This is a genomic window from Pseudomonas sp. ok272 (assembly GCF_900109995.1).
In the GTDB taxonomy this organism is placed as follows: Bacteria; Pseudomonadota; Gammaproteobacteria; order Pseudomonadales; family Pseudomonadaceae; genus Aquipseudomonas.
This window is the reverse complement of the sequence record NZ_FOCB01000015.1, coordinates 55,935-112,734: the sequence shown is the minus strand read 5'-3', so window position 1 is coordinate 112,734 and position 56,800 is coordinate 55,935. Positions and strand designations below refer to the sequence as shown.

Annotated in this window: 55 protein-coding genes and 1 riboswitch (1 of these 56 running past the window's edge); of the genes, 19 read left to right on the top strand and 36 right to left on the bottom strand. The window is 61.4% G+C overall.

The window, feature by feature from the left end:
• Positions 1-120: 120 nt before the first annotated feature.
• Both BMW74_RS20315 and BMW74_RS20310 read left to right on the top strand, forming a co-directional pair.
• Complete coding sequence (locus tag BMW74_RS20315; protein WP_093425759.1) at positions 121-603, top strand: hypothetical protein; 483 nt, start codon at positions 121-123, stop codon at positions 601-603.
• A gap of 145 nt (positions 604-748) precedes the next feature.
• Complete coding sequence (locus BMW74_RS20310) at positions 749-2,023, top strand: OmpP1/FadL family transporter (RefSeq protein ID WP_093425757.1); 1,275 nt, start codon at positions 749-751, stop codon at positions 2,021-2,023.
• A gap of 86 nt (positions 2,024-2,109) precedes the next feature.
• Here the strand turns inward: BMW74_RS20310 and BMW74_RS20305 are convergent, their stop codons facing one another.
• From BMW74_RS20305 to BMW74_RS20220, 18 genes are all read right to left on the bottom strand, one after another.
• A complete protein-coding gene (locus BMW74_RS20305) occupies positions 2,110-2,661 on the bottom strand; it encodes a glutathione peroxidase (protein WP_093425755.1) in 552 nt (183 codons plus the stop codon).
• Positions 2,662-2,846: 185 nt separating this feature from the next.
• The gene (locus BMW74_RS20300) at positions 2,847-4,055 is read right to left on the bottom strand and encodes an MFS transporter (protein WP_093425753.1); all 1,209 of its coding nucleotides are present in this window, start codon (positions 4,053-4,055) and stop codon (positions 2,847-2,849) included.
• A 53-nt stretch (positions 4,056-4,108) separates the two neighbouring features.
• The gene (locus BMW74_RS20295; RefSeq protein ID WP_093425751.1) at positions 4,109-4,513 is read right to left on the bottom strand and encodes a MarR family winged helix-turn-helix transcriptional regulator; all 405 of its coding nucleotides are present in this window, start codon (positions 4,511-4,513) and stop codon (positions 4,109-4,111) included.
• A gap of 82 nt (positions 4,514-4,595) precedes the next feature.
• Positions 4,596-5,327, bottom strand: a complete 732-nt coding sequence (locus BMW74_RS20290; protein ID WP_093425748.1) for an adenosylcobinamide-GDP ribazoletransferase — start codon at positions 5,325-5,327, stop codon at positions 4,596-4,598.
• Between the two features lie 2 nt (positions 5,328-5,329).
• Positions 5,330-5,905 carry an alpha-ribazole phosphatase family protein gene (gene cobC, locus BMW74_RS20285; RefSeq protein ID WP_093425746.1) on the bottom strand — a complete coding sequence of 192 codons (576 nt, stop codon included), beginning with the start codon at positions 5,903-5,905 and terminating at the stop codon, positions 5,330-5,332.
• Positions 5,902-6,957, bottom strand: a complete 1,056-nt coding sequence (gene cobT / locus BMW74_RS20280) for a nicotinate-nucleotide--dimethylbenzimidazole phosphoribosyltransferase (protein WP_093425744.1) — start codon at positions 6,955-6,957, stop codon at positions 5,902-5,904. The genes cobC and cobT overlap by 4 nt, the downstream gene beginning before the upstream one ends.
• Entirely contained in the window at positions 6,954-7,475 is a 522-nt protein-coding gene (gene cobU, locus BMW74_RS20275; RefSeq protein ID WP_093425742.1) for a bifunctional adenosylcobinamide kinase/adenosylcobinamide-phosphate guanylyltransferase, read from the bottom strand. Before cobU ends, cobT begins: the two co-directional genes overlap by 4 nt.
• A 120-nt stretch (positions 7,476-7,595) precedes the next feature.
• A complete protein-coding gene (locus tag BMW74_RS20270) occupies positions 7,596-9,047 on the bottom strand; it encodes a cobyric acid synthase (protein ID WP_093425740.1) in 1,452 nt (483 codons plus the stop codon).
• Complete coding sequence (cobD, locus tag BMW74_RS20265; protein WP_093425737.1) at positions 9,044-10,036, bottom strand: threonine-phosphate decarboxylase CobD; 993 nt, start codon at positions 10,034-10,036, stop codon at positions 9,044-9,046. Before cobD ends, BMW74_RS20270 begins: the two co-directional genes overlap by 4 nt.
• On the bottom strand, positions 10,029-10,937 hold the full coding sequence (cbiB, locus tag BMW74_RS20260; RefSeq protein WP_093425735.1) for an adenosylcobinamide-phosphate synthase CbiB: 909 nt from the start codon (positions 10,935-10,937) through the stop codon (positions 10,029-10,031). The genes cobD and cbiB overlap by 8 nt, the downstream gene beginning before the upstream one ends.
• On the bottom strand, positions 10,934-11,584 hold the full coding sequence (gene bluB, locus BMW74_RS20255) for a 5,6-dimethylbenzimidazole synthase (RefSeq protein ID WP_093425732.1): 651 nt from the start codon (positions 11,582-11,584) through the stop codon (positions 10,934-10,936). Before bluB ends, cbiB begins: the two co-directional genes overlap by 4 nt.
• Positions 11,581-12,939 (bottom strand): cobyrinic acid a,c-diamide synthase CobB, encoded by a 1,359-nt coding sequence (locus BMW74_RS20250; protein ID WP_093425729.1) that lies wholly within the window; start codon positions 12,937-12,939, stop codon positions 11,581-11,583. The genes bluB and BMW74_RS20250 overlap by 4 nt, the downstream gene beginning before the upstream one ends.
• Entirely contained in the window at positions 12,936-13,547 is a 612-nt protein-coding gene (gene cobO, locus BMW74_RS20245) for a cob(I)yrinic acid a,c-diamide adenosyltransferase (RefSeq protein ID WP_093425725.1), read from the bottom strand. Before cobO ends, BMW74_RS20250 begins: the two co-directional genes overlap by 4 nt.
• An 80-nt stretch (positions 13,548-13,627) precedes the next feature.
• Positions 13,628-13,864, bottom strand: a riboswitch (cobalamin riboswitch).
• Between the two features lie 99 nt (positions 13,865-13,963).
• A complete protein-coding gene (locus tag BMW74_RS20240; protein WP_093425722.1) occupies positions 13,964-14,497 on the bottom strand; it encodes a C40 family peptidase in 534 nt (177 codons plus the stop codon).
• A gap of 232 nt (positions 14,498-14,729) precedes the next feature.
• Positions 14,730-15,350, bottom strand: coding sequence for a C40 family peptidase (locus BMW74_RS20235; RefSeq protein ID WP_093425719.1), 621 nt, complete (start codon positions 15,348-15,350; stop codon positions 14,730-14,732).
• Between the two features lie 213 nt (positions 15,351-15,563).
• A complete protein-coding gene (gene hda / locus BMW74_RS20230) occupies positions 15,564-16,268 on the bottom strand; it encodes a DnaA regulatory inactivator Hda (protein ID WP_008033543.1) in 705 nt (234 codons plus the stop codon).
• Between the two features lie 222 nt (positions 16,269-16,490).
• Positions 16,491-17,561: an AI-2E family transporter gene (locus BMW74_RS20225; RefSeq protein WP_093425716.1), complete on the bottom strand. Its 1,071-nt coding sequence runs from the start codon at positions 17,559-17,561 to the stop codon at positions 16,491-16,493.
• A gap of 30 nt (positions 17,562-17,591) precedes the next feature.
• Positions 17,592-18,641 (bottom strand): DUF2066 domain-containing protein, encoded by a 1,050-nt coding sequence (locus BMW74_RS20220; RefSeq protein WP_093425713.1) that lies wholly within the window; start codon positions 18,639-18,641, stop codon positions 17,592-17,594.
• A gap of 389 nt (positions 18,642-19,030) precedes the next feature.
• Here BMW74_RS20220 and purM point away from each other — a divergent pair, with 389 nt between their 5' ends.
• The 4 genes from purM (at position 19,031) to BMW74_RS20200 (ending at position 21,922) form a co-directional block, all read left to right on the top strand.
• Positions 19,031-20,089: a phosphoribosylformylglycinamidine cyclo-ligase gene (purM, locus tag BMW74_RS20215; protein ID WP_093425710.1), complete on the top strand. Its 1,059-nt coding sequence runs from the start codon at positions 19,031-19,033 to the stop codon at positions 20,087-20,089.
• The gene (gene purN, locus BMW74_RS20210) at positions 20,089-20,742 is read left to right on the top strand and encodes a phosphoribosylglycinamide formyltransferase (protein ID WP_093425707.1); all 654 of its coding nucleotides are present in this window, start codon (positions 20,089-20,091) and stop codon (positions 20,740-20,742) included. The genes purM and purN overlap by 1 nt, the downstream gene beginning before the upstream one ends.
• A gap of 8 nt (positions 20,743-20,750) precedes the next feature.
• On the top strand, positions 20,751-21,470 hold the full coding sequence (locus tag BMW74_RS20205; RefSeq protein WP_093425704.1) for a DUF3108 domain-containing protein: 720 nt from the start codon (positions 20,751-20,753) through the stop codon (positions 21,468-21,470).
• A gap of 263 nt (positions 21,471-21,733) precedes the next feature.
• Entirely contained in the window at positions 21,734-21,922 is a 189-nt protein-coding gene (locus BMW74_RS20200; RefSeq protein ID WP_093425701.1) for a hypothetical protein, read from the top strand.
• Positions 21,923-21,990: 68 nt separating this feature from the next.
• On the opposite strand, the gene BMW74_RS20195 is transcribed toward BMW74_RS20200, so the two are convergent.
• From BMW74_RS20195 to BMW74_RS20155, 9 genes are all read right to left on the bottom strand, one after another.
• Positions 21,991-22,938: a hypothetical protein gene (locus tag BMW74_RS20195; RefSeq protein WP_093425698.1), complete on the bottom strand. Its 948-nt coding sequence runs from the start codon at positions 22,936-22,938 to the stop codon at positions 21,991-21,993.
• 380 nt (positions 22,939-23,318) lie between these two features.
• Complete coding sequence (locus BMW74_RS20190; RefSeq protein WP_093425695.1) at positions 23,319-23,864, bottom strand: DUF2058 domain-containing protein; 546 nt, start codon at positions 23,862-23,864, stop codon at positions 23,319-23,321.
• Between the two features lie 24 nt (positions 23,865-23,888).
• A complete protein-coding gene (gene mazG, locus BMW74_RS20185; RefSeq protein WP_093425692.1) occupies positions 23,889-24,731 on the bottom strand; it encodes a nucleoside triphosphate pyrophosphohydrolase in 843 nt (280 codons plus the stop codon).
• Positions 24,728-26,971, bottom strand: a complete 2,244-nt coding sequence (gene relA / locus BMW74_RS20180; RefSeq protein ID WP_093425689.1) for a GTP diphosphokinase — start codon at positions 26,969-26,971, stop codon at positions 24,728-24,730. The genes mazG and relA overlap by 4 nt, the downstream gene beginning before the upstream one ends.
• Positions 26,972-27,092: 121 nt before the next feature.
• Complete coding sequence (rlmD, locus tag BMW74_RS20175; protein WP_093425686.1) at positions 27,093-28,445, bottom strand: 23S rRNA (uracil(1939)-C(5))-methyltransferase RlmD; 1,353 nt, start codon at positions 28,443-28,445, stop codon at positions 27,093-27,095.
• Positions 28,445-29,347, bottom strand: coding sequence for a cysteine synthase CysM (gene cysM / locus BMW74_RS20170; protein WP_093425683.1), 903 nt, complete (start codon positions 29,345-29,347; stop codon positions 28,445-28,447). The genes rlmD and cysM overlap by 1 nt, the downstream gene beginning before the upstream one ends.
• An 823-nt stretch (positions 29,348-30,170) precedes the next feature.
• Positions 30,171-30,686 carry a hypothetical protein gene (locus BMW74_RS20165; protein WP_139208435.1) on the bottom strand — a complete coding sequence of 172 codons (516 nt, stop codon included), beginning with the start codon at positions 30,684-30,686 and terminating at the stop codon, positions 30,171-30,173.
• 144 nt (positions 30,687-30,830) lie between these two features.
• Positions 30,831-32,183: a sensor histidine kinase gene (locus BMW74_RS20160; RefSeq protein WP_093425677.1), complete on the bottom strand. Its 1,353-nt coding sequence runs from the start codon at positions 32,181-32,183 to the stop codon at positions 30,831-30,833.
• A complete protein-coding gene (locus BMW74_RS20155) occupies positions 32,170-32,892 on the bottom strand; it encodes a response regulator transcription factor (protein ID WP_093425674.1) in 723 nt (240 codons plus the stop codon). The genes BMW74_RS20160 and BMW74_RS20155 overlap by 14 nt, the downstream gene beginning before the upstream one ends.
• Before the next feature lie 218 nt (positions 32,893-33,110).
• Here BMW74_RS20155 and BMW74_RS20150 point away from each other — a divergent pair, with 218 nt between their 5' ends.
• The 4 genes from BMW74_RS20150 (at position 33,111) to BMW74_RS20135 (ending at position 37,802) form a co-directional block, all read left to right on the top strand.
• Positions 33,111-35,861, top strand: coding sequence for a response regulator (locus BMW74_RS20150; protein WP_093425671.1), 2,751 nt, complete (start codon positions 33,111-33,113; stop codon positions 35,859-35,861).
• A gap of 31 nt (positions 35,862-35,892) precedes the next feature.
• Positions 35,893-36,882 carry a 2-hydroxyacid dehydrogenase gene (locus BMW74_RS20145; RefSeq protein ID WP_093425668.1) on the top strand — a complete coding sequence of 330 codons (990 nt, stop codon included), beginning with the start codon at positions 35,893-35,895 and terminating at the stop codon, positions 36,880-36,882.
• A gap of 81 nt (positions 36,883-36,963) precedes the next feature.
• Positions 36,964-37,398 carry a hypothetical protein gene (locus BMW74_RS20140; RefSeq protein ID WP_093425664.1) on the top strand — a complete coding sequence of 145 codons (435 nt, stop codon included), beginning with the start codon at positions 36,964-36,966 and terminating at the stop codon, positions 37,396-37,398.
• Positions 37,398-37,802 (top strand): META domain-containing protein, encoded by a 405-nt coding sequence (locus BMW74_RS20135; RefSeq protein WP_093425662.1) that lies wholly within the window; start codon positions 37,398-37,400, stop codon positions 37,800-37,802. Before BMW74_RS20140 ends, BMW74_RS20135 begins: the two co-directional genes overlap by 1 nt.
• A gap of 139 nt (positions 37,803-37,941) precedes the next feature.
• Here the strand turns inward: BMW74_RS20135 and BMW74_RS20130 are convergent, their stop codons facing one another.
• Complete coding sequence (locus BMW74_RS20130) at positions 37,942-38,409, bottom strand: TlpA family protein disulfide reductase (RefSeq protein WP_093425659.1); 468 nt, start codon at positions 38,407-38,409, stop codon at positions 37,942-37,944.
• A gap of 116 nt (positions 38,410-38,525) precedes the next feature.
• Here BMW74_RS20130 and arsC point away from each other — a divergent pair, with 116 nt between their 5' ends.
• The 3 genes from arsC to BMW74_RS20115 are packed head-to-tail and all read left to right on the top strand — an operon-like array spanning position 38,526 to position 39,899.
• Positions 38,526-38,879, top strand: coding sequence for an arsenate reductase (glutaredoxin) (gene arsC, locus BMW74_RS20125; protein ID WP_093425656.1), 354 nt, complete (start codon positions 38,526-38,528; stop codon positions 38,877-38,879).
• Positions 38,876-39,481 carry an NAD(P)H:quinone oxidoreductase gene (gene wrbA, locus BMW74_RS20120; RefSeq protein WP_093425653.1) on the top strand — a complete coding sequence of 202 codons (606 nt, stop codon included), beginning with the start codon at positions 38,876-38,878 and terminating at the stop codon, positions 39,479-39,481. The genes arsC and wrbA overlap by 4 nt, the downstream gene beginning before the upstream one ends.
• Positions 39,474-39,899: a DUF2069 domain-containing protein gene (locus tag BMW74_RS20115; protein ID WP_093425650.1), complete on the top strand. Its 426-nt coding sequence runs from the start codon at positions 39,474-39,476 to the stop codon at positions 39,897-39,899. The genes wrbA and BMW74_RS20115 overlap by 8 nt, the downstream gene beginning before the upstream one ends.
• 44 nt (positions 39,900-39,943) lie before the next feature.
• Here BMW74_RS20115 and BMW74_RS20110 read toward each other — a convergent pair whose 3' ends face one another.
• A complete protein-coding gene (locus BMW74_RS20110) occupies positions 39,944-40,618 on the bottom strand; it encodes a DNA-3-methyladenine glycosylase I (RefSeq protein ID WP_093425647.1) in 675 nt (224 codons plus the stop codon).
• A 73-nt stretch (positions 40,619-40,691) separates the two neighbouring features.
• The gene (gene ttcA, locus BMW74_RS20105; protein WP_093425644.1) at positions 40,692-41,516 is read right to left on the bottom strand and encodes a tRNA 2-thiocytidine(32) synthetase TtcA; all 825 of its coding nucleotides are present in this window, start codon (positions 41,514-41,516) and stop codon (positions 40,692-40,694) included.
• A gap of 294 nt (positions 41,517-41,810) precedes the next feature.
• On the opposite strand from ttcA, the gene BMW74_RS20100 reads away from it, so the two are divergent.
• Positions 41,811-42,413 (top strand): Yip1 family protein, encoded by a 603-nt coding sequence (locus BMW74_RS20100; RefSeq protein WP_093425641.1) that lies wholly within the window; start codon positions 41,811-41,813, stop codon positions 42,411-42,413.
• A 135-nt stretch (positions 42,414-42,548) separates the two neighbouring features.
• Positions 42,549-43,043 (top strand): SprT family zinc-dependent metalloprotease, encoded by a 495-nt coding sequence (locus BMW74_RS20095; RefSeq protein ID WP_093425638.1) that lies wholly within the window; start codon positions 42,549-42,551, stop codon positions 43,041-43,043.
• Between the two features lie 119 nt (positions 43,044-43,162).
• On the opposite strand, the gene BMW74_RS20090 is transcribed toward BMW74_RS20095, so the two are convergent.
• Both BMW74_RS20090 and BMW74_RS20085 read right to left on the bottom strand, forming a co-directional pair.
• Positions 43,163-44,344, bottom strand: a complete 1,182-nt coding sequence (locus BMW74_RS20090) for a CaiB/BaiF CoA transferase family protein (RefSeq protein WP_093425635.1) — start codon at positions 44,342-44,344, stop codon at positions 43,163-43,165.
• Positions 44,345-44,485: 141 nt separating this feature from the next.
• Positions 44,486-45,820 carry a dicarboxylate/amino acid:cation symporter gene (locus BMW74_RS20085; protein WP_093425632.1) on the bottom strand — a complete coding sequence of 445 codons (1,335 nt, stop codon included), beginning with the start codon at positions 45,818-45,820 and terminating at the stop codon, positions 44,486-44,488.
• A gap of 334 nt (positions 45,821-46,154) precedes the next feature.
• On the opposite strand from BMW74_RS20085, the gene BMW74_RS20080 reads away from it, so the two are divergent.
• Positions 46,155-47,153 carry an AraC family transcriptional regulator gene (locus BMW74_RS20080; RefSeq protein ID WP_093425629.1) on the top strand — a complete coding sequence of 333 codons (999 nt, stop codon included), beginning with the start codon at positions 46,155-46,157 and terminating at the stop codon, positions 47,151-47,153.
• Between the two features lie 15 nt (positions 47,154-47,168).
• Here the strand turns inward: BMW74_RS20080 and BMW74_RS20075 are convergent, their stop codons facing one another.
• A complete protein-coding gene (locus BMW74_RS20075) occupies positions 47,169-48,518 on the bottom strand; it encodes an ATP-binding protein (protein WP_093425626.1) in 1,350 nt (449 codons plus the stop codon).
• Positions 48,515-49,192, bottom strand: a complete 678-nt coding sequence (locus tag BMW74_RS20070) for a response regulator (RefSeq protein WP_093425624.1) — start codon at positions 49,190-49,192, stop codon at positions 48,515-48,517. Before BMW74_RS20070 ends, BMW74_RS20075 begins: the two co-directional genes overlap by 4 nt.
• 371 nt (positions 49,193-49,563) lie before the next feature.
• Between BMW74_RS20070 and BMW74_RS20065 the strand changes: the two genes are divergently transcribed.
• Positions 49,564-50,322, top strand: coding sequence for a 4'-phosphopantetheinyl transferase family protein (locus BMW74_RS20065; protein ID WP_093425621.1), 759 nt, complete (start codon positions 49,564-49,566; stop codon positions 50,320-50,322).
• Here BMW74_RS20065 and BMW74_RS20060 read toward each other — a convergent pair.
• Positions 50,279-51,895: an ATP-binding protein gene (locus BMW74_RS20060; protein WP_093425618.1), complete on the bottom strand. Its 1,617-nt coding sequence runs from the start codon at positions 51,893-51,895 to the stop codon at positions 50,279-50,281. The two genes, BMW74_RS20065 and BMW74_RS20060, sit on opposite strands and share 44 nt — an antisense overlap.
• Positions 51,892-52,617: a response regulator gene (locus BMW74_RS20055; RefSeq protein WP_093425615.1), complete on the bottom strand. Its 726-nt coding sequence runs from the start codon at positions 52,615-52,617 to the stop codon at positions 51,892-51,894. The genes BMW74_RS20060 and BMW74_RS20055 overlap by 4 nt, the downstream gene beginning before the upstream one ends.
• A gap of 734 nt (positions 52,618-53,351) precedes the next feature.
• On the opposite strand from BMW74_RS20055, the gene BMW74_RS20050 reads away from it, so the two are divergent.
• Positions 53,352-56,246, top strand: a complete 2,895-nt coding sequence (locus BMW74_RS20050; RefSeq protein WP_093425612.1) for a ribonucleoside-diphosphate reductase subunit alpha — start codon at positions 53,352-53,354, stop codon at positions 56,244-56,246.
• A 438-nt stretch (positions 56,247-56,684) separates the two neighbouring features.
• On the top strand, positions 56,685-56,800 hold the beginning of the coding sequence (gene hutC, locus BMW74_RS20045) for a histidine utilization repressor (protein ID WP_093425609.1). The gene runs 637 nt beyond the window's last position; only the first 116 of its 753 coding nucleotides appear in the window; it begins with the start codon at positions 56,685-56,687; the stop codon falls past the right edge of the window.

The window sequence follows — 56,800 nt, the reverse complement described above, 5'->3', positions numbered from 1 at the left end:
ATGAATATGACACTACACTTCAACTCAAGCGGCGTGTTCCGCTTTCGGCGAGCCTGAGTCGATCCACCGCTGCCAAGCCCCCTTCAGGTATCGCCGCCCACTTCGTCTCATGAGGGATTTATGGGTATCGCCGCCAGCGAACTGTGCCGCTATGTGATCCGCCCTACGCTGATTTATCTGGGGCGCCACAGCACCGCCGCCGAATCCCTGTTACTGGGCATCGCCGCCAGCCAGTCAGCCTTGGGCTCTGCCCTGCATGACCGCCGTGGCCACGGCTTGTACCGGATTGCCGAACCTCGCCATCAGGCGCTCTGGGACCATTACCTGGCACTGGACCCTGAGCGTGCGAGCCTGGTGCGCGGCCTTGCCAGCCAACATGCCTTTCTCAGCGGCCCGCACCTGGAACTGACCGTCAACCTGCGCTACGCCACGGCCATCGCCTGGCTGCTGATAGAAGAGCAACACACCGACTTACCCGAAGCCAATGACCTGCTGGGCATGGCGAGGGTCTGGCGTCACATTTTTCAACCCCAAGGGCGCCTGCGCGATTTCACCGGCGCCTGGCAAGCCTGCGTCTGCCCCGTCAATCAAGTCGCCTGTTGATCGGGCAAATTGCAAGATCGTGGAAAATACCGCGAATCTGGTCGGATTGTCCTACAAAACCGCTCTATCTCAAGGCATACAGCCTATGGCGCTACGGCGAAAATGTTGGTAATTTTCGCCCCGGTGATTACCCGGAGTTCTAATAATGAAAAAAGTCATGCTCAAAAGCACCCTCAGCCTCGCCGTTACCTTGGCATCCACCCAGATCTTCGCCGCTGGCTTTGCCATCAACGAGCACAGCATCAGTGGGATGGGCACTGGTTACGCCGGGCGTTCTTCATCTGCCGATGATGCAAGCACCATCTATGGCAACCCTGCCGGTATGTCGCGCATTACTCGCGAACAAGTGACTGGCGGTGTTGCAATTCTCGATGCCTCTACCGACATCAGCGACGTCAGCGTTGGCCCGAACAAGGGCAGCAACAAGGGCGACATGGTTCCGTTGACCGGCGTGCCTATGGGCTACTACGTCAAGCCTATCGACGAGCACTGGGCGTTCGGTATCGGCGTCTATGTCCCGTTCGGTCTGGTGACCGATTATGAGAACAACTTTGCCGGCCGTTATTTCGGTAGCAAGAGTAAAGTTCAAGTCATCACGTTCCAGCCAACCGTCAGCTATGCCTTCAACGACAAAGTCTCGATCGGCTTTGGTCCGACCATCAACCGTATCGACGGCGAACTGGAGTCGGCCCTGTCGATCACCCAATCGCAGCCGGACGGCAAGGTCAAGATCAAGGGTGACGACACGGCACTGGGCTACAACGTCGGTGTACTGGTTCAAGCAACCGACACCACACGCCTGGGTCTGACGTACCACTCGAAAGTGGACTACAAGCTCGAAGGCAACACCAAGGTCGACTACAGCGTCTTGGGCCTGATTGGCCTGGGTGCCAACCAGAAGTACGATGCGTCGCTGAAGATCACGACCCCTGAGTCGGTGGACTTCTCGGTCACTCAAGTGCTGAACGACAAGTGGACCGCCTATGCCGGTAGCACCTGGACGCGCTGGAGCCGCCTGAAAGACATCACCGTCAAAAACTCCGGTGTCCAGCCAGGCCTGCCGGGCCAGTTCTTTGACGAGATCACCGAAGAGCAGAACTGGCACGACACCTGGGCCTTCGCCGTGGGTACGTCGTATCAGTTGAACAAAGAGTGGGTACTGCGTTCCGGCCTGTCGTTCGACCAGTCGCCGACCAACAACGTTGACCGCTCGCCACGCATCCCGACGGGCGACCGCCGGGCAATCAGCTTCGGTGCCGGCTACAGCCCAACCGACGACCTGACCATCGACCTGGCGGTGTCTTACCTCAAGGAAGAAGACGTCTCGGTCAACAACCACAACGAGCAAGGCCAGTCCTACAGTGCCAAGTACCAAAACTCGGCGTTCGGCTATGGCCTGGGTGCAACCTACCGCTTCTGATTCACTGCGGGCCTGAACGGACCGCCAGTTGAATTGAAAAAGCCCCGCTCTGTGCTACAGAGGCGGGGCTTTTTAGTGGGCGTCGATCACGGCTTTGAAGCGATGGCCTGCTCGACCGCCGCGATAAAGTCTGGGTTATCCGGCTTGGTCAGGCTGGAGAAACTGCCGATGACGTTGCCCTGGCGGTCGACCACGTACTTGTAGAAGTTCCACTTCGGCGCACTGCTTTGCTCGGCAAGCACTTTGAACAGGTGGGTGGCGTCGGCACCGCGCACCGGCTGGGGCTCGGTCATGGTAAAGGTCACGCCGTAGTTGACGTAACAGACCTTGGCCGTCTCGGCACCATCCTTGGACTCCTGCTTGAAGTCATTGGACGGCACGCCGAGCACTTCCAGCCCTTGCCCCTTGTAATGCTGATTCAGCGCCTCAAGGCCCTTGAACTGCGGGGCGAAGCCACAGAAGCTGGCGGTGTTGACCACCACCAGGGGTTTGCCCGCATAACGCTGGCACAGGTCGATGGATTCCTTGCTGTGCAACTGGGTCAGCGACCCCTGCAACAAGGGCGGGCAATCAGCCGCCAGCACCGAGCCACCGACGCAGAGAATAAGAGCGGGAACTGCAAGCCAACGCCACGGCATATCGCGCGTCCTAAAAAGTGATCAGAGGGTGACGTTACTCGCCCCTTCCCGTCACTAGCAAGCACCGATTCAGCACGCGCCCATCCCGAGCTGCATCATCGCCAACCCACCCTGGTGCCAACCCCACCAGGCCAACGCCAGTAGCGTCCCGACAGCCAGGGCCAGCAACGTTCCAGCAACCCTGCTCACACCGCACCCGCCTGGACCTGAAGACGTGCCACCGGCCGCTCACGCACCGGCCAGTTCAAGGCGGCCGCCAACAGGCTGAGAACAATCGCTACTTGCCAGATCAAGTCGTAGTTTCCTGTACGGTCGTAAACCACCCCGCCCAACCAGCCGCCGAGGAATGAGCCCAACTGGTGAAAGAGGAACACTATCCCACCCAGCATAGAGAGATTTCGCACGCCGAACATCGTGGCTACCGTGCCGTTGGTCAAGGGCACCGTGGACAACCACAAGAATCCCATCGCCATGCCAAACAAGTAAGCGCTGGTCTGGGTGACCGGCAGCCACAGGAACAGCCCGATCACCACCGCCCGCAACAGGTACAGCCCCGTGAGCAGGCGCGGTTTGGACATACGCCCGCCGAGCCAACCTGCGGTATAGGTGCCGAAGATATTGAACAGGCCAATCAACGCCAGCACCGTGGTGCCCACCGTGGCCGGCAAGTGTTGATCCACCAGGTACGCCGGCAAGTGCACGCCGATGAATACCACCTGGAAACCACAGACAAAGAAGCCAAATGCCAGCAACCAGAATCCCGAGTGCGAACACGCCTCGCGCAACGCCTCGCGAAGGGTTTGCTCATGCCCCAGGACCGGCAGCGGCTTGTCCTTGAGCATGCTCACCAGCGGCACGATCAGCGCGACCACCAGGCCCAGCACCAACAGTGCCGTCGACCACCCGAGCCAACCGATCAACCCAAGCGTGCCCGGCAGCATGGCGAATTGGCCGAACGACCCGGCCGCACTGGCGATCCCCATGGCCATGCTGCGTTTCTCCGCGGGTACTGCACGCCCGACGACGCCCAGGATCACCGAGAACGACGTGCCAGAGAGGCCGATACCAATCAACAGTCCGGCACTCAGCGACAAGGTCAGCGCCGAATCAGACAAGCCCATGAACACCAGGCCTACGGCGTACAGCACGCCACCGATCAGCACCACTTTGGCCGCGCCGAAGCGGTCCGCCAGCGCCCCGGTAAACGGCTGCGCCAGCCCCCAGATCAAGTTCTGCAAGGCAATGGCAAAAGCGAACACCTCACGGCCCCAGCCAAACTGCGCGCTCATCGGCGGCAGAAACAAGCCGAAGCCATGCCGAACCCCCAATGACAACGCCAAGATCAGCGCACTTCCAAGTAGAACCCAACCGCTGGTACGCCACATCGATGTCATTGTTATTCTCCACTCGCGGGTATATACCCGCTTAAAATCGCAAACAACCCGCCTCAGGCGAGTTCATCCAGCAAGGCCAGCAAGGTTGCACGCTTCTCCACACCCAGGCGATCAATCAACCGCTGCTGCGCCGCCTCCCAGGCCGGCAGCGCCGCCGCCAGGCGCTCACGCCCGGTTTCGGTCAGTTGTACGATACGGTTGCGCTGATCTTCACCTTCCACCAGCCTGACCAGTCCCTCGCCCTCCAGCACCCGCAGGTTACGCCCCAGGGTGCTGCGATCCAGCCCCATGGCTTCGGCCAAGGTGGAAATGCTCGGCTGATCCAGGCGCTGCAGGTTGCACAGCAACGAATACTGGGCGACGTTGATCCCGAAGCCGTCGAGAGCGCCGTCGTAGTGCCTGCTGACGCCACGAGCAGCGCGACGCAGGTTGGTGCATAAACATTGAGAGGCTAGCATGGTGCGTGTATATACCCGCGACTAAGTGAACGCAAGCGCAATGATCGCACGCGCACAAGGCTCCGGTAGGTCAACATGGTCTTCACGCCAGCGCCAACCCCACCAGCACCGCCACTTCCAGCAATTCCAGGAGGGCGCCAGCCGTATCACCGGTAGTGCCTCCCAGACGTCGCAGCATCACCTGGCGCAAGACAAAGAACACCACAACCGCGACCGCCAGGGCCAGCGCACCACGCCAGCCCGCCATCAGCAGGCATGCCAGTGCGCTGAGTGCCAGCACCTGCACCCCCCGCTGGCGCGGCAGGTGGTCGGCCAGTGCCTGTCCCAACCCACCGGCGCGCACATACGGGGTGCTGAGGAACAACCCGAGCAACGCGCTACGACCGATCAACGGTGCGAGGATCAGCCCTACTGTCGCGTGCTGCTCAATCAATGCCAGCAAGGCGGCGAACTTGAGCAGCAGCACCAACACCAGCGTCACGACGGCAATCGGTCCGCTGCGCGGATCCTTCATGATGGTCAGCGTCCGCTCACGATCACCAAAGCCGCCCAGCCAGGCGTCGGCGCTGTCAGCCAGGCCATCCAGGTGCAAGCCGCCGCTGAGCACCACCCAGGCACTCAGCAGGATTGCGGCGTGCAGCACACTCGGTGCGCCCTGCAACAGCGCGTTCAACCCCCACAGCACGGCACCAAACAGCAGCCCCACCAGTGGATAGCACAGCAACGAGCGCCCCAACTGCTGGGGCGACGGCATGCCGGGCAAACGAACCGGCAGACTGCTCAAGAACTGTAGGGCGATCCAGAATGGCAACATCCTCAGCCCTCTTCAGTCAGCCGCGCATCGGCTTCGACACGCAGCGAAAACAGCGCGCCATGACCGACTTCAACATTCAGCAACTGCTCACGCGGCAAGCCCCGTGCCCGCGCGAGCAGCAAGCGCATGACCCCGCCGTGACTGACCAGCAACACGCGCTGCCCGGCATAGGCCTGGCGCATACGCTCGACGCCCGCCAGCACCCGCGTGCTGAACGCCGTTACCGGCTCACCTTGCGGTGGCGTAAACGCATAAGGGTCGGCCCAGAAGCGCCCCAACGCATCGGCATCGGTTTCCATCAGGGCCGCCGCGCTGCGCCCTTCCCAGAGGCCGAAGTGCAGCTCCTGCAGGTCTGGGTCCAGCGTGACCGGCAGTTGCAAGTGCGCGCCCAACGCTTCGGCAAACCGTGCGCAGCGTTGCAGCGGCGAACTGACCAGGCAATCCCATGGACCCCGATCCATCACCGCCGCCCGCATCTGCTCCCAGCCTTTGGCCGTGAGTGCATCATCGAGGCTGCCACGCAGGCCACCGCCGAGTTCGGTTTCACCATGGCGCAGCACGTCCAGGTGCAGGGTCATGCCGGGCGGTCGGCAACCGCCGCCTCGGCAAAGGTCGCCATTTGCCCGTGCAGGTCACACGCCAGGCGTAGCAACGGCACCGCCAGCGCCGCTCCGCTGCCCTCGCCCAGGCGCAGGCCAAGGTCGAGCATCGGTTGCGCGCCCAGGACTTGCAACACATGACGATGACCCGGCTCCGCGCCCCGATGCCCAAACAACAGCCAGTCGCGGCACCCCGGATTCAGGCGCACCGCAACCAATGCCGCAACGCTGCAAATAAACCCATCCACCAGCACCGCGACGCCTTCCTGGGCGCATGCCAGATAAGCGCCGACCAGCGCAGCGATTTCGAACCCGCCGAGGTTGAACAAGGTCTGCAATACGTCGCCGCGCTGCGCCGCATGCAGGGCCAGGGCGCGCTCGATAACCTGGGCCTTATGGCTGACACCGGCGACGTCCAGGCCGGTCCCGGGCCCGGTCATCTGCGTGACCGGGCAATCGAGCAGGCTGCAGGCCAACGCACTGGCGGCCGTGGTGTTGCCGATGCCCATTTCGCCGCCGATAAATACATCGGCGCCCTGGGCAATCGCCCGGCTCACACTGTCGCGTCCGGCCTGCAAGGCGAGTACGCCCTGGGCCGGGGTCATCGCCGGACCCTGGACGAAGTTCGCGGTGCCCGCGCCCAGATGCAGGTGACGTACGCCCGGCAAGCTCAAGGATGGCGTCACTGTGCCCAGGTCGACGACTTCCAGGTGCGCGTGTAGCTGGCGCGCCAACACACTGATGGCCGCCCCGCCGTTGACGAAGTTGTGCAGCATCTGCCCGGTGACGGCCTGCGGGAACGCCGAGACCCCTTCGGCGACCACCCCGTGGTCACCGGCAAAAATGGCGATCCACGGCTGCTCCAGGCTCGGTTTGACCCGGCCCTGCAACCCGGCCAGTTGCACCGCCAGCGACTCCAGTTGGCCAAGGGAACCGGCCGGCTTGGTCAGTTGCTGCTGCCGGGCGAGCGCTTGATCGCGAACGTCGGTGTTGATCGGTTGGCACGGGGTCAGCCACCAGCATTCAGTCATAACGCAATACCTTTCAAAGTCAGGGGCAGGCCGGCGACGGTCAGGACGACACGCTGACAGCGCTCAGCCAGGGCTTGATGCAACCAACCGGCTTCATCGACGTAGCGGCGGGTCAATTCGCCCAGCGGCACGACCCCCATTCCGGTTTCATTGCTGACGAAAATAATCTCACCCGGCAGCGCAGCCAGGCACTCAAGCAACGCTTCGCGCTCAAGGGCCAGGCGCTCAGGGTGATCGAGCATCAGCAGGTTGGTCAGCCACAGGGTCAGGCAATCCACCAGCAGGCAGCGTTCGGCGCTCGCGGTATCGCGCAGGACCCGCGCCAGCTCGACAGGCTCCTCGATCAGCGCCCATTCAACCGGGCGACGCTCGCGATGATGGGCCACGCGGGCATTCATCTCACCGTCCAGCGGTTGGCTGGTGGCGATATAGGTCACCGCCAGGCCACTGTCGGTGGCGAGTTTTTCGGCCAGGCGGCTTTTGCCGGAGCGGGCACCGCCGAGGATTAACTGGAGCATGGTCGTACCTTCAAATTGATGGTGCGGCGGCAGATGTCTTCGCGAGCAGGCTCGCTCCCACCCTTGAGCGCATTCCAGTGTGGGAACGAGCCTGCTCGCGCAAGGGTCATCAAAAACACCTCAAATCCCACAGAGTTCACCCAACAACCGGGTATCCAGATGCTTCTCCACCAGGTCCGCCAACCGTTCGATATCGCGCCCGCGCAAGGCGTGGTAATCCACCTCCTGCACGTCCTGCAAGCCGGCCCAACGCAACAATGCGCTGCATGCCGCCGGCGACTCGAACAGGCCATGCAGATAGGTGCCCAGCACCTGGCCGTCGGCACTCTGCGCGCCGTCGCTGCGTCCGTCGTCCAGCCTCACCGCGGCCCGCTCAAGGGCCACGCCGTGGGTAACACCGGCGTGAATCTCATAGCCACTGACCTCGGCGTCTTCCAGCGTCAGGCGGCCCCTCACGTTGCGCAGTTGCTTCTCGGCTTCGAGCACGGTTTCAAACGCCAGCAGCCCCAGCCCGGCACTGGAGCCGGCCGCACCTTCCAGCCCCAATGGATCGTGCAGGTGCTCGCCGAGCATTTGCAGGCCACCGCAGATCCCCAGCACCTTGCCGCCATAGCGCAGATGCCGGGCGATGGCGTTGTCCCAGCCATTGGCACGCAGGTAGAGCAAGTCACTGCGCACACTTTTGGAGCCCGGCAGGATCATCAGGTCGGCGGGAGGAATCGGCTGGCCTGGGCCGATGAACTGCAAGTCGACCTGGGGATGCAGGCGCAGCGGGTCAAAATCGGTGTGGTTGCTGATCCGCGGCAACACCGGCACCACCACCTTGAGCACCTGGTCGGCCTTGTCGGTCTGGCGCTGATCGATGCCATCCTCGGCTTCCAGGTGCAAGTCCATGACATAGGGCAGCACGCCGATCACCGGCTTGCCGGTGCGCGCTTCCAGCCAGTCCAGGCCCGGTTGCAGCAAGGCAATGTCGCCGCGAAAGCGATTGATGATGAAGCCCTTGACCCGCGCCTGCTCGCTGGCGGACAGCAGTTCCAGGGTGCCCACCAGATGGGCAAACACACCGCCGCGATTGATGTCGGCGATCAGCACCACCGGGCAATCCACCGCCTCGGCAAAGCCCATGTTGGCGATATCGCCGGCACGCAAGTTGATCTCGGCCGGAGAGCCGGCACCTTCGACCATCACCACCGGATAGGCCGCGCTCAGCCGTTGGTGAGAGGCCAGCACCGCCTGCATGGCGATGGCTTTATAGTCGTGATACGCCACCGCGTTCATGCTGGTCACGGCGCGCCCGTGAATGATCACTTGGGCGCCCGTGTCGCTGTTGGGCTTGAGCAACACCGGGTTCATGTCGGTGTGCGGTTCCAGGTTGGCGGCCTGGGCCTGTACGGCCTGGGCACGGCCGATCTCGCCGCCGTCAGCGGTCACCGCGCTGTTGAGCGCCATGTTCTGTGGTTTGAACGGCACCACGCGGACGCCCTGGCGAGTCAGCCAACGGCACAGCGCCGTGACCAGGGTACTTTTACCGGCATCGGAGGTGGTGCCTTGCACCATCAACGTGGTCATGGCGTTTCCTTGGCATAGTCTTGGAACGCGCGCTCCAGGCGCAACCAATCGACATCATCGGTCGGCAAGCCAAAGCGCAGGCTGCTGTTGTGGCTGAACAGGCGCAATAAAATGCCCTGCTGCGCCATGAATTCGTACAGGTGCTCGGCACGCTCGGTGATCAGCCATTGAAACAGCGCGCAACCACCCTGCGGCTTGAAGCCATGACGCGCCAGGGTGTGCGCCAGGCGCAGGCTGGCTTCCTCGCTGCGCAGACGCTGGCGAGCATGGCCCTCGGTATCGCGCAGGCAAACCTGGCCGAGGATTCGTGTCGGTCCGCTGACACTCCAGGGCCCAACCTGCTCGGCGAGCAACTTGAGCAACTTGCGCTCGGCCAGCACAAAACCCAGCCGTACCCCGGCCAAGCCAAAGAACTTGCCGAACGAACGCAACACAATCAATCCGACGCGATTGGCGTGGGCCGCCAGGCTCAGGTGCGGGGTGTTGTCCATGAAGGCTTCATCGACCACCAGCCAGCCACCGCGCTGGGCCAATCGCGTGTGCCAGTCGAGCAGGCGCTCGGGGGCCAGGCTCAGTCCCGTGGGGTTATTGGGGTTGACCACCACCAGCACATCCAGGGAATCGATAAAGAAATCGACTTCCTGCTCCAGCACTTCGCGCACGATGTAGCCACCGCGACGCCAGGCTTCGGCGTGCTCGGCATAACACGGGGAAAGCACACCGACCTTGCCGGCACGGCGCAGGCGCGGCAACAACTGGATGGCCATTTGCGAGCCGGCCACCGGCAACACGTGGGCAGCACCGTAGTATTCGCACGCGGCCTGCTCCAGGCCGTCATCGGTTTCCGGCAGGCGTGCCCAGGCCCGCAACGGGATCGGCGGGACCGGCCACGGCCACGGCGCCAGCCCACTGGACAGGTCAAGCCAATCGGCTTCGGCAATGCCATAGCGCAAGGCCGCCTGGCGCAGGCGGCCACCGTGTTCAAGCATAAAACTCGGCTCCCACGCACAAGACCAGCAGCCACAACCAGACCCCGCGCTGCACCAGTTGCCAGCCACGGTCGATGGCGTCGGCATCGGCCGGCGCACCTTCGCCCAAGGGTGGACGCTGGTGCAGTTCGCCGTGATAGATCGCCGCTCCGCCCAGCTCGACACCCAGGGCGCCGGCGCCGGCAGCCATCACGGGCCCGGCATTGGGGCTGTCCCACGTCCGGCCCTGGGTGCGCCAGCATTTGAGTGCCAGGCGCGTCTTGCCCAACAGCGCGTAGGTCAAGGCCACCAGGCGCGCAGGAAAGTAGTTGAGGAGGTCATCGATTTTTGCCGCGGCCCAGCCAAAGCGCTCGAAGCGCTCATTGCGGTAACCCCACATCGCATCCAGCGTGTTGCTCAGGCGATAGAGCACCACGCCCGGCACACCGGCCACGACAAACCAGAACAACGCGGCAAACACCGCATCACTGCCGTTCTCCAGCACCGACTCGGTCGCCGCCCGGGCGACCTCGGTAGCGTCCAGCTCGCTGGTCTGCCGACTGACCAGATAGCCAACCCGCGTGCGCGCCTCCTCCAGGTCACCGCTGCGCAGCGCCTGGGCCACCGGCGCGACATGCTCGCCCAGGCTGCGCATCCCCAGGGCGCAGTAGAGCGCGAGGATCTCGACGATCCAGCCGACATAGGGTGCCCAGGACAACGCCGTGGCCAACAGGACCAGCGGCACCACCGTAATCACCCAGGCGGTGACACCGTGACTGCGCCAGCCTCGCCCCGCGGAGTTGAACCGTTGCTCGATGCGCTCGGCAAACCGCCCGAACGCCACCAACGGATGCCAGCGCTTGGGCTCTCCCAGCAGCGCATCCAGCGCAACTCCGGCGACGCTCAGCAAGGCCACACTCATTGATTCACTCCCCAAAAATTCTCATACAACAGTTCATCCAGTGGACGCTCTTGCGCCCAGCCTTCCAGCACCAGCATCGGCGCCGGATAGAACGCCTGCACAGGCCCCAGGCACAACACCGCCAAGGGTTTGGCACCGGCCGGCAGCTTCAGCAGCTCGGCCAGCGCCTGCGGTTCGAACAGCGAGACCCAGCCCATGCCCAGACCTTCGGCACGGGACGCCAGCCACAGATTCTGGATCGCACAGGACAACGAGGCCATGTCCATTTCCGGCAAGGTGCGACGGCCAAAGATGTGCCGCTCGCGATCATCCATCAAGGCGGCAACCAGCACCTCGGCACATTCGCTGATCCCTTCGACCTTGAGCTTCATGAACTCATCGGTGCGCTCGCCCAACGCTTCGGCGGTGCGCACCCGCTCTTGCTCCACCAACTGCTGGATCTGCCCGCGCAGGGCCGGGTCACTGATGCGAATGAAGCGCCAAGGCTGCATCAGGCCGACACTCGGCGCCTGGTGTGCAGCCTGCAGCAGTCGTCGCAGCAACGCGGGCGCCACCGTGCCACCACTGAAGTGGCGCATGTCGCGACGCTCGGCTATCGCTCGATAGACCGCCGCCCGTTCTGACTCGGAAAATGCGTTGTCGGTCATGGTCGCTTCGCGAGCAGGCTCGCTCCCACTGATGAACCGGTGCTGCCTGAGGACACTCGATCCGGTGCCAACAGGGCCGCTATCGCCGCGGGATTGGACGGGAAGTAAAAGTGCACGTAGGAGGCGGTCATCCGCCCCTTGCGATACACCGCCTCGGCACCGCGCCCGCCATTGGGGCTTTGGCCCCGGGCAATTGGCGCAAGTTCGGTACTGGTCAAGGAATGGTGATAGGTATGGCCGCGCAGGGTGCCTTCGGGCAATTCCACCGCTTGCAGGGCCAAGGCCGCCAGACGGGTTTGCATCATCGCTTCACCGGCCAGCAGCCCGACCAACTCGGCGCGCGTGCCGTCGACATCGGTCAAGGCATCGAGCAGATACAACATGCCGCCGCATTCGGCGAGCAATGGCTTGTCCGCCCGATGGTGGGCGCGGATGGCGTCGAGCATGGGACGGTTTTGCGCCAGGACAACGTGGTGCAACTCCGGGTAACCACCCGGCAGATAGAGGCTGTCCGCGTCCGGCAGTTGCCGGTCATGGATCGGTGAGAAGAAGTGCAACTCAGCCCCCATCGCCCGCAACAGATCCAGGCTCGCGCCATAGGTAAAGGCAAACGCCTCGTCCCGGGCCACGGCGATGCGCACACCGGCCAGTAACGGTTCGACCACGATCTCATCGGGCGCCGCGAACTCGACCGCCGGGGGCAGCGCGACCTCGCAACTGCTGGCCAACGCGTCTGCAGCGGCGTCGAGGCGCACATCCAAGTCATTCAGCTCGCTGGCCTGCACCAGGCCCAAGTGCCGACTCGGCAACTCGATGCCGGTTTCCCGGGACAATGCGCCGTACCAGCGCAAGCCTTCGGTGAGGCTGCCTTCAAGTAGTTGGGCATGGCGTACCGTGCCGACTCGGTTGGCCAACACGCCAGCGAACGGCAAGTCCGGCTGGTAGCGCGCCAAGCCCAGGGCCAGTGCCCCGAACGTCTGGGCCATGGCGGTACCGTCAATCACCCCCAGCACCGGCACGCCAAAATGCCGCGCCAAGTCGGCACTCGACGGTGTGCCGTCGAACAACCCCATCACGCCTTCGATCAGGATCAGGTCGGCATCGAGGGCGGCTTCCCACAGCAGCCGTCGACTTTCCTGCTCACCGACCATCCACATGTCCAACTGATAGACCGGCGCACCGCTGGCGCGCTCGAGAATCATCGGGTCGAGAAAGTCCGGGCCACACTTGAACACCCGCACCTTGCGCCCCTGATTGCGATGCAATCGGGCCAACGCGGCAGTGACGGTGGTCTTGCCCTGACCGGAAGCCGGCGCGGCGATAAGTACCGCTGGGCAATAGCGAGGTTGGCTCACAGCTCGACGCCTTTTTGCGCCTTGATCCCCGCCTGGAACGCATGCTTGATCACGCCCATTTCAGTGACGGTGTCGGCCAACTCGATCATTTCCGGCTTGGCGCCGCGCCCCGTCACCACCACGTGCTGCATGGGCGGACGAGCCTGCAAGTCGCTGAGCACCTGATCGAGATCCAAGTAACCGTGCTTGAGGGCGATGTTCAACTCATCCAGCACCACCAGACCTATCGCCGGGTCACGCAGCAGTTCGCGGGACACCTGCCAAGCCGCTTCAGCGGCAGCGATATCGCGCTGACGGTCCTGGGTTTCCCAGGTAAACCCTTCGCCCATCACATGGAAGCGCACCTGCTCCGGGAAACGCCGAAAGAACAGTTCCTCGCCCGTGCTGTTGCGGCCCTTGATGAACTGGACCACGCCGCACTGCATGCCGTGGCCCATGGCACGTGCCAGCATGCCGAACGCCGAACTGCTCTTGCCTTTGCCGTTGCCGGTCAACACCAGTAGCAGGCCACATTCGTTGGGCGAGTTGGCGATGCGCTCATCAATCACGGCTTTTTTGCGCAGCATGCGCGCCAGATGGCGTTCGTCACGATCAGGGGAATCAGTCATGGGGGAGCTCTCCGTTGAGGCTGGATAACGGCGGGCAGGCATAAGAATTGACGGCACGAAGCCTGGCATCGCCCACCGTGATGCCACTGGATGGATCAGGCCGGTCTCCGGACTCATGAGCGGCCGTCAGGCCCGGCTGCGCGCCTTCCCATGTCGATCTTCGACACAGTGGCTCAAAGCGCAGCGTTTACTCATTCACCGTTGCGGGGGCAGCGCCGGGATCGTCGCGCGCTCAACCAAGAACGCACCCTCACCGGCTTCCCTGTTTCACTCGATCGACCCATAGGTCACCAAGCACCTGAAACAAGCCGCGAAGGTTAGAGGGTTGGGGGTGGAGCGTCAATTAAAGCTCGGCCTGTGCGGCTAAAGAACCGCTGCGGGCCACGTGACAAAGCGGCCAGGGCGGCCGCCACGCACTAGGGATTGCGCGCCAGGTGTTCCGGGGTGATGACCCGCTTGGCGCTCAGGTAGGCTTTCTGCCAGTACGCCTTGGACAGGCTGTCCAGCTTGACCGTACCGCCGGTGGCTGGTGCATGAACGAAGCGACCTTCGCCGACATAGATACCCGCGTGACTGACACGAGAACCACCACTCGTCGCGAAGAAAATCAGATCACCGGTTTGCAAGGCTTCTTTACCCACGCTCGGCGCCTGCATACCAATCATTTCGCCCGTGGTGCGTGGCAAAGAGATGCCCGCCGCATCGCGATAGACATAGCCGATCAAGCCACTGCAATCAAAACCCGAGTCCGGTGTATTGCCGCCCCAACGATAAGGTGTGCCGACCAAACCCAACGCACGAAACAGCACGTCTTCAGCCGCGGGGGAGAATGCTTGCGAGGAGGAGAAAACCGGCGCACGCACCACGTTGGCGGGCGGCGGTGTACGACTGGCGCAGGCGCTGAGAAGCGCGGCGAAGAACATTATTGCTAGGCGGGCCGACATCGTCATTAAAGAACATCCTGATCAGGCTGCGGCGTTCTCTGCGCAGAGGCTGAAAACAAAACCGCGTAAGCAGGGCTTACGCGGTTAGTTGATCAACAATAGATCAGGATTCTAGCGGCTACGCGCCAAACTTCAAGTAAGACTTTAAGTTCGGGGTACAAAATGAAGGGTTATTACCGGCGAGGTCGATTTTTCGGTAGCCAGCGCCCGGATAGTGCATCCGGGCGCCCTGGGCTACTTACTTGCGAGCAGTGACCGTCGTTGGGGCCATGGCGAGTGCGCGCTTGGCTTCGATGAAGGTCTTGCTCCAGTAGCCATCCAGGTTATCGATCCGGACTCCACCGCTGCGGCGGCTGCTGGAGTGAATGAACTGGTTATCGCCCAGGTAGATCCCGGCGTGGCTGACACGACCACGGCGACCATTGGTAGCGAAGAACAGCAGATCACCTGGTTGCAGCTTGCTACGCGACACCAAGGGTGCGTCAACGTTGATCATTTCGCGCGTAGAACGCGGCAGGTTCATGCCGGCTTCTTCGCGGAACAAATAACCGATGAAACCACTGCAATCGAAACCGGCTTCAGAGGTACCGCCGAAACGGTAGCGAGTACCGATCAGGGACATGCCGCGTTCCAGGATGCTGTCGGCCAGAACTGGCATCTGGTAAGGCTTGCTGCTAGCGAAGTCGGCCAGTTCTTTTTCGGTCGCCAGTTCTTCCTGATAAAGAGCGGAAGACTGGGCAGTAGTAGAATTTTGAACCTGTTGCGAAGGTGCTTGCTGGGACACTGGGGAGTGCGCAGCGCAACCAAATAACAGGGTGACAAGTGCGAGAGGCACGAGGGGTGCGAAGCGATTTAGCATGGGCACGACCGTGGCTGAAGTTGTAAAGAAGCCGAGACTATGCCTTCTATCAACCTCATTTGCAAATTCAATCAGGCCAAATGTGACTTTTCAGATTTGTCTTAACATCTAAGCGCTTAAGCCCATTTTGAACCGACGCGCATTGCGAAGACCTTCGCCAACGCGTGTTTTCTGACGCCTGGAATATGCCGAAACGCCCTACAGGCCGCGGTTTTACCAGCCCAGGGTTTCTTTGAGGAAGGGGATGGTCAGCTTGCGCTGGGCTTGCAAGGAAGCCTGGTCGAGGCGCTCAAGCAGCTCGAACAAGGCGCTCATGCTGCGAGTACCGCGCGTCAAAATAAAATGCCCCACTTCATCCGTCAGGTGCAGTCCGCGGCGTGAGGCACGCAACTGCAGTGCACGCAATTTGTCTTCGTCAGACAACGGGCGCATCTGGAAAATCAATGCCAGGGTCAGGCGGGATTTGAGGTCGGCCAGCTTCACGGGCAACTCGCGGGGCGAGGTGGAAGCCGCGATCAACAAACGACGGCCACTGTCGCGCAGGCGATTGAACAGATGGAACAACGCTTCTTCCCAATCAGCCCGCCCGGCAACGGCCTGCAGATCATCCAGGCAAACCAGTTCGTATTGCTCAAGGTTGTCGAGGATTTCGATCCCGCGATCCAGCAACTCCGCCAACGGCAGGTACACCGCCGGCTCCCCCAACTGCTCGAATCGCAAGCACGCCGCTTGCAACAAGTGCGTACGCCCTACGCCGTCCTTGCCCCACAGGTAGATCAGACTTTCGGTCCAACCGGCGTCGGCTTCGCACAAGCGTTCGACATAGCCCAGTGCAGCGGCGTTGGCGCCAGGGTAGTAGTTGATAAAGGTAGCGTCATCACGCAGACGCACACCTAGGGGCAGCTGAATCGGTTTCATGCTGACTGAACAGTTCCAAACGAACCGTTAGTGGCCTCTGTGTAAAGTTTGCAAAGTTTATACCCGTGACGCCGGCCGCACAATGCGCTAGACCATAAGCAAAATCAAAGGTTTGCGTTCACCTGTCGTTCGTATTGGAGCTTGTCGCCAGTGATGGCATTCCAGCAAAGGCCAACCCGGACACACACCGGGCAGCCTTGAACCCCCCATCGGCAGGGCTGCTCAGTCGGATTCTTCCGCGCCACTGTAGATGCCTGAATCCTTATACAAATCATGCACATGACGCACCAGCACCATAATCACCGCCGCCACCGGCAACGCCAGCAGAATGCCGGTGAAACCAAACAACTCCCCACCCGCCAGGATCGCAAAGATCACCGCCACCGGATGCAAGCCAATTCGATCCCCCACCAGCAAGGGCGTCAGCACCATGCCTTCCAGCGCCTGCCCCACCATGAACACTGCAACAATACCGATCATCGGGTACACGTCGCCGCCAAACTGGAACAACCCGGCTACCAGCGCCGCACCGATGCCAATCACAAACCCCATGTACGGCACGATGGCCGCCAAGCCGGCGATCAACCCGATCAACAGCCCCAGTTCCAGGCCAACCAGCATCAGCCCGGCCGCGTAGATCACCCCCAATGCCAGCATCACCAGCAACTGCCCGCGCACAAACGCACCCAGCACCTCGTGGCACTCACTGGCCAGCGACACCACACGCGCCTCGCTATCGCGAGGCAACAGGCTGCGGATCTTGGCGATCATCAGGTCCCAGTCGCGCAGCAAATAGAAGCTCACGACCGGGATCAACACCAGATTGGCCAGCCAGCCGATCAAGGCCAGGCTCGACGCCGTGGCCTTGCTCAACACCACGCCGACGATATCGGTGGTCTGCCCCACGTGTTCGCTGATGGCCGCCTTGACCTTGTCGAACTTCCAAAAGCCGTCCGCCAGCCCCAGTTTCGATTGCGCCCAAGGCATCGCCGTGTGCTGCAACCAATCGAGTACCTGCGGTGCCAGTTCGTACAAACGAAACAGCTGCTTGGCGAGCATCGGCACCAGCACCAGCAACAAAGCCATGATGATCAAGGTAAACAGCGCAAACACCGCCACTACGCCCCAGGTGCGGGACAAGCCAAACTTCTCCAGGCGATCCACCAACGGGTCGAACAGATAGGCCAGCCCCAACGCCACCAGAAACGGCGTCAGGATCGGGTGCAGCAGGTACACAAAGACACACAGCAAGGCGACGCCACCCAGCCAAACCCAACGCCGCGAATCGGCCATGAACCACCCCTGCTTATATAGAGAGAAAAACTACCAGCGAAAACTCAAGCCCGCCTTCGCGGCTGGCATAAGCGCAACGGCCGGCATCGTACCACCGGCAATCGGCTGGACCGGCACGGAAGCAGTACCCGCCGGGACTTCCTGTAGCTTCGCCAGGCCCAATTGCGCACGCAGTTGATCGGCATTGCCATTGACGCGATAGACAATCCGATCGCCATCGATACTCAGCGGACGACCAGCAAACGGCTCCAGCAAATGCCCCAGCGCCGCATAGCGCTCAAGGTTCATGCCTTGCACCTCCAGCAATTGCTCGGTGCTCGCGCCTGGCTTGGCAGCAAAACGGAGTGCCAGGCGTTCGCTCACGGCCAGCAACACCGCATCCGCTACGGCTGCACTGTCAGCCCCCTGCACAGTGCCTTGTTCACGTTGATCGCCCAGCCAAAAATGCCACTGGGCCTGCCATTGCCCCCCTTCTTCCCGGGCATGCACCGCCAGCAAGCCATCCGCACCGTAGCGCTCGGAAATATCACGCAGTGGCGCCGGGTCGCTGCCTTCAAGATTCGGCGCCGTGGCCACGATCTGCTCGTTCAGGTCCGCCATCGGCAGGCGTAACGGCAAGCCACGGTGCTGAGCGGCACGGCGCAATGGCTCGGCACTGGCCTGGCCATCACCGACCAGGCTTGAACCCTCGGCCGAATCGTTGAGCCACCAGCCGAGAATCGAGGGCCGATTGGTCCCCCACAGGGCCAATCCAGCCCGGCGTAGCGCGCGATTGGTACTCGCGGGATCGAACTCCACCTGCAGGCTTTCCGGAGGACCTGCGTCATAGCCAAATTGGCTGATGATTTGTTGCGGGTCCTTGCGAATCGCTTCAAGCCCGGGGTTTTGCGCGGCCTTGGCGTCGCCCGTGAGACGCAACACCAGCGTATCGAGCGCACGCTGGGTCGCTTGATCCCGCTCTTGCGGAGTCTGGCTGCTGACGGGCTCGCGCACTCGATAGAGGTCACTGACGGTTTGGGCATGACTCGCCAGACTGAATACCGACAAGCAACCCACAAACAGAAATTTACACAGACGCATGGAAGATTCCCGACGACAAAAAAAGCGGCTGGAACAGACCGGGTGAACCGACCAAAGCAAAACTGTGACCACACAGCCTGGCCAAACACTCACACGATCGCTGGAAGTTTTCGCAATGTCATAACGATAGCCGGTTAACAGCTATACCTTATACAGGCATCGGCGAGGCCGCCAACACCGAGCATTTCGGCTTTTTTTACACGATATGCCCCTGCCCGTCGGCCCGAGGATGGCCGCTGCCCCTCAAGCCTGATAAAATCGCGCGCCTTCGCAGACCGGCTATGGCTGGGTACCCTGGAATACGTGCGCGGCCACCACGCCAGCAGCTTTTCAGCGTCCTCACCGAACTCGGTCGTTACCCAGAAATCCCCCTCCTAAAGGCCTGGATCATGAGCAAGCAACCCTCCCTGAGCTACAAAGACGCCGGTGTAGACATCGACGCCGGCGAAGCATTGGTCGAACGCATCAAGAGCGTCGCCAAGCGCACTGCGCGCCCGGAAGTCATGGGCGGCCTGGGTGGTTTCGGCGCCCTCTGCGAAATCCCGGCCGGCTACAAACAGCCTGTGCTGGTTTCTGGCACCGACGGTGTGGGGACCAAGCTGCGCCTGGCGCTGAACCTGAACAAGCACGACAGCATCGGCATCGACCTCGTTGCCATGTGCGTCAACGACCTGGTGGTCTGTGGTGCCGAGCCGCTGTTCTTCCTCGACTACTACGCCACCGGCAAGCTCAATGTCGACACCGCCGCCCAGGTGGTTACCGGCATCGGCGCAGGTTGTGAACTGTCCGGTTGCTCGCTGGTAGGCGGCGAAACCGCGGAAATGCCAGGCATGTACGAAGGCGAAGACTACGACCTGGCCGGTTTCTGCGTTGGCGTCGTCGAGAAGTCGGAAATCATCGACGGCTCCAAAGTCGCTGCGGGCGACGCCCTGCTTGCCCTGCCGTCTTCCGGTCCACACTCCAATGGCTATTCGCTGATCCGCAAGATCATCGAAGTGTCCGGTGCCGACATCGAAAACACCCAGCTCGATGGCAAGCCGCTGTCCGACCTGCTGATGGCGCCGACCCGTATCTACGTCAAGCCGCTGCTCAAGCTGATCAAGGATACCGGCGCCGTCAAGGCCATGGCCCACATCACCGGTGGTGGCCTGCTCGACAACATCCCGCGGGTGCTGCCAAAAGGCGCTCAAGCGGTGGTTGATGTGGCTAGCTGGACCCGCCCTGCCGTCTTCGACTGGCTGCAGGCCAACGGCAACGTTGACGAAACCGAGATGCATCGCGTGCTGAACTGCGGCGTTGGCATGGTGATCTGTGTCGCCCAGGCTGATGTCGAGACCGCGCTGAACGTCCTGCGTGAAGCGGGCGAGCAACCGTGGGTCATCGGCCAGATCACCGACGCCGCCGAAGGCGCGCCGCAGGTCGAACTGAAGAACCTCAAGGCACACTGATGAAGCCTCAGACCTGTGATGTTGTGGTGCTGCTGTCGGGTACCGGCAGTAACTTGCAGGCCTTGATCGACGATGCGCAGCAGGCGGACAACCCTGTGCGCATTCGCGCAGTGATCTCCAATCGCGCCGAGGCCTACGGCCTCCAGCGCGCCAGGGACGCGGGTATCGACACCCGCTCCCTGGATCACAAGGCATTCGAAGGTCGCGAGGCCTTCGATGCAGCCTTGATCGAACTGATCGATGTGTTTGAACCCAAGCTGGTGGTACTGGCCGGGTTCATGCGCATTCTCAGCGCCGACTTCGTTCGTCATTACCAGGGCCGCCTGCTCAATATCCATCCCTCGTTGCTGCCCAAATACAAAGGGTTACACACCCACCAGCGAGCGCTGGAGGCCGGCGATACGGACCATGGCTGCAGCGTGCACTTCGTCACCGAGGAACTCGATGGCGGACCACTGGTCGTACAGGCAGTAATACCGGTAGAGTTGCATGACACGCCACACAGCCTGGCGCAGCGAGTACACGTGCGCGAACACCTGATTTACCCAATGGCTGTGCGCTGGTTCGCCGAAGGTCGACTGAGCCTTGGCGAAGAAGGTGCTTTACTGGACGGTCAATTACTTGCGGCCTGTGGTCACTTGATTCGTAACTAGGAGATTTTATGCGTCGCATCCTGCTCCTCGCTTGTGCCTTGTTTGCCCTGCCATTTGCACAGGCAGCCGATCTTCAACCGTTCTCCGCCAGCTACACCGCCGACTGGAAGCAACTTCCCATGAGCGGCACCGCGGCACGCAGCCTTGAAAAAACCAGCAACGGTGACTGGAAGCTCAGCTTCAAGGCATCGATGATGATTGCGAGCCTGACGGAAGAAAGCACCCTGAAGCTGGACAAGGACACCTTGCTGCCCCAGTCCTATCACTTCGAACGTGGTGGCCTGGGCAAAGCCAAGAAGATCAACCTGGACTTCGACTGGACCACCAAGATGGTCACCGGTACAGATCGCGGCGACGCGGTCAAGGTGCCGCTCAATACCGGCATGCTGGACAAGTCCACCTACCAACTGGCCTTGCAACGCGATGTCGCAGCCGGCAAGAAAAGCATGAGCTACCAGGTGGTCGAAGGTGAAGACACCGACACCTACGATTTCCGCGTCCTGGGGCCAGAGAAGGTCAACACCAAGGTCGGCAGCATCGACGCCATCAAGGTCGAGCGCGTGCGCCCACCTGCCGAAAGCGGCAGCAAGCGCATCACTGAGATGTGGTTCGCCAAGGATTGGGGCCATGTTCTGGTCGCCCTGCGCCAAGTCGAAACCGACGGCAAGGAGTACAACATCATGCTCCAGGACGGCACTGTCGAAGGTAAGCCGATCAAGGGCCAGTAAGCCGGATCAGCCTAAAAAGCCTCGCGAAAGCGGGGCTTTTTTTCGCCTGTCGAACAGCCCCGTGACCATCGAACACATGAAGCTTCTTTCATGAAACCAACCGCCCTGCGACCGAATGCCGCGGCCCGCGGGGGCTGGACGACTTTATCAGTTCCTGCAACAAACCATTACCGATCCAGTGTATTTACTTAGCAAGCTACCAAAACATATAACAAAGGCCTGCACACGCTTTGCTGCAGATCAATTGAGATTGGAGCTAGCAGATGACTGTAAAAGTAACTGAACGCGACGATTCACACATGTCCCACGAAGGCGTAGCCGCCGGTATCCGGATCTGGGATGTGCATCAACAAGACTTGCTGGTCGGCATGTTCCACTCCGAGATCGATGCCCATCGCTATAAGGCCGAGTTGGAGTCCCAGGAACACCAGCGTGAGCCTGTCCATCACTGAAACAGGATTGCGTCAAAGATCCAGCCTGCCTTTCCTTCCACGGGCAGGCTGGATCTGATACTCCAGCACTAGTCGATGTTGAGGGGCGTTAAATAGAGGTTGTCGTCAATAACAACGGAGGGCACAACCCCCACAATCCTGCCCGCCTCAAGTTTCACTACTTCGCACTCACCCTCGCCCATACCGTCGTTCCTGACAATGTATTGGACCGAAGACGGATGGAGCTTGCCGTAATCAACGTCCATGCCACAGGCAATTAAAAAATCGACTTTCACACCGGAAAGTTCAATCTCCTGATCTCGCTCACCCTCCTCCAGCACCGCATAGTCGAGGCACAAGTTAATACCAAACGGGCACCCCATCACGAGGCTATTCACAAACAACGCTTCGTAGCCACCAAAGTAACTATGCTCTGCTCGGACATTACTCAACTTCTTTACTTTTACCGTGAGCCCTTCAGAGAGATTAAAAAACCAATACCCCTCCTCGAACCCTACATGTTTGCCGAAATCGATGCCTGACACATTGCGCTTTGGCCACATGGACATAAGCGGGACATCATTTTCGTATTCCTTATTGGTAATCGCCAGCAAATAATTGATCACATCATAATAGCTGGCGTCACCCTCCCCGACCTTGATCAGGGTCGCGCAACTCCCCGCCAACAACACGATCTTGCCGTAACGCTCGAACGGGAGGTCCTTCACCAAGCCCATCACGTACGTCGGCACGTATTCCAGATAGGCCGCGTTCAACTGATGCAGTTCATCTTCAGTGACGACTTCGCGCCAGGGAACATTCCAAAAGAACTCCGGCAAGGTAAAAAACAGGCAGTCGCTACCGTCATGATCCTCGCGAGCGGCTTTTGCCGCGATCATTATCTTTCGGCGTACATATTCAGCACGCACTTCACATTCACTCTTTACATAATCAACCACTGACTGTTCAAGCGCCCGCCGCCGATGATTCGGCACTTTGAACGTAGGTTGACGCAACGACGCTGTACTTACCAACATGAGCGATATCCTTATCGATTAGTTATCCAATACGTTCTCTCCGACAAAACACAGCACGACGCGCACGCGAAACGTGTGCAGGCCAAACATCAGAAGACGTGTTTTAGTTTCAGGCAAAAGAAAACCCGAAAGAGCGTATCGATACGTTCTTTCGGGTTCAATAGATTAATCACGAAAATCACTAGAAAACATGTAAGTCACTAGTGTCCTGTCTCGGAAATAAGCTGTTCCCTTTTGACGGCACCTGTCGCCGCCATGCTGCGTTGCCACTCCTCGTCATAGCCCTGCTATGACTCGTCGCGGCGCCTTGCCTGGCAGCAACAGATGCTCGTCAAAAAGGTAACGTGTTTCCAAGACAGGACACTAGGACAACACGTTGACTACCACATCAGATCGTCCGGGATTTGATAAGCAGCGTACGGATCATCTTCATCCGGCACCTGGCTCTCCGTCAGGATATTGAGCTGAACGATGCGCTCGGGGGCCCGTTCCTGGATCTTCAGCGCCGCCTCACGAGGAATCACCTCATAGCCACCGCCGTGATGGACGATCGCCAGGGAGCCGTTGCTCAGCTTGTTGCGCATCAACGTGTTGACCGACAGGCGCTTGACCTTCTTGTCATCGACGAAGTTGTAGTAGTCCTCGGTGGTCAGCTTGGGCAAGCGCGAGGTTTCGATCAACTGCTTGACCTGGGCTGTGCGCGCCTTGGCCTCGGCCTTTTCCTGCTGCAGGCGGTTCAGTTCCTGATCGCGCTTGACCTTCTCAGCCTGCGCTTCCTGGGCCAGTCGCTGCTGGGTGTCATCGGCTTCAGCCTGGCCTTTGTGGACCAGGCGCTGTTGTTTCTGCTTGTCCTTGCCGACCTGTTTAGCCTGCTTTTGATTGACCAGTCCTGCTTTGAGCAACTGGTCGCGAAGGGAAATGCTCATGTGCTTACTCACTTAGGCAACTGCTCAACCGCAGCTGGGCAAATTCTTTTCCTGACGTTTGGCTTCGCCCCACAAGGCGTCCAACTCTTCGAGGGTGCAATCTTCCATGGGACGATGGGTGTCGCGCAATGCCTGCTCGATAAATCGGAAACGTCGCTCAAACTTAGTGCTGGCACCGCGCAACGCGGTTTCTGGATCGACCTGCAGATGTCGCGCCAGGTTGACCACCGAAAACAACAGGTCGCCAATCTCATCGGCTACCGCCGCTGGGTCGTTTTCCGACATGGCCTCCAGCACTTCATCCAGCTCTTCACGCACCTTGTCCACTACCGGCAGGGCATCCGGCCAATCAAAACCAACTTGCCCCGCACGCTTTTGCAACTTGGCCGCACGCGCGAGTGCTGGCAGCGCAGTCGGCACGTCGTCCAGCAGCGACAACTGCTCGGGCACCTGGGACTTCTCGGCGCGCTCCTGGGCCTTGATCTCTTCCCAGCGCTGCTTGACCTGCTCTTCACTCAGGCGTGGGATATCCAGCGGTGCGTACAGATCACCGGTGGGGAATACATGGGGATGACGACGAATCAGTTTGCGGGTGATGCTGTCGACCACACCCGCAAACTCGAAACGCCCCTCTTCGCGCGCCAACTGGCTGTAATACACCACCTGGAACAGCAGGTCGCCCAACTCACCCTGCAGATGATCGAGGTCGCCACGCTCGATGGCATCGGCGACTTCGTAGGCTTCTTCGAGGGTATGCGCAACCAGGCTCGCATAGGTTTGCTTGATGTCCCACGGGCAGCCGTACTGCCGGTCCCGCAGGCGATTCATCAAATGCAGCAAGTCATCAAGGCTATAGGTCGGTTTCATGGGGTACGGTTGCGCCGGGTTTCAATGATGTTCGGCAACTGGGAAATACGCCCCAGCAGCCGCCCCAAGGCGTCCAACCCCGGAATCTCGATGGTCAGGGACATCAACGCGGTGTTGTCCTCTTTGTTCGAGCGGGTATTGACCGCCAGTACGTTGATCCGCTCGTTCAGCAACACCTGCGACACATCCCGCAGCAGGCCGGACCGGTCGTAGGCACGAATGACGATATCCACCGGGTAGGTGAGTACCGGCACCGGGCCCCAACTGACCTGGATGATCCGCTCCGGTTCGCGCCCGCCCAGTTGCAGCACCGAGGCACAATCCTGGCGGTGGATGCTCACGCCACGCCCCTGAGTGATGTAGCCGACAATAGCGTCGCCCGGCAACGGCTGGCAGCAACCGGCCATCTGGGTCATCAGGTTGCCAACGCCCTGGATCTGGATGTCACCACGCTTGCCAGGCTTGTAGCCGGTGGCCTTGCGCGGAATCAGTTCCAGTTGCTCGTGACCGCGCTCCGGCTCGACCAGTTGCTGTGCCAGGTTGACCAGTTGCGCCAGGCGCAAGTCCCCGGCACCCAAGGCGGCGTACATGTCCTCGGCGGTTTTCATGTTGGCCTTTTCGGCCAGCTTGTCGAAATCCACCTGTGGCAGGCCAAGGCGATTGAGTTCTCGCTCGAGCAGCGTTTTACCGGCCGCGACGTTCTGGTCACGGGCCTGCAGCTTGAACCAATGGACGATTTTCGCCCGCGCCCGCGATGTGGTGATGTAACCCAGGTTCGGGTTCAACCAGTCACGGCTTGGCGTGCCGTGCTTGCTGGTGATGATCTCGACCTGTTCACCGGTTTGCAGGCTGTAGTTGAGCGGCACGATGCGCCCATTGATCTTCGCGCCACGGCAGTTGTGACCGATTTCGGTGTGCACGCGGTAGGCGAAGTCCAGCGGCGTCGAGCCTTTGGGCAAGTCGATGGCGTGCCCGTCCGGGGTGAAGATGTACACCCGGTCCGGCTCGATATCGACCCGCAGTTGATCAGCCAGCCCACCGATATCCCCCAGCTCCTCGTGCCATTCGAGCACCTGACGCAGCCAGGAGATTTTTTCTTCGTAGTGATTGGACCCCGACTTGACGTCGGTCCCCTTGTACTTCCAGTGCGCACACACCCCCAGCTCGGCCTCTTCGTGCATGGCGTGGGTGCGGATCTGCACTTCCAACACCTTGCCTTCAGGGCCGATCACTGCCGTGTGCAACGAGCGGTAGCCGTTCTCCTTGGGGTTGGCGATGTAGTCGTCGAACTCCTTGGGAATGTGCCGCCACAACGTGTGGACAATGCCCAGCGCGGTATAGCAATCGCGCATTTCCGGGACGAGCACGCGCAAGGCACGCACGTCGTAGATCTGGCTGAACGCCAGGCCTTTGCGCTGCATTTTGCGCCAGATCGAATAGATGTGCTTGGCCCGGCCGCTAATGTCGGCGTCGACACCGGTGGCCTGCAGCTCAGTCTGCAACTGGCCCATCACATCGCTGATGAAGCGCTCGCGATCAAGGCGTCGCTCATGCAGCAACTTGGCAATCTGCTTGTACTGGTCAGGCTCCAGGTAGCGGAAGGACAAGTCCTCCAACTCCCACTTGATGTGGCCGATGCCGAGCCGGTGTGCCAGCGGCGCATAGATGTCGAAGACTTCCCGGGCAACCCGGTTGCGCTTTTCGTCATCGGCGGTTTTCACCGCACGAATCGCGCAGGTGCGCTCGGCCAGCTTGATCAACGCAACGCGTACGTCGTCGACCATGGCCACCAGCATCTTGCGCAGGTTTTCAACCTGGCCCTGGGTGCCCAGTACCATCGACTGGCGCGGGCTGAGGCTGGCGCTGATGGCGGCCATGCGCAGCACACCGTCGATCAGCTTGGCGACCACCGGGCCGAACCGCTGGCTGACCGCCGGCAGTTGGATCTGGCCTTCGCGCACGCCACGGTAGAGGATCGCCGCGACCAGGGAGTCCTGATCGAGCTTGAGGTCGGCGAGGATCTCCGCGATCTCAAGGCCCGTACTGAAACTCGACGTCCCTTCAGACCAGAGATTCTTCGCCGCATTGTCTTGCTGTTCCGCCTGGCGAGCGAACTCGCAGGCTTCCTTCAAGGCTTCGCGATCCAGTGCCGTATCGACACTGACCGCATGATCGAGCCAAGCCTCGAGATTGATACTGCCGTCGGTGTTGATCGGCTGGTGTGCTCTCACCTGTACCATCTTGCTTACCTTCCCTACGACGCAGCTTCAATGCGTCAAATCGCTGACCTTCGCTGTCCAGGCACGCTGCTGGGCTGGCAAGGCTGATGCCTGAACGCGCCAGCCGGACCAGACGAGCATCCTAGCTCGCTTCAAATAACGCCATGGCCTCGACATGTGCCGTCTGAGGAAACATATCGAGGATCCCGGCACGTTTTAACCGGTAGCCCTGCTTGATCAATTCGACCGTGTCGCGCGCCAGTGTTGCCGGGTTGCACGACACGTAGACCACGCGCTTGGCACCCAGGGATGCCAGGGTGCGCACCACCTCGTAGGCACCGTCGCGCGGTGGGTCCAAGAGTACCGCAGAAAAGCCCTCGCGGGCCCATTCGGCATCCATCAGCGGCTGGGTCAAATCGGCCTGAAAAAATCTCGCGTTATACAGATTGTTGCTAGCCGCATTGGCGCTGGCGCGCTCGACCATGGCCTGCACGCCTTCTACCGCCACCACTTCGCGAACCTGTTGGGCCAACGGCAAGGCAAAGTTGCCCAGGCCACAGAACAGATCCAGGACGCGCTCATCGGCCGCGGGCTTGAGCCACTCCAGGGCCTGGGCCACCATCGCCTCGTTGACCCCGGCATTGACCTGCACAAAGTCACCCGGGCGATACGCCAGTTCCAGGCCCCATTGCTCAAGGCGATAGCCCAGTGCCTGGCTGCAATCCACCGGTTGCGGGTCACCTTCACCGTGCAACCACAGCTGGGCCTCATGGAGCGCACAAAACGCCTTGAGGATCGTCAGGTCGGCGTCCGACAGCGGCGCCATGTGCCGCAGCAACACCGCCAGGGACGAACCGGCAAACAACTCCACATGCCCCAGCGCCTGGGGTTTGCTCAAGCGTTTGAGCATCTCCGGCAAGCGGCTCATGATCGGCTGCAAGGGTTGTACCAGTACCGGGCAATCCTTGATCCCTACGATGTCCTGGCTACCCGCGGCGCGAAAGCCGACCTCCAGCGTCTTGGTCTTGAGGTCCCACCGCACCGCGATCCTGGCGCGCCGGCGATAGGCGAACTCCGGACCACTGAGCGGCGCTGCCCAGGCCTGCGGTTCGACGCCCGCCACTCGTGACAGTTGCTCGGCGAGCATGCGCTGTTTCAGGGCAAGCTGCTCGTCGTGGGGCAGATGCTGCACGCTACAACCCCCACAGCGCCCGGCATGGGCACACGGCGCAGGTCGCCTGAGTTCATTGGCGACGAACACCCGCTCGGTACGCGCCTCGACGACTTTACCGTGGGCACCGAGGACGCGGGCCTCGATCTCCTCACCGGCCAATGCGCCAATCACGAACCAGGTACGCCCTTCGAAAAACGCGATACCGCGACCGTCGTTCGCCAAACGCTCAATGGTCAGGCGTTGCTTTTTGCCGGTCGGGACTTGGGGAGCCTTGCTGCCCCCCGTGGGCTGGAAACGCAGGCCTCTCGGTTGCTTGGCCATCAGTTGGACACGTCGAAAATGCCGGTCGACAGGTAACGGTCGCCTCGGTCGCAAATAATGGCGACGATCACCGCGTTTTCAACTTCCCTGGACAGGCGCAACATCGCCGCCACGGCACCGCCCGAGGACACGCCGCAGAAGATGCCTTCTTCACGGGCCAGGCGACGGGTCACGTCTTCGGCTTCGCGCTGGGCCATGTCGACGATGCGGTCAACCCGATCGGCTTGATAGATCTTCGGCAGATACTCCTGGGGCCAGCGGCGGATACCGGGGATGGCCGAGCCTTCCATCGGTTGCAGGCCGATGATCTGCACGCCGGGGTTCTGCTCCTTGAGGTAGCGCGAAACGCCCATGATGGTGCCGGTGGTGCCCATGGAGCTGACGAAATGGGTGATGCCGCCCTGGGTCTGGCGCCAGATCTCCGGGCCGGTGCTGGTGTAGTGCGCCTCGGGGTTGTCACCATTGGCGAACTGGTCGAGCACCTTGCCGCGGCCTTCGGCTTCCATGCGCTGGGCCAGGTCGCGAGCGCCTTCCATGCCCTCTTCCTGGCTGACCAGGATCAACTCGGCACCGTACGCCGTCATCGCCGCCTTGCGCTCGGCGCTGGAGTTGTCGGGCATGATCAGGATCATCTTGTAACCCTTGATCGCCGCAGCCATGGCCAGGGCAATGCCGGTGTTACCCGAGGTGGCCTCGATCAGGGTGTCGCCGGCCTGGATCTGCCCACGCAACTCGGCGCGGGTGATCATCGACAGTGCCGGACGGTCCTTGACCGAACCCGCCGGGTTATTGCCCTCGAGCTTGAGCAACAAGGTATTGCTGGTCGCGCCGGGCAGGCGCTGTAGACGGACCAGCGGGGTGTTGCCGACGCAATCGGCGATGGTTGGGTACTGCAAGGTCATGGCGTATTCGCAATCCAGACTGCGGGGGCGCCCATCATACCGGCAAACGTGCGCAGGCCATATCACGCAAAGTGCGGGGCTTATGGCTTATAGGAATAAGAGCGGATTTGCCCGTGATGAACGCCCTCTGCGTGGAATGGCCCAACCCGCCGAAAAGTCGAGGCCTCAGAAAAGTCATACCTGGAAATATCTTTTGTCCGTAAGAACAATCAAGTTCTTTACCGGAAGTTTCCCGCAAACCGTAACCCCTGGCATGAACTGGTTCACAACTACGCAGGCAGATAGTCTTTACAAATGGATAGCCAAACAAAACAGGCCTCGCCTTCAAGGCTCGCCACTCCCCGGCCACCCATACAAACTTTAAAATCAAACATTATTCATTCGAGAGAAATCATGAAGAGATTACTTACCCTTACTTTCGCCTGCTTGTTCTGTATGACCAACGAGTCTTATGCGGCATGCACGAACATCAAAAACAACTATAGCGGCAACATAAGTGCCAACTCGGAAATCATTGCGCATGGCCCCTTTACAATATCCAGTACAAGCGGTTGCCAAAACGCACGCATCACCGCCACCATCGCGCCCTCTGGATCCGGCTTCCCACCGCAATTATTCATTGACAAACTAGAGGGCTCAACTTGGCAACCCATCAGTGGAGGCAGTCACAGAAGCGTTTCCATAGTGGATCAATTTGGAACATACCGAGTTCGCCTTGTTAATAGCCTAAACGCACTCATCGGTTACTCCGGAGCTGCACGCTACAGTCTATAACGGTACACCTTTCGGTGTTCGCAACCCAAAACTGCGAACATCGTCAGACCTAGACACTGTAGCTAATGGACAGATTGCTTTGATCCGAGCCAACAAAATAGGACAGAGCACCCATGAGATGGTTAACCTTCACCAACCCTTGGGTAATTTGATCAAATGATTCTAACGAGGTATTTTCAACCCACTTCTTCCTACAAACCATCCGCTCATCAAGCATCTGGCTAAACATGGCCACCGCATTAAACTTCACATCCATTTGCGCCTGACGACCATATTTATCAAACGCCATATTACCCAGCATCAAGAAATCCATTACATAGACATCGGCCAACTCTCTTTCTTGAAGCAGCGAAGCAATCGCCTTCAACTCATTGGTACTAATGAATGTAAAGTCATAGCCTCGCAACAACCTCTTGAACTCATCAGCCGACACCGCATCGACCAACCTCAATGGCGCTGCCGCTGAATCAATATCTGTCTTTGTGAACGCATTCTTAGTTTCGTAGGGATTCTTGATAACGTACGCATCCGCGGTCATGGGCAAAGCAGGCATTTTAATATTCACTCGCCGTCCTCCGCAGTCTTGATGAATACGTTAAATATCGCCCTTCAATGCAAAACCTTGAGTACCGATGCGCTGATCAAACTTGGCAATACATTACAAATCATCTCAATGTAAGGCTCTTCCTACGCGATCAAACGTTACTCATCATTTATAAGCCAACAACCGCATATTCAACCGCAAGCCCTGCCCGGCGTTCTCGGCCCAAAGCCTTCCGCCCTGACGCTGCACCGCATTGCGCGCGATGCTCAAGCCCAGGCCAAACCCGCCGTTCCCCGGGCGTGAGCCGTCGAGTCGGATGAACGGGTCGAAGATTCGCTGCAGATCCTCCTGCGCCACCCCGCCGCCCTGGTCCTCCAGCCACAGATGCCAATACTCGCCATCGCGCCGGGCATCGAGGCGCACCCTGCCGTCTGCCGGCGAATGACGGATAGCGTTGCGCAGGATGTTTTCCAGGGCCTGGGCCAGGGTGTTCAGGTTGCCGCTGACCCAGCATGCGGCGTCCACCGTGCAACTCAGTTGCTCGGCGGGCCAGCCGCTTTCGTAGCAGGCGTTCTCGGTGAGCATCTCCCACAGCGCCTGGACCTGGATGGCTTCATCCGGCAACGGCGTGCGCTCGGTCTCCAGCCAGGCCAGTTGCAGGGTGTCGTCGACCAGGCGCTGCATGCCGTCGACTTCACGACCGATACGCTCGCGCAGTCGCGCCAGATCCTCCTCACTGTCACTGGCCACCCGCAGGCGGCTCAAGGGCGTGCGCAGTTCGTGGGACAAGTCGCGCAGCAACTGCTGCTGCAGGGCCACGGTACTTTGCAGGCGCTCGGACATTTGATCGAAGGCCCGCCCCAGTTCACCCAGCTCATCCATTCGGTTGGTGGTCTGGCTCGACAGGCGCACGCCCAACTGATCGGCGCGCCAGGCGTTCGCCTGCTCACGCAGGCTATTGAGCGGCACGACCAGCAGTCGATACAGTCCGACGCACAGCAGCAAGGTGAACAGCCCGGGAATCAGGCCATTGGTGATAACGCGCCAGAACAGTTGATAGTGCCCTGGCATAAAACGCCGAGGCAGTTCGATCACCAGGCTGCCAACGGACGAGGTGTCGGGGAACGGCACGCGCAGCCACGGCAGGCTGTTGCTGTGGATGGGCCACTCCAGGCCGCGCAAGTAGGTCAGGTGCTGAACTTCCTGGTCCGTCAGTTGCTGGCTGCTCAAGGACTGTAGATCGCTCCCAATCACCCCAACCCAACCGGCTTCGCGCTGGCGCATGCCCTGCAACCAACTATCCAGGCCCGCGACACCGGCCTGGCGCCAGGCCTGCTCGGCTTCACCGGCATAGCGGGTCAGGGTGGTCCGGGCGTCATCCGACAGGTACTGGTTTTGCTTCTCCATGTACCGGCCCCAGGACCAGCTCAACCAGATCATCAATAGACAGAAGGCGACGAGCAGAAGGGCCAGCTTCCAGAACAGCGAATGCTTGCCGGGCAGATCAGACCATTTCATCTAGGGCGCTCAACACATAACCCTTGCCCCAGACGGTCCGCACTTCCCGCTCGCTGTAGCCGATGGCCTTGAGTTTGCGGCGGATCTGGCTGATGTGCATGTCCAGGCTACGGTCATGGGGCGCGTAACCGCGTTGCAGCACATGCTGATAAAGGAAGGCCTTGCTCAGGACTTCGTCGCCATTGCGACTCAGGGTTTCCAGCAGCCGGTATTCACTGCGGGTCAGGCCCGCCCACTGCGTGCCGAAGTGCACGTCACACAGCTCATCGTCGAAGCGCAGGCTGTGGGCTTCGCGCTCGGCCGGTGGCGCGACGTGGCGACGGTCCAGGGCCACCCGCCGCAGGATGGCCTCGATGCGCACCCGCAGCTCGGCCATGCTGAAGGGCTTGGGCAGATAGTCGTCGGCGCCCAGGCGAAAACCGCTGATGCGATCCGCTTCCGCGCCCAGGGCCGACATCAGCAGCACCGGCGTGGAGTCACGGGTGCGCAGGTCGGTCAAGACCGACAAGCCATCCATCCCCGGCAGCAGGATATCCATCAACACCACATCGAAGGCCTGCGCACGCGCCATCGCCAGGCCGTCCTTGCCGTTCTGGCACCAGGTGACCTGAAAGCCGCAACGCCCCAGGTGCTCGTGCACGTAAGCACCGAGAACGAGATCGTCTTCAATGACCAGTATGCGCGGGGCCGTGATAGATACGGGAGTCATTAGCTTCTGCAAGTAATTCTCAATCACCGATTATTCAAGATTGCCTTGCCATGAGCAACCCACGCCCGCACTTGCACCTGAAAAAGGCAGTGCGTCCCTTACCCCTCCCCGGACAATTTGCCGAGATTGCCCGCCCGCAACTCGCTACACTGCGCGAAGATTGCGTGCCGGATGCACGCGTGGCTCATCGATGAACGGCTTGAAAACAGGAGAGTGGCGTGCTCAAGAAACTGGGGATCAAAGGTCGCGTCTTGTTGCTGACCTTGCTGCCGACCAGCCTGATGGCCCTGGTGCTGGGTGGTTATTTCACCTGGATGCAGCAATCGGACCTGCACACCCAACTCTTGCAGCGCGGCGAAATGATCGCCGAGCAACTGGCGCCACTGGTCGCCCCGGCCATGGGCCAGCGCAATGACGAACTGCTGGAGCGCATTGCCACGCAATCGCTGGAACAGCCAGACGTGCGCGCCGTGACGTTCCTGGCGCCGGACCGCAGCCAACTGGCCCATGCCGGTCCCCTGATGCTCAATCAACCCCCGGTCGGCGACGGCTCGCAGTTGCTGCAACGTACCGGCAATGACGCCACGCGCTACCTGCTGCCGGTGTTTGGCAAGCATCGCAACCTGGCCGGTGACGTGATTCCGGGGGAAGCGGACCTGCTGCTCGGCTGGGTCGAGCTGGAGCTGTCCCACAACGGCATGCTGCTGCGCGGTTATCGCAGCCTGTTCGCCAGCTTGCTGCTCATCGCCACAGGCCTGGCCGGCGCTGCGGCGCTGGCCCTGCGCATGGGGCGCACGATTAATACACCGCTCAACCAGATCAAGCAGGCCGTGGCCCAACTCAAGGACGGCCACCTGGAAACCCGCCTGCCGCCCCTCGGCAGCCAGGAGTTGGATGAACTGGCCTCGGGCATCAACCGCATGGCCAGCACCCTGCAAAATGCCCAGGAAGAATTGCAGCACAGTGTCGACCAGGCCACCGAAGACGTGCGCCAGAACCTGGAGACCATCGAGATCCAGAACATCGAGCTGGACCTGGCGCGCAAGGAGGCCCTGGAGGCCAGCCGGATCAAGTCCGAGTTCCTGGCCAACATGAGCCACGAGATCCGCACGCCGCTCAATGGCATCCTCGGTTTCACCCACCTGCTGCAAAAAAGTGAGCTGACCCCGCGCCAGCTCGACTACCTGGGCACCATCGAAAAATCCGCCGACAGCCTGCTGGGGATCATCAACGAGATCCTCGACTTCTCGAAGATCGAGGCTGGCAAGCTGGTGCTCGACAGCATTCCATTCAACCTGCGCGACCTGCTCCAGGACACCCTGACCATCCTCGCCCCGGCCGCCCACCTCAAACAGCTTGAGCTGGTCAGCCTGGTGTACCGCGACACCCCACTGTCGCTGGTGGGGGATCCGCTGCGGCTCAAGCAGATTCTCACCAACCTGGTGAGCAACGCGATCAAGTTCACCCGCGAAGGCACCATCGTCGCCCGCGCCATGCTCGAAGACGAGCACGAAGACAGCGTGCAACTGCGCATCAGCATCCAGGACACCGGGATCGGCCTGTCGAATCAGGATGTGCGGGCGCTGTTCCAGGCTTTCAGCCAGGCCGACAACTCCTTGTCGCGGCAACCCGGGGGCACGGGCTTGGGGCTGGTGATCTCCAAGCGCCTGATCGAACAGATGGGCGGTGAAATCGGGGTCGACAGCACACCGGGCGAAGGCTCGGAGTTCTGGATCAGCCTGAACCTGCCCAAGACCCGCGACGACGCTGAGGACCTGCCGGCCCCGCCCCTGCTGGGCCGACGCATTGCGGTGCTGGAGAACCACGAGCTGGCGCGCCAGGCCTTGCAGCACCAGTTGGAAGACTGCGGCCTGGAGGTCACTGCGTTCAACACCCTGGAAAGCCTGGCCAACGGCGTCACCGGGACCCACCAGACCGAACACGCCATCGACCTGGCGGTATTGGGCATCACCTCCAAGGACATGCCACCCGAACGGCTCAATCAACATATCTGGGACCTGGAACACCTGGGCTGCAAAGTCCTGGTGCTGTGCCCGACCACCGAGCAGACCCTGTTTCACCTGTCCGTGCCCAACCCCCACAGCCAGTTGCAGGCCAAGCCGGCCTGCACCCGCAAGTTGCGCCGGGCCCTGTCGGACCTGGTCAACCCGCGCCAGGTGCGCCACGAACCCGGCGAGCCGCTTTCCAGCCGTGCGCCTAAAGTGCTGTGCGTGGATGACAACCCGGCCAACCTGCTTCTGGTCCAAACCCTGCTCGAAGACATGGGCGCCCAGGTGCTGGCGGTCGAAAGCGGCTACGCCGCGATCAAGGCGGTGCAGCAAGAGGCGTTCGACCTGGTGCTGATGGACGTGCAGATGCCCGGCATGGATGGACGCCAGAGTACCGAAGCGATTCGCCAGTGGGAAAGCGAACGGCCTTGCACGCCGCTGCCCATCGTCGCCCTCACGGCGCACGCCATGGCCAACGAAAAGCGCGCCCTGCTGCAAAGTGGCATGGACGACTACCTGACCAAACCCATCAGCGAACGCCAATTGGCGCAGGTGGTCTTGAAGTGGACCGGGCTGGCCCTGCGCAACCAAGCGCCAGAGCGCACCGAGCACTATGGCAGCACCAGCGACCTGCTCGTACTCGACCCGGACGAAGGCCTGCGCCTGGCGGCCGGCAAGGCTGATCTGGCGGCCGACATGCTGGCAATGCTGCTGGCGTCCCTGGAAGCGGATCGCGAGGCCATTCGTGTCGCCCGGGAAAGCCACGACAGCAACGCCCTGATCGAACGCGTCCACCGCCTGCATGGGGCGACGCGCTACTGCGGCGTACCGCAACTGCGCGCGGCCTGCCAGCGCAGTGAAACCCTGCTCAAACAGCAAGACCCCCGCGCCCAAGTGGCACTGGAGGAACTGGACCGGGCCATCAATCGCCTGGCCACCCAGGCACGGATCAGCGCCTGAACCCACGCACTCAAGCACAAGGATGGACAGCATGCGTACGATTCTCTTCAGCAGCCAGGCCTACGACCGCGACAGCTTCCTGGCCGCGAACCTGCCCGGCGACGTCGAGCTGCACTTTCAATCGGCACGCCTGAGCCTGGACACCGCGGCCCTGGCCGAGCACTTCGAGGTGGTTTGCCCGTTTATCAATGACGACCTCAGCGCGCCGGTGCTGGAACACCTGGCCGCCGGCGGCACGCGGCTGATCGCCCTGCGCTCGGCCGGCTACAACCACGTCGACCTGGCCGCGGCCAAACGCCTGGGGCTGGACATCGTACGCGTCCCAGCCTACTCGCCCCACGCCGTGGCCGAACACGCGGTGGCGCTGATCCTGGCGCTCAACCGACGCCTGAACCGCGCCTACAATCGCACCCGCGAAGGTGATTTCACGCTCCACGGCCTCACCGGCTTCGACCTCTACGGCAAGACCGTCGGGGTGGTCGGCACCGGACAGATCGGCGCCACATTCGCCAAGATCATGGCCGGGTTCGGTTGCCAGTTGCTGGCCTACGACCCGTACCCCAACCCTGAAGTCCTGGCACTCGGCGCCCGCTACCTGCCGCTGCCGCAGCTGTTGGCCGAGGCGCACATCATCAGCCTGCACTGCCCGTTGACCGAAGACAGCAAGCACTTGATCAACGCTCAGTCGCTGGCCCACCTGCAACCGGGCGCGATGCTGATCAACACCGGACGCGGCGGCCTGGTGGACACCCCGGCGCTGATCGAGGCACTCAAGGACGGCCAATTGGGCTACCTGGGGCTGGATGTCTACGAAGAAGAGGCGCAGTTGTTCTTTGAGGACCGCTCCGACCTGCCGCTGCAGGACGATGTGCTGGCGCGGTTGCTGACCTTCCCCAACGTCATCATCACCGCCCACCAAGCCTTCCTGACCCGCGAAGCCCTGGCCGCGATTGCCGGCACCACCTTGCAGAACATTGCCGCCTGGGCCGCCGGCACCCCACAAAACCGGGTAGAAGGCTGACGCAGACTGATCGAAGGTCGCATCCGTGGGCCATGGGCGGTAGTTGCGCGTGCTAGCATACCGGCCATATTTGGAGGACCCATGGTCGAACACGATTTCCGCTACACGCTGATGAACCCGCAGCACACCCTCACCGAATGCCGCGCACTGACGCCGGGCCGCTATCAAGTCACCGGCAACGGTGGCTCGATTCGCGCCGGTGATGTGTTGCTGGTCACGCTCAAGGGCAGCAAGGACTTGTCCATGCGCCTGACCGTCGAGAACGTTCGCCACCTGCTCCAGCCCATGGGCCAGTGGGTCGCGATGGCCAACGGCCCGGTGTTCGGCGAGCTGGCGATCCACAGCTGGCAGGTGAACTGCGACAGCTGCGCCAAGGAGCTTAAGTTCGAGTTCGCAGTAGACGCCAAGCTGGGCAACAAGGCCCAAAAGCCTGCCGCCACGGCGCGCATCGCCGAACTGGGCTGGACCACCGCCGGCGAGAAACACCTGTGCCCGAAGTGCCAGGAGCCCGCGTGATGAAACAGCTCGTTCTGGCCGGTCTGGCAGGCGTGGGCTTGCTGGGATGTGCCGCCGAACCGATGAAGCTGCAGCAAGACCGCAGCTACATCCTGGAGTGGATTGGCGAACGTCCGCTGATCGACAGCAGCCACCTGACCATCACCCTCGGTGAAGACGGTCGCGCCTACGGCACGGGCGGCTGCAACCACTGGTTCGCGCCCTACACCCTGGACGGCGACAAGCTGAGCTTCGGCAAAGTTGGCAGCACCCGCAAGCTGTGCGCACCGGCGCTGATGGAGCAAGAGCGACGCTTCCTCAACGCCCTGGAAACCGTGCAGCGCTGGGACATCTCGCCGATCGAGCAAGTGCGCTTCTGGCCGGCCGAAGGCAAGCCGTTGCGCTGGTGGCTGGAAGAGGGTTAACCGTCGCCAGACATAGGCCCTGTGGGAGCGAGCCAGCTCGCGATACCGGTGTGTCAGTCAACATCACGCTGCCTGACACAACCAACTCGCGAGCCAGCTCGCTCCCACAAGGGCTGGCTGACACCCAACTCGCCGGTCGTCAGTTCTTCGCCTGCAACGCCGCCAACTTGGCGATCACCTCGGCAGCGGTCTGCTCGCCCATCAACTGCTCACGCACCTTGCCCTGGTTGTCGATGATGTACGTCACCGGCAGTGCCTCACTGCGCGGTAACTCAAAGCGCTCGGCCGGGTCCTGTGCCAGGACGGTGAAGGCGATCCCCAGCTTGTTGCTCGCGGCCTTGAGCTCTTCACCCTGGACGTTGTCGAAGTTGACCCCGAACACATCGATCTTCTGTCCCTTGAGCTGCTCGGCCAGGGCGTTGAGCTCAGGGATTTCGGTACGGCACGGCGCACACCACTCGGCCCAATAGTTGAGCACGAACCACTGGCCGTCCAGCCGCTCGGACGCCACTTTCTGGCCCAGTTGGTCGGTGCCGTAGTCGTAACCACAACCGCCCAGGAGCAAGGTTGCGAAAAGTGCCACTGCCGCTGTCAATCGCCGTGTCATGGACCGGTCCTTACTCAAAAAATAGGGGTTCGCTGCGACCCATCGCCTCGCAAGGTTCAGGACGGCGCGTTGCGCAGGTAGAATACCCGCCACCTTACGCAAGATGCGACCCGCACATGACCGATCTGACGCTTTATCACAACCCGCGCTGCTCGAAATCCCGCGGTGCGCTGGAACTGCTGCAAGCCCGCGGTCTTGAACCGACCGTGGTCCGCTACCTGGAAACCCCGCTCGATGCCACGCAGCTGCAAAGCCTGCTGGGCAAGCTGGGGATCAGCGCCCGGCAGCTATTGCGCACCGGCGAAGAGGAATACAAAACCCTGGACCTGGCCGACGCCAGCCTCAGTGAGGCGCAGTTGATCGCCGCCCTCGCCGCGCACCCCAAACTGATGGAGCGGCCGATTCTCGAAGTCGCTGACAAGGCCATCATTGGCCGTCCACCCGAGAACGTGCTGGAGATCCTGCCGTGAGCGCACCGTACATCCTGGTCTTGTATTACAGCCGCAATGGCTCGACCAACGAAATGGCCCGGCAGATTGCCCGGGGCATCGAGCAGTCCGGCATGGAGGCGCGCCTGCGCACAGTGCCGGCGATCTCCAGCGAATGCGAAGCCGTGGCGCCGGACATTCCCGCCGAAGGCGCGTTGTACGCCAGCCTCGACGACCTGAAGAACTGCGCCGGCCTGGCCCTGGGCAGCCCGACCCGCTTCGGCAACATGGCCGCCCCGCTCAAGTACTTCCTCGACGGCACCAGCAACCTGTGGTTGACCGGCGCCCTGGTGGGCAAGCCGGCCGGGGTGTTCACCTCGACCGCCAGCCTGCACGGCGGCCAGGAAACCACCCTGTTGTCGATGATGCTGCCCTTGTTGCACCACGGCATGCTGATCACCGGCCTGCCCTACAGCGAGTCGGCGCTGCTGGAAACCCGTGGCGGCGGCACGCCCTACGGCGCCAGCCACCACGCCGGGGCCGATGGCAAACAAGCCTTGAATGAACATGAAGTCGCACTGTGCCGGGCCCTGGGCCTGCGCCTGGCCAAGACCGCCCAAGCGCTGGAGAACAACCGTGGCTAAGAAGCCCAAAGTGTTGCCGTCCATCGAGTGGCTGGAACCACGTGTCCGCATCAGCCGGGCACTCAGCCTGCTGTGCTTTTTCGCCCTGGTCGGGCTGCTCTGCGTCTATTACCTGCTGATTGCCGACCTGCATGGCGCCCGGCCATGGGTGATCCTGCTGATCGAGTTGGTACCTCTGTTGCTACTGGCGCCCGGGATGATCAGCGGCAGTGCGCGCGGGCATTCGTGGATGTGCTTTGTGGTGAACCTGTACTTCATCAAGGGCGCGATTGCCGCGTTTGATCCCAACCGCCAGGTGTTCGGCCTGCTGGAAATGGGGGCCAGCCTGGCCGTGTTCTGCTCGGCGCTGCTGTATGTGCGCTGGCGGTTCCAGCTCAACCGCAAGTTGGCGGGTGAAGGCGAGCCTGCGGTCGCCTGATAGACCGCTTCGCCGGCTTGCCGGCGAAGACCGCGCCCCCGGCCTCAATGGTTGACGGTGTACGCCAGCATCATCGAGATCTGGCTCATCGGCCGGCCGCCGCTTTGTTCATGCCACTGGTTGAAGGCGTCCTGCACGGTGGCCAGGTCCCGCAGGCTGGTGGGCACCTTGTCGACGATCTTCTGGGCGTTCAACGCCGCCACCACGTCGTAGCTGGGCACGAACGTGTCCTTGCCCACCATCCGCAAGAACCGCGGCGCCGACAGCCCGCCCAGTTGATGACCGTGCTTGGCCAGGTACTTCCACAGGCTCACGATGTCGGTCACCGGCCACTGGGCAATCAGCTCACCGAAGCTGCCCTTCTCTCTTGCCACATCCAGCACGAACTGCGCGTTGCGCGGCACGCTCTTGAGCTTGCCCAGGTGACGGATGATCCGCGCGTCCTGCATCAGCCGCTCAAGGTGCTCGGCGCCCATCAGCACGACTTTCTCCGGGTCGAATCTGAAGAACACCTCTTCGAACGTCGGCCACTTGGCATCCACCAGGCTGTGCTTGAGGCCGGCGCGAAACACCCGCAGGGCCAGGGTCGACAGGTAGCGGTCATCACTGATCGTGCGCAGTTGCGCCGGGGTCTTGGGCACCGGCAGATGGGCTTCCAGTTCCGCCGCCGAACCAAAACGGTTCAGGCAGTACTCGTGCAGCCACTTGTAGTCGTGCATGCCTTCTCCCGTTATCTGAAATGAAACGAAAACCCGGTGGGAGCGAGCGTGTTCGCTCCCACCGCTATTGTGGTTAAAGGTTGACCACGTTGACGAAGCGCGACGCAGCGCTCTCGTCAATCTTGAGGCTGGTGAAGTCAAACAGGTTGCGGTCGGCCAGTTGCGAGGGGATCACGTTCTGCAAGCTGCGGAAAATGCTCTCGGTGCGCCCCGGGGTCTTGCGCTCCCAATCCTGGAGCATGTCCTTGACCACCTGGCGCTGCAGGTTTTCCTGGGAGCCGCAGAGGTTGCACGGAATGATCGGGAACTGCTTGAAGTCCGAATAGGCCTGGATGTCCTTCTCGTTGCAGTAGGCCAGCGGGCGGATGACCACGTTGCGCCCATCATCGGCCCGCAGTTTGGGCGGCATGGCCTTGAGCGAGCCGTTGAAGAACATGTTGAGGAAGAACGTCTCGACGATGTCATCGCGGTGATGCCCGAGGGCCATCTTGGTCGCACCGATTTCGTCGGCAAAGGTGTAGAGCGTGCCACGGCGCAGGCGCGAGCACAGCGAGCAGGTGGTCTTGCCCTCTGGAATCAGCTCCTTGACCACCGAGTAGGTGTCCTTTTCAACGATGCGGTACTCGACCCCCAGTTCCTTGAGGTAGGCCGGCAATACATGCTCGGGAAAGCCCGGCTGCTTCTGGTCCATGTTCACCGCGACGATCTGGAACGTGATCGGCGCGACCTTCTGCAGGTGCAGCAACACATCGAGCAGGGTGTAGCTGTCCTTGCCGCCGGACAGGCAGACCATGACCTTGTCGCCGTCTTCGATCATGTTGAAATCGGCGACGGCCTCACCGGCCAGCCGACGTAGGCGTTTCTGCAGTTTGTTCTGGTTGACCGTAAGAGTGCCCATGGCGCTTGAAATCCGCGAGGTGTGACGAAAGGCCGGCATTTTACGCAAAAACACCGGAGGGGCGAAGCGCCAGAAGATCCGCGCGTGTGTCGAAGCCCCGACCTCAAGATCCAGCCGCGATTAAGCCCGGGGTTTACAGCGCAATTTGCTCTAAAGGCCCGCCTCCCGTGCCTTTGAGTCCTTTCTATACTGCGACATAAGGTCGCGGACACTCAAAGACCTGTAGTGAACTTGGCCACTGGCCTGTAGGCGCTCCGTTGGGGGGCGATCGCAATCACGAAGGAGTGACTGACTATGATCCATCACGTCGTGGGGCTTTTCACCCACCCCGATCAAGAATGGAAAGAGATCCGTGGCGACCAGGAAGAAAGCATCAGCCACATGTACCTCACCCACACCCTGATCCTGGCGGCCATCCCGGCCGTTTCCGCGTTCATCGGCACGACCCGGGTGGGCTGGGTCATTGGCAGCCGCGCGCCGGTCATGCTGACCCAGGAAAGCGCACTGTGGATGACCATCATGTCGTACCTGGCCATGCTCGGTGGCGTCGCGGTCATGGGCGCGTTCGTTCATTGGATGGCCCGGACCTACGACGCCAGCCCGAGCCTGGCCCGGTGCGTGGCGTTTGCCACCTACACCGCCACGCCGCTGTTCATTGGCGGGCTGGCGGCGCTGTACCCGCACATGTGGCTGGGGATGATCGTCGGCACCGCCGCCATCTGCTACACGGTGTACCTGCTGTATGTGGGGCTGCCGACCTTCATGAACATTCCCTCCGACGAGGGTTTCCTGTTCTCAAGCTCGGTACTGGCCGTCGGGCTGGTGGTACTGGTGGCGATCATGGCGTTCACCGTGATTGTCTGGGGACTGGGTGTCGGCCCGGTGTATACCAACTAGCCGGGACGGTTCCAGGCCCCCTCCTACAGGCCGCTGCAAGGCGGCCTTTTGCTTGACGCTGACCATTCGGCGCCTGGGCGATTCGCAAGTCCCGAGCTTTGTCGCATACTCGGGGCCTCTGGAGATCCGTACAGCATGCCCGAGTCACTCAATACCCGCGTCGAAGACTGTTTCCAACAAGCCGAATGCTTTTTCAAGCGACCTTTCAAGCGTCCCGTCGTCAGCCTCAAGCTGCGTGGCCAGAAGGCCGGCGTGGCGCACCTGCATGAGAACCTGCTGCGCTTCAACCCGCAGCTCTACCGGGAAAACGCCGAAGACTTCCTCAAGCAGACCGTGGCCCACGAAGTCGCGCACCTGATCGCCCATCAACTGTTTGGCGACCGTATCCAGCCCCACGGTGAAGAGTGGCAGTTGATCATGCGCGGGGTCTACGAACTGCCGCCCAACCGTTGCCACACCTACGACATCAAGCGCCGTCGCGTGACCCGCTACATCTACAAATGCCCGTGCGCCGACAGCGACTTCCCGTTTTCGGCCCAACGCCACAGCCTGGTGCGCCAGGGGCGGCGGTATTTGTGTCGGCGGTGTCGGCAAACGCTGGTGTTTACCGGGGAGTCGCGGGTCGAGTAGTGGGTTTGGTGGTGTCCGTAGCGGTCTCTTCGCGAGCAGGCTCGCTCCCACATTGGATCGGTAGCACTCACAAATCCCTTGTGGGAGCGAGCCTGCTCGCGAAGGCGGCCTATCTGGCGCTACAGAACCACCTTGGCAGCCCTCAACGCCTCAATCTGCTGCGCACTGAACCCCAACGCCTCCAACACCTGATCGGTGTGTTGCCCCAGCGCTGCGCCGATATGCCGGGGCGCAGGCAGCCCTTCGGAAAACTTCAGCGGGCAGGCCATCTGTGGCTGATGCGTGCCGTCCTCCCGTGGCACCTGGGTCACCAGCTCCCGCGCCTTGAGCTGTGGATGCTCCACCGCCTCGGCCAGGCTCAGGACCGGCTCGACACAGGCATCGGTGCCGGCAAACAGCTCGCACAGTTCGCTGAAGTCGTGCCGCTCAAACTCGATCTGCAGCGCTTGCTTGAGGGCCTGCTGCTGTTCTGGCTTGGGCGACAGGCCCTGCGCCGCCAACTCCGGCCGCCCCAATGCGGCACACAGTTGCTGCATGAACCCCGGCTCCAGGCTGCCCACCGATAGCCAGCGCCCATCACGGGTGCGGTAGTAGTCGTAGAAGCTGCCGCCATTGAGCACTTGATCTTCAGGTCCGGGCGTCACGCCACACGCCAGGTAGCCGGCTCCGGCGAGGGCGTTCAAGCTGAATGCGCAGTCGGTCATGCTCACGTCCAGGTGCTGGCCCAGGCCACTGTGCTGGCGCGCAATCACCGCTGCCAACAGGCCGATCACCCCGTGCAACGAGCCACCGGCGATGTCCGCGACCTGGGTCCCCAGGGGCAACGGCCCGGCGTCGCGGCGCCCGGTGTAACTGGCCAGCCCTGCCAGCGCCAGGTAGTTGATGTCATGGCCGGCGCGGTCCTTGTAGGGACCGGTCTGGCCGTAGCCGGTGATCGACACGTAAATCAGCCGCGGATTGATCGCCTTCAGCGCCTCGTAGCCCAGGCCCAGGCGCTCCATCACCCCGGGACGGAACTGTTCCAGCAGGATGTCGTGGTCTTGCAGCAGTTGCTTGACCACCGCCAATGCCTCGGGCTGCTTGAGGTCCAGCGCCAGGCTGCGCTTATTGCGGTTGAGGTAGGCGTGGCTGGCCGACGTGCCCTGGTCATGGGGCGGCAAGACCCGCAGCAGGTCCATGCGCGTCGGCGATTCGATGCGCAGCACCTCGGCGCCCATGTCCGCCAGCAAGAGCGAGGCAAACGGCCCCGGCAACAGCGTCGAGAAATCCAGAACCTTGAGTGATGCCAGTGGACCCTGCATATACCGTCTCCTTGAGCGAAGCCCCAAGCCTAGGCAGCCAATGACCTGACAGCAATTACCATAACCTTCAGTGCCAGTGACCTTTACGCTCAAACGACACGCAAAAAAACCCGCCGAAGCGGGTTTTCATGAGTGCAGTGATTACTTCACGGCAGCCGGAACTGGACCTTCGGCCACGCCCAGGTCATCGACTTCACGGGTGTCGGAGATACCACGACCACCGGAAGCCAACTCGACCTGAAGCTGGTCTTCGTCCAGTTCCTTGACCCACTTGGCGACGACCAGCGTGGCCACGGCGTTACCCACCAGGTTGGTCAAGGCGCGGGCTTCGGACATGAAGCGATCGATACCCAGGATCAACGCGAGGCCGGCAACCGGCAGGTGGCCAACGGCCGACAGGGTGGCGGCCAGTACGATGAAACCACTGCCGGTCACGCCTGCGGCGCCCTTGGAGGACAGCAACAGCACCAGCAACAGGGTGATCTGGTGGGTGATGTCCATGTGGGTGTCGGTCGCCTGAGCGATGAACACCGCCGCCATGGTCAGGTAGATCGAGGTGCCGTCAAGGTTGAACGAGTAGCCGGTCGGGATCACCAGGCCTACCACCGACTTCTTCGCGCCCAGGCGCTCCATCTTGATCAGCATGCGCGGCAGTGCCGATTCGGACGAGGACGTCCCCAGTACGATCAGCAGCTCTTCACGGATGTAGCGGATCAGCTTCAGCACGCTGAAACCGTGGGCCCGGCAGATGGCGCCCAGCACCAGCACCACGAACAGCACGCAGGTGATGTAGAAGCAAATCATCAACTGGCCCAGTTGCACCAGCGAACCGACACCGTAGGCGCCGATGGTGAAGGCCATGGCGCCCAACGCACCGATGGGCGCCAGCTTCATGATCATGTTGATGATGTTGAACATGACGTGGGCGAAGCGGTCGATGAAGTCCAGCACCGGCTTGCCGTAGGCACCCAGGCGATGCAGGGCGAAACCGAAGATCACCGAGAACATCAACACTTGCAGGATGTCGCCCGTGGCGAAGGCACCGACGATGGTCGACGGGATCACGTTGAGGATGAAGCCGACAATGCTCTGGTCGGCGCCTGCGGTCACGTAGGCCGCGACTTTCGAGGCATCCAGGGTGGCGACGTCGATGTGCATGCCGGCGCCCGGCTGCACCACGTTGACCACGACCAGGCCGATCAACAGGGCAATGGTGGAGACCACTTCAAAGTACAGCAGCGCGTAGCCGCCGGTCTTGCCGACCGACTTCATGCTCTGCATGCCCGCGATACCGCTGACGACGGTGCAGAAGATGATCGGGGCAATGACCATTTTGATCAGCTTGATGAACCCGTCACCCAGTGGCTTGAGGGCCACGCCGGTCTGCGGGTAGAAGTGACCGACCAAAATACCGATGGTGATGGCAACGATCACCTGAAAATACAGGGATTTGTACAGTGGCTGACGAGTCGTCATTGCAAAGTTCCTCAGGAGCACCGCGCTGCAATCATCCGTCTGATGCAGGCGAGGCCTAAAGTGCGAACCCTCCTGCACTGGAGGGATTTGTTGTGTCGAGCTGCGCGAGCAGTCCTCTGACCCGTATCGCAAAGCGCGTGCCACTTACTCAAAATCCCCTGCAAGCCCCTGGATACAAGGCCTGCAGCATTTACACCGGCGCAGACCAGGCCAATTCCCATGGCGGATTCCCGCCCTCGACACGGTGCTCGTCCCGCAATTTGGCGGATATCCGCCTTGTCCCGTTTCTCGACCGTGGCTAAGATCCGTCACTCAATGGACGGACCTCACTGCCATGCGTGAACGTACCATCGCCAGTCATTTTGCTCGGGCAGCCACCGGTGGCGCGCGCCGGATGGGCCGCGACTATTCGGCGCTGCTGCAACGCCTCGCCATCAGCCCCGAGCTGCTCGACGAGCCTCGCGCCCGCATCGCGCCAGAACAGTTCACCGCGCTCGTACAAGGCCTGTGGCAAGTGCTGGATGACGAATACCTGGGCCTGGCCATCACCCCCAGTAAACGCGGGACCTTCGCCATGATGTGCCACGCGGTGATTCACTGCCGCAACCTGGATAAGGCCCTGAGTCGCGGTTTTTTGTTCTATAGCCTCTTCCCCGACGCTCCGCGCCTGACCCTCAGCCTGGAAGGCGAAAGGGTGCGGTTGAGCCTGGACGACTCACAGCTCAACGACCCGGAGCACTTTCTCACTGAGTGCCTGCTGGTGATCTGGCATCGTTTCGCCAGTTGGTTGATCGGCCAGCGCATTCGCCTGGAACAGGCCTGCTTCAGCTACCCCAAACCCGCCCATGGCGCCGAGTACGAGTTGCTGTTCCCTTGCCGCCAAGTGTTCGGTGCCGAGCACAGCGCACTGCTGTTTCACAGCCGCTACCTGGCGATGCCACTGTTGCAGGACGAACGTACGCTCAAGCATTTCCTGGAGCGCTCCCCCGCCGACCTGCTGTCCAGGCCCGACGATGGCGATAGCCTCGCCAGCCGGTTGCGCCGCCTGCTCAGCCGCGACAGTGCGCATTGGCCCGACCTGGAAGCCGCGGCCGCGCACCTGCACATCAGCCCACAAACCTTGCGCCGGCACTTGCATGAAGAAGGGTCGAGCTTTCAGGAGCTCAAGGATGAGTTGCGCCGTGACATCGCGATTTATCACCTGAACCGCGCCGACCTGTCGTTGCAACAGATCGCCGAGCAACTGGGGTTTTCCGAACCCTCGGCGTTTCACCGGGCGTTCAAGAAATGGACCGGGCTGACACCCGGCGCCTACCGGGCGCAGGAGCAGTAGGCCCGGGCCGACGACTCACAGCACCGGGAAATGAATCCGGAATGCCGCGCCGCCCAGGGCCGAGTCGCCCAGGGTCAATTGCGCGCCGTAGCTTTCGATGATGTCCTTGACCACGGCCAGGCCAATGCCCTGCCCCGGGTGCTGACGGTCCAGGCGTTCGCCCCGCTGCAGAATGCGTGCGCGCTGGTCCGGTGGCACGCCCGGCCCGTCGTCCTCGACGCACAACTCAACGCCAGCCACGGTCTGGCGCAGGCTGATGCGCACTTCACTGAGGCACAGGCGATAAGCGTTTTCCAACAAGTTACCGAGCATTTCCAGCAAGGCCCCTTGCTCGATCGGCACATGACAGGGTTCGGGGAGATCGAAGGAGGTTTTCACGCGCTTGTCGCGATAGACCTTGTCCAAGGTAATGCACAGGCTTGTCAGCACCGGACGCAGGCGCACCTGATGGCGCACCAGGCCACTTTTGCGCAAGCTGGCTCGCTGCAACTGGTAGCTGATCTGCTGGCTCATGCGTTCGATCTGCGATTGCAGCACCCACGCCTGTTCGCGCTCGTCGGGGCGCTGGGCCATGTCCTCGCTGACCCCTTGCAGCACGGTCAAAGGGGTTTTCAGGCTGTGGGCCAGGTCGTCCAGCGAGTCACGGTAACGACGGCGCTGCTCGCGCTCGCTGCGCAACAACCGGTTGAGGGAGCCGGTCAGGCGCAACAGTTCCCGTGGATGCTCCTCACTGAGACTTTCCAGGGCACCGCTTTCGATCTGGTCCAGCTCCTGGCTCAAGCGTTTGAGCGCCCGCAGGCCCCAGGTCAGGCCGACCCACAGCAGCGCCAACAAGACGACCAACGCGGCGCCGAAGCCCAGGTAGAGGTTTTCCCGCAGGCCTTCGAGCGTCTGCTGGTACTCACGCACCGGCTGCAGGGCGACGATGCTGAACGCCGCGTTCTTGCCCCCCAGCAACTTGACCTCGACGTCATAGACGAAGAACTCTTTGCCCGTGCCGTCCTCACGCGTGCGCGCGAACTCATTGCCACGTCCGTCGTAGCGCGGCTTGTAGTTGATGCTTTCATCCTTGGTCGCCCGCGAACGCCAGACCAGGCGGCCTTCGCGGTCATAGATGTAGCCCAGCAGGCGGCTGTCGGTGAGATTGAAGCGCTCGTCCGGCAACTGCGAGGGCATTACCAGGCGGCCATTCTCGATTCGCGCGGCAGAGATCAGCGTGGTCACGTCCGACGCCAGGCGTTGTTCGATCGAATCTTGCAGCGCCAGGCTGAACGCGCCCTGCATTGCCGGGAGCAACCCCAACATGAACAGCACCGCCAACGTCGTGGCGGCCAGCATCAAGCGCAGGCGAAGTGAGCGAATCAATGACAGCGCTCATTGAACAGATAGCCCAGGCCACGCACGGTATCGATTGGCTTGAACCCCGCCGGGCCTTCGAGCTTGCGCCGCAAGCGGCCGACCAGCACCTCGATCACATTCGGGTCACGCTCGTCGTCATCCGGATAGAGCTGTTCCATCAGGCGATCCTTGGCGACCACCTGCTGGTGATGGCGCATCAGGTACTCGAGGATCCGGTACTCGTACGCGGTCAACGCCAGCGGTTGCTCATCGAGCGTCGCCTGCTTGCGGTTGAGGTCCAGCAGCAAGGGACCGGCATTGATGGTCGAGTGGGTAAAACCACTGGAGCGCCGCAACAGGGCGTTCAGGCGCGCGTCCAGCTCTTCGAACTGGAATGGCTTGACCACGTAGTCGTCGGCACCGGCGGCCAGGCCCTCGACCTTATCCTGCCAGTTGCCACGGGCCGTCAGGACCAGGATCGGAAACGTCTTGGCATCCCGGCGCATCTGGCGAATCAGGTCCAGGCCGCCCATGCCGGGCAGGCCCAGGTCCACGATCGCCAGGTCGTAGTTGAACTGGCCGTACTGGTAAATGGCTTCTTCCGCGTTGGCCACGGCCTCGACCACATGGCCGCTTTCCGTCAGACGAGTGCGCAGGTGATGACGCAGCAGCGCCTCGTCTTCGACGACCAACAGTTTCATAACGCTCTCCTGGGCAACTCAACGCCTCCTCAAGGTAGGTGCACACGGCTCCGTGGCCTATTTGGCGGTCGATCCGGCACCGTACATCGCAGTGTAGTTGGCCGGCAAATGCACCCGCTACCGGCTTCCTAATCTAAGTAGACGCAGGTTACGGGCCCGGCCCTGAACTCCCCCTGAACGCCATCCGAATCCAGGCTAAATCAAACCCACCCATTCGCCATAACGCTGTTCACTGAAGGTCATCTCGACATTAAAACAGCCCGTGGCGAGCGAGCATGTGTTTCTTCGACATCAGGAGGCTCTCAAGTGAATAGCCGTACGCCGATTCGCCAGGGCTATCCAGCGCCGGGGCAACCCGGCAAACTGCGGGCATGAACCCGCTCTCCACCCTCCCCGCCTGCTGCACGCCGCTCGATGCCCATTGGCCGTTGCCTTATTCACTGCCCGGGACGGTGTTGCTTGGCACGCATTTCAATCCATTGCTACTGGCATCCAACGACTTTCAGCGCTGCCAGATCGAACCGCCGCCCAGTATCCAGCGCTCGGTGGCCAAGCGTCAGGCCGAGTTCCTCGCCGGGCGCCTGTGTGCACGCGAGGCGTTGCGGCAATTGGCGGGGGTGGCGTGCGTCCCGGCCATCGGCGAAGACCGTGCACCGGTCTGGCCGCCCGCCATTTGCGGTTCGATCACCCACAGCACCGGGCGCGCAGCGGCCATCGTGGCGCACCAGGCCCAGTGGAGCGGCCTGGGCATGGACCTGGAAAACCTGCTCGACGCCAAGCGTGCCGAGCGTCTGGCGGGCGAAATCCTCACGCCAGGCGAACTCAAGCGCATGGCCGCAGGCAGCCGCGAGCAACTGGCGCTGTGGGTGACCCTGACCTTCTCGGTCAAGGAAAGCCTGTTCAAGGCGCTCTACCCTATCGTGCACAAGCGCTTCTATTTCGAGCATGCCGAAGTGTTGGCGTGGAGCGACACTGGCCACGTGCGCCTGCGCTTGCTGACGGACCTGTCCAACGAATGGGGCCATGGCTCGGAGCTGGACGCACAGTTTGCGGTGAAAGACGGGCAGCTCCTGAGCCTGGTCGGTATCAGCGCTCCGGCTTCTCCTGGTGCCGTGGCCAGCTCAAGCTGAAGCACGCGCCGCCCAGGCTCTTGCTCTGGCTGATCAAGGCCCGCCCCCCGTGCCAGTGAACGATCCGACGCACAATCGATAGCCCCAGGCCGTGCCCACCCGAAGCTCGGGTCCGGCTATCGTCCAGGCGCAAAAACGGCGTGAAGATCTTTTCCCAGGCACTTTGCGGCACGCCCGGCCCATCGTCTTCGACGTCAACCCGACAGCGTTGCTGGCCCACCTGATAACTGATGGTGACCTGGCCCTGGGCATGGCGCATGGCATTGCCCACCAGGTTCTGCAACGCCCGGTGCAAGTAGCGCGGCTCCGCTTCGACCCAGGCGTCATCGCAATCGGCCGCCGACAGGCACAAGCCACGCCGTACGCTCACATTGGCGCGCAGCGGGGCCAGTTCACTGATCACCTGATTGACCAGGGCATCCAGGTCCACCCGTTGAAAGTTCAGCGCCGGCGAGCCTTGCTCCAGCCGCGCATAGGTGAGCATTTCGTCCACCAGGCCGTCGAGGTCCTGAATGTCGTGATCCATGCCCTCCAGGTATTTTTCGCGCGCCTGGGGCGTGGTCGCCGTGCCGATCATTTCCAGACCGAAGCGCAAACGCGCAACCGGCGTGCGCAGTTCATGGGACACCGCCCGCACCAACTCGCGCTGGATGGCCAGCAGTTGCTGCAAGTGCTCGGCCATCCCATTGAACGCTGCCGCCAGACGCCCGACCGAGTCGGCGCCACGGGCCGGCACCCGGGTTTCCAGGCTGCCCTTGGCAATACGCGTGGCAGCCGACTCCAGGCCATTGACCCGCCGCTCCAACTGGCGCACCAACAAATAGACGATCAGCCCGATCAGGCTCAGCCCCAGGGCCGCAATCAACACCAGCCATTCGGGCGGATAAGGGTTCATCTGATACAGCGGGCCGATTTCCAGCACCCACGGTGTCCCCACCATGCCGGCGAACACCCGGATCGAATCGCCGCCCTTGCCCAACGCCATCACCGTATCGCCCTCAGACACCCGACGGCTCTGGTCCTCGTCCATGTCCGCCTGGTCCACCGTGACCAGGCGCAAGTCGAAACCGAAGCCCTTGTCCTTTTTCAGGGTTTCCAGGCGCTGGGGCTGCTCGGCCACCGGGTAGCGCACCAACTCGTCGACCAACAGGTAAATCGTCGCCCGGGCCAGTTGCTCACTGATCTGCTGCACTTCGCCGGTGAGCACCAACTGCTCCTTGTCGCTCACCAGCTTGTAGACCTTCGCCGCATGCGGCCCGGTCTGCTCCACCAACGCCTGGCCCCGCAGCACCCGGGTGCGCTGGCTCAAGTCGAGATCGGTCTGGCTGAACGCCTGCAAGTTCAGGGGAATACCCAGCAGGCGCTCCCACACCAGCAGGGCGCGGTGGCGCTCGGTCTCGTTCATCGGCAGCAGGTTGTCGGCCATCAGGGAAAACGTGCCATGGGCCAGGCGCTCGCGGTACTGCTCGCTGCGCACTTCATTAAGCAGGTGCAGGGCCAGCACGCCGAGTACCGCCACCAGCACCAGCGCCGCGCACATGCCGCCGTAGATCCGCAGGAAGATCGAGTTCACAGCGGCTGGTCTACACAGGCTTGTGGCACGAACAGGTAGCCCTTGCTGCGAATGGTCTTGATCAGTCGCGGGTGGTCGGGGTCATCGCCTATTTTCGGGCGGATCCGCGAGATCCGCACATCAATGGAGCGATCCTGGCCGTCATAGCCGATGCCGCGCAGGGCCGTGAAGATCTCTTCTCGGGACAGGATCCGCCCCGCATTCGCGACCAACAGCCACAACAGGTCGAACTCGGCGCTGGTCAACTCGATGCCCTGGCCATTGAGCCAGGCCTCACGCAAGGCGTTGTCGACGACCAATGGGCCGAACTGCAGGCGCTGGATCTGTTCCACCACCGCTGGCTCAGGCGCTTCACTGCGTCGAAGCAACGCCTGGATGCGCGCGAACAACAGGCGCGGACGCACCGGCTTGCAGACATAGTCGTCGGCCCCCATGTCCAGGCCCTGGATCTGGTCCAGATCGTCGGTACGGGCCGTGAGCATCAGGATCGGCCCGTCGTAGCGCGCACGCACCTTGCGGCAGATGGTCAGGCCATCCTCACCGGGCAGCATCAGGTCGAGGATCACCAGGTCCGGCTGCTCGGCAATGATCCGCGCCGCCGCCAACGCGCCATTGCCTTCGATGGCAACCTTTAGCCCATTGCTTTCCAGGTATTCACGCGTCAACTCAGCCAGACGCTGGTCGTCCTCGACAATCAATACTTGCCAGGCTTCTTGCTCCACGGGTGACCTCTTTGCCGAACATGCTTTAACGGAAGGATCCACTCGTCTTTTTGTAATGATTGGAGTGGATAAGACTGCGTACATTGCGGCCGATTGTAACAACGCCACACCTTGAGAACACAAGCGGGCAAATACACTCGGTAACGGCGTTATTTTGTGGTAGGGTTCGCGCCCTCAAAAATACCCCCCAGGCTATTTTTGAGGGCGCAATACAGTGACAAACGGTCTACCCCAGCAGGGTCGCGGCCTACACGTCGATTGACCGTTTCATACACATTTTACGCACAGCTTTATCCACAGGTAGTACGTTGCAATCACCCCCCAAAACGCATTATCTTGTAGCCCGCGCTCAGAAAAACCCTATATATGGGGTTTTTAACGGAAAACCAAACACACATCAGACAAGAAACTCAAGTGCTTTTCTTGCATGTGTTTGGCGGAACCAAACGCATTTTCAACAGACCAAACCGCTCCCGCGGATGGCGACCGCTTTTTAAGCTGGAAACGGCGAAAACGGTACGGGTGTTGCAGTCATTGACTGTCATCCCAAATGGAATTCGGTTTTCAGCCACTGGCTTGAAACCAAAGACTTCGGCATGGAAGCGGCGCCCAACAAGCCCCTTCCTCCTGTCCCGAAGTTGTTATGCCCGACACTGGTCGGTTGTAGTGCTTTAGGACGGAACGGTGGGCCCCCTCGTGGTGCCCAAACAAACATAGAGAATGTGGAGACACCCATGCAAACCGACACAACTCGCGAGAACCCGCAGGGCACCTTGGCGAAGGGCGCTGATTCGAATTCGGATCTGTCCGCCACCGCGCCGGGCCAACTGCGAGTGATCAAGCGTAACGGCACTGTCGTTCCTTACACCGATGACAAAATTACCGTCGCCATCACCAAAGCGTTTCTCGCAGTTGAAGGTGGCACCGCTGCCGCCTCGTCGCGAATCCACGACACTGTGGCCCGCCTGACCGAACAGGTCAGCGCGACGTTCAAGCGCCGCATGCCATCGGGCGGCACCATCCACATCGAAGAAATCCAGGACCAGGTCGAACTGGCCCTGATGCGCGCCGGCGAACAGAAAGTCGCCCGTGACTACGTGATCTACCGTGATGCCCGTTCCAAGGAACGCGCGGTCCGCGCCCCTGCCGAAGACGCGGTCGTGGCTCACCCATCGATCCGCATCACCCGTGCCGACGGCAGCTTTGCGCCACTGGACATGGGCCGCCTGAACACCATCGTGACCGAAGCCTGCGAAGGCCTGGCAGAAGTCGACGGCGACCTGATCCAGCGCGAGACCCTGAAGAACCTCTACGACGGCGTGGCGCTGACCGACGTCAACACCGCACTGGTCATGACCGCCCGCACCCTGGTCGAGCGCGAGCCGAACTACTCGTTCGTCACCGCCCGCCTGCTGATGGACACCCTGCGTGCCGAAGGCCTGAGCTTCTTGGAAGTGGCCGAGAGCGCGACCCACCACGAGATGGTCGACCTGTACGCCAAGGCGCTGCCTTCCTACATCGCCAAGGGCATCCAGTACGAATTGCTGAACCCGATCCTGGCGACCTTCGACCTGGAAAAACTGGGCAAGGCGATCAACCACGAGCGCGACCAGCAGTTCACCTACCTGGGCCTGCAAACCCTGTACGACCGTTACTTCATCCACAAGGATGGCGTGCGCTTCGAACTGCCGCAGATCTTCTTCATGCGCGTGGCCATGGGCCTGGCGATCGAAGAGAAGAACAAGGAAGACCGTGCGATCGAGTTCTACAACCTGTTGTCGTCCTTCGACTACATGGCCTCGACGCCAACTCTGTTCAACGCCGGCACCCTGCGTCCCCAGCTGTCGAGCTGCTACCTGACGACCGTGCCGGATGACCTGTCGGGCATCTATCACGCGATCCACGACAACGCCATGCTGTCGAAATTCGCCGGTGGCCTGGGCAACGACTGGACGCCAGTGCGTGCACTGGGCTCGTACATCAAGGGCACCAACGGCAAATCCCAAGGTGTTGTACCGTTCCTCAAAGTAGTGAACGACACCGCCGTTGCCGTTAACCAGGGTGGCAAGCGCAAGGGCGCTGTCTGCGCCTACCTGGAAACCTGGCACATGGACATCGAAGAGTTCATCGAGCTGCGTAAGAACACCGGTGATGATCGTCGTCGTACCCACGACATGAACACCGCCAACTGGATCCCTGACCTGTTCATGAAGCGCGTCTTCGATGACGGCCCGTGGACCCTGTTCTCGCCATCCGAAGTGCCGGACCTGCACGACCTGACCGGCAAAGCGTTCGAAGAGCGTTACGAGTACTACGAAGCACTGTCCCAGTACCCGGGCAAGATCAAGCTGTTCAAGACCATCCAGGCCAAAGACCTGTGGCGCAAAATGCTGTCCATGCTGTTTGAAACCGGCCACCCATGGCTGACGTTCAAGGACCCGTGCAACCTGCGCAGCCCACAGCAGCACGTGGGCGTGGTCCACAGCTCGAACCTGTGCACCGAGATCACCTTGAACACCAACAAGGACGAGATCGCCGTCTGCAACCTGGGCTCGATCAACCTGCCGAACCACATCGTGGACGGCAAGCTGGACACTGCCAAGCTGGAACGCTCCGTGAACACCGCCGTGCGCATGCTCGATAACGTTATCGACATCAACTACTACTCGGTGCCACAAGCGAAGAACTCCAACTTCAAGCACCGTCCAGTCGGCCTGGGCATCATGGGCTTCCAGGACGCGCTGTACCTGCAGCACATCCCTTACGGCTCCGACGCTGCCGTCGAGTTCGCCGACAAGTCGATGGAAGCGGTCAGCTACTACGCGATCCAGGCTTCCTGCGACCTGGCTGACGAGCGCGGTGCCTACGAGACGTTCCAGGGCTCGCTGTGGTCCAAAGGCATCCTGCCGCTGGACTCGCAACAGATCCTGATCGAGCAGCGTGGCCAGAAGTACATCGATGTCGACCTCAACGAATCCCTGGACTGGGCACCGGTTCGCGCCCGTGTACAGAAAGGCATTCGTAACTCCAACATCATGGCCATCGCACCGACCGCGACCATCGCCAACATCACTGGCGTGTCGCAGTCGATCGAACCGACCTACCAGAACCTGTATGTGAAATCGAACCTGTCGGGCGAATTCACCGTGATCAACCCGTACCTGGTTCGCGACCTCAAGGCACGCGATCTGTGGGACTCGGTCATGATCAACGACCTGAAGTACTACGACGGTTCCGTGCAACAGATCGAACGCATCCCGCAAGAACTCAAAGAGCTCTACGCGACAGCATTCGAAGTCGACACCAAGTGGATCGTTGACGCGGCCAGCCGTCGTCAGAAGTGGATCGACCAGGCTCAGTCCCTGAACCTGTACATCGCCGGTGCATCGGGCAAGAAACTCGACGTGACCTACCGCATGGCTTGGTACCGTGGCCTGAAAACCACTTACTACCTCCGTGCCCTGGCCGCGACCAGCACCGAGAAGTCGACCATCAACACGGGCAAGCTGAACGCTGTTTCCAGCGGCGGCAACCACGGCGATGACTCGATCCTCGCCGCGCCTGCCGGTCCTGCGCCAGTACCCAAGGCGTGCGCCATTGACGAGCCGGATTGCGAAGCTTGCCAATAAGCTGAACCGGTAAACGCCGCCAGGCGCTTACCCGAAACCCCCGATAGACCTTGCGGTTTATCGGGGGTTTTCTTTTTGCGTAATTGCCTGGACTTGACCACTCATTTTCATTGCCACTGACCAGCCAATTGCATTCGTGCTGAGCAACCGTTTGCATTCGACTGGACCAGCACAGGCGGTAGTGAGCACTGGCAGAGAACGGCCAAAACCGGTCACTGAAAACCCGCTCAAAAAAACTCCAAAAACGATTCCATGAATCGGTTGCATGGCCGTAACGCGCTGTATCGTTGGAGTTGAAAGCTTTCAAAAGGCTGTTCGTTGCACAACGGCGCCCATCTATCCTTCGATCCATTCCCCTACATAGGCGTAATCCCTGGCGGCAGAGTAAACTGCACTCCAGGCTTGTCGGAGTAATTCATTTTAATATCAGGAATTAATGTGCCCAAATCTATTGAGGATAATGCATCCCTCGAATCCTTCTCTCTCGAGAGCCCCTCCCCCCTGTATGCTCGGGTCAAGCAAATCATCATGCAGAAGATTCGCTCCGGTGCCTG

What these genes read in the sequence shown, in the direction of transcription:
- BMW74_RS20315 (WP_093425759.1), top strand. Translation starts at nt 121, where the DNA reads ATGGGTATCGCCGCCAGCGAACTGTGCCGCTATGTGATCCGCCCTACG.
- BMW74_RS20310 (WP_093425757.1), top strand. Translation starts at nt 749, where the DNA reads ATGAAAAAAGTCATGCTCAAAAGCACCCTCAGCCTCGCCGTTACCTTG.
- BMW74_RS20305 (WP_093425755.1), bottom strand. Translation starts at nt 2,661, where the DNA reads ATGCCGTGGCGTTGGCTTGCAGTTCCCGCTCTTATTCTCTGCGTCGGT.
- BMW74_RS20300 (WP_093425753.1), bottom strand. Translation starts at nt 4,055, where the DNA reads ATGACATCGATGTGGCGTACCAGCGGTTGGGTTCTACTTGGAAGTGCG.
- BMW74_RS20295 (WP_093425751.1), bottom strand. Translation starts at nt 4,513, where the DNA reads ATGCTAGCCTCTCAATGTTTATGCACCAACCTGCGTCGCGCTGCTCGT.
- BMW74_RS20290 (WP_093425748.1), bottom strand. Translation starts at nt 5,327, where the DNA reads ATGTTGCCATTCTGGATCGCCCTACAGTTCTTGAGCAGTCTGCCGGTT.
- cobC (WP_093425746.1), bottom strand. Translation starts at nt 5,905, where the DNA reads ATGACCCTGCACCTGGACGTGCTGCGCCATGGTGAAACCGAACTCGGC.
- cobT (WP_093425744.1), bottom strand. Translation starts at nt 6,957, where the DNA reads ATGACTGAATGCTGGTGGCTGACCCCGTGCCAACCGATCAACACCGAC.
- cobU (WP_093425742.1), bottom strand. Translation starts at nt 7,475, where the DNA reads ATGCTCCAGTTAATCCTCGGCGGTGCCCGCTCCGGCAAAAGCCGCCTG.
- BMW74_RS20270 (WP_093425740.1), bottom strand. Translation starts at nt 9,047, where the DNA reads ATGACCACGTTGATGGTGCAAGGCACCACCTCCGATGCCGGTAAAAGT.
- cobD (WP_093425737.1), bottom strand. Translation starts at nt 10,036, where the DNA reads ATGCTTGAACACGGTGGCCGCCTGCGCCAGGCGGCCTTGCGCTATGGC.
- cbiB (WP_093425735.1), bottom strand. Translation starts at nt 10,937, where the DNA reads ATGAGTGTGGCCTTGCTGAGCGTCGCCGGAGTTGCGCTGGATGCGCTG.
- bluB (WP_093425732.1), bottom strand. Translation starts at nt 11,584, where the DNA reads ATGACCGACAACGCATTTTCCGAGTCAGAACGGGCGGCGGTCTATCGA.
- cobO (WP_093425725.1), bottom strand. Translation starts at nt 13,547, where the DNA reads ATGACTGATTCCCCTGATCGTGACGAACGCCATCTGGCGCGCATGCTG.
- BMW74_RS20240 (WP_093425722.1), bottom strand. Translation starts at nt 14,497, where the DNA reads ATGACGATGTCGGCCCGCCTAGCAATAATGTTCTTCGCCGCGCTTCTC.
- BMW74_RS20235 (WP_093425719.1), bottom strand. Translation starts at nt 15,350, where the DNA reads ATGCTAAATCGCTTCGCACCCCTCGTGCCTCTCGCACTTGTCACCCTG.
- hda (WP_008033543.1), bottom strand. Translation starts at nt 16,268, where the DNA reads ATGAAACCGATTCAGCTGCCCCTAGGTGTGCGTCTGCGTGATGACGCT.
- BMW74_RS20225 (WP_093425716.1), bottom strand. Translation starts at nt 17,561, where the DNA reads ATGGCCGATTCGCGGCGTTGGGTTTGGCTGGGTGGCGTCGCCTTGCTG.
- BMW74_RS20220 (WP_093425713.1), bottom strand. Translation starts at nt 18,641, where the DNA reads ATGCGTCTGTGTAAATTTCTGTTTGTGGGTTGCTTGTCGGTATTCAGT.
- purM (WP_093425710.1), top strand. Translation starts at nt 19,031, where the DNA reads ATGAGCAAGCAACCCTCCCTGAGCTACAAAGACGCCGGTGTAGACATC.
- purN (WP_093425707.1), top strand. Translation starts at nt 20,089, where the DNA reads ATGAAGCCTCAGACCTGTGATGTTGTGGTGCTGCTGTCGGGTACCGGC.
- BMW74_RS20205 (WP_093425704.1), top strand. Translation starts at nt 20,751, where the DNA reads ATGCGTCGCATCCTGCTCCTCGCTTGTGCCTTGTTTGCCCTGCCATTT.
- BMW74_RS20200 (WP_093425701.1), top strand. Translation starts at nt 21,734, where the DNA reads ATGACTGTAAAAGTAACTGAACGCGACGATTCACACATGTCCCACGAA.
- BMW74_RS20195 (WP_093425698.1), bottom strand. Translation starts at nt 22,938, where the DNA reads ATGTTGGTAAGTACAGCGTCGTTGCGTCAACCTACGTTCAAAGTGCCG.
- BMW74_RS20190 (WP_093425695.1), bottom strand. Translation starts at nt 23,864, where the DNA reads ATGAGCATTTCCCTTCGCGACCAGTTGCTCAAAGCAGGACTGGTCAAT.
- mazG (WP_093425692.1), bottom strand. Translation starts at nt 24,731, where the DNA reads ATGAAACCGACCTATAGCCTTGATGACTTGCTGCATTTGATGAATCGC.
- relA (WP_093425689.1), bottom strand. Translation starts at nt 26,971, where the DNA reads ATGGTACAGGTGAGAGCACACCAGCCGATCAACACCGACGGCAGTATC.
- rlmD (WP_093425686.1), bottom strand. Translation starts at nt 28,445, where the DNA reads ATGGCCAAGCAACCGAGAGGCCTGCGTTTCCAGCCCACGGGGGGCAGC.
- cysM (WP_093425683.1), bottom strand. Translation starts at nt 29,347, where the DNA reads ATGACCTTGCAGTACCCAACCATCGCCGATTGCGTCGGCAACACCCCG.
- BMW74_RS20160 (WP_093425677.1), bottom strand. Translation starts at nt 32,183, where the DNA reads ATGAAATGGTCTGATCTGCCCGGCAAGCATTCGCTGTTCTGGAAGCTG.
- BMW74_RS20155 (WP_093425674.1), bottom strand. Translation starts at nt 32,892, where the DNA reads ATGACTCCCGTATCTATCACGGCCCCGCGCATACTGGTCATTGAAGAC.
- BMW74_RS20145 (WP_093425668.1), top strand. Translation starts at nt 35,893, where the DNA reads ATGCGTACGATTCTCTTCAGCAGCCAGGCCTACGACCGCGACAGCTTC.
- BMW74_RS20140 (WP_093425664.1), top strand. Translation starts at nt 36,964, where the DNA reads ATGGTCGAACACGATTTCCGCTACACGCTGATGAACCCGCAGCACACC.
- BMW74_RS20135 (WP_093425662.1), top strand. Translation starts at nt 37,398, where the DNA reads ATGAAACAGCTCGTTCTGGCCGGTCTGGCAGGCGTGGGCTTGCTGGGA.
- BMW74_RS20130 (WP_093425659.1), bottom strand. Translation starts at nt 38,409, where the DNA reads ATGACACGGCGATTGACAGCGGCAGTGGCACTTTTCGCAACCTTGCTC.
- arsC (WP_093425656.1), top strand. Translation starts at nt 38,526, where the DNA reads ATGACCGATCTGACGCTTTATCACAACCCGCGCTGCTCGAAATCCCGC.
- BMW74_RS20110 (WP_093425647.1), bottom strand. Translation starts at nt 40,618, where the DNA reads ATGCACGACTACAAGTGGCTGCACGAGTACTGCCTGAACCGTTTTGGT.
- ttcA (WP_093425644.1), bottom strand. Translation starts at nt 41,516, where the DNA reads ATGGGCACTCTTACGGTCAACCAGAACAAACTGCAGAAACGCCTACGT.
- BMW74_RS20100 (WP_093425641.1), top strand. Translation starts at nt 41,811, where the DNA reads ATGATCCATCACGTCGTGGGGCTTTTCACCCACCCCGATCAAGAATGG.
- BMW74_RS20095 (WP_093425638.1), top strand. Translation starts at nt 42,549, where the DNA reads ATGCCCGAGTCACTCAATACCCGCGTCGAAGACTGTTTCCAACAAGCC.
- BMW74_RS20090 (WP_093425635.1), bottom strand. Translation starts at nt 44,344, where the DNA reads ATGCAGGGTCCACTGGCATCACTCAAGGTTCTGGATTTCTCGACGCTG.
- BMW74_RS20085 (WP_093425632.1), bottom strand. Translation starts at nt 45,820, where the DNA reads ATGACGACTCGTCAGCCACTGTACAAATCCCTGTATTTTCAGGTGATC.
- BMW74_RS20080 (WP_093425629.1), top strand. Translation starts at nt 46,155, where the DNA reads ATGCGTGAACGTACCATCGCCAGTCATTTTGCTCGGGCAGCCACCGGT.
- BMW74_RS20070 (WP_093425624.1), bottom strand. Translation starts at nt 49,192, where the DNA reads ATGAAACTGTTGGTCGTCGAAGACGAGGCGCTGCTGCGTCATCACCTG.
- BMW74_RS20065 (WP_093425621.1), top strand. Translation starts at nt 49,564, where the DNA reads ATGAACCCGCTCTCCACCCTCCCCGCCTGCTGCACGCCGCTCGATGCC.
- BMW74_RS20050 (WP_093425612.1), top strand. Translation starts at nt 53,352, where the DNA reads ATGCAAACCGACACAACTCGCGAGAACCCGCAGGGCACCTTGGCGAAG.